The sequence below is a fragment of the Duganella sp. Root336D2 genome, assembly GCF_001425005.1.
GTDB lineage: Bacteria > Pseudomonadota > Gammaproteobacteria > Burkholderiales > Burkholderiaceae_D > Rugamonas.
In genome coordinates this window covers 54,865-111,118 of record NZ_LMDB01000012.1, presented here as the reverse complement: position 1 = coordinate 111,118, position 56,254 = coordinate 54,865, and the positions used below count along the sequence as shown (strand labels likewise).

Annotated in this window: 54 protein-coding genes (2 of these 54 running past the window's edge); 19 read left to right on the top strand and 35 right to left on the bottom strand. The window is 62.8% G+C overall.

The window, feature by feature from the left end:
• Positions 1–717: the 5' portion of a hypothetical protein gene (locus ASD07_RS10615; protein ID WP_055929194.1), read on the bottom strand. Its footprint begins 90 nt before the window's first position; the window shows 717 of its 807 coding nt (coding positions 1–717); the start codon lies at positions 715–717; its stop codon lies beyond the left edge, outside the window.
• Between the two features lie 64 nt (positions 718–781).
• Here ASD07_RS10615 and ASD07_RS10610 point away from each other — a divergent pair, with 64 nt between their 5' ends.
• Positions 782–1,207, top strand: coding sequence for a DUF1841 family protein (locus ASD07_RS10610; RefSeq protein ID WP_055929191.1), 426 nt, complete (start codon positions 782–784; stop codon positions 1,205–1,207).
• Here ASD07_RS10610 and ASD07_RS10605 read toward each other — a convergent pair.
• The 7 genes from ASD07_RS10605 to ASD07_RS10575 form a co-directional block, all read right to left on the bottom strand.
• Positions 1,204–1,449 (bottom strand): hypothetical protein, encoded by a 246-nt coding sequence (locus ASD07_RS10605; RefSeq protein WP_055929189.1) that lies wholly within the window; start codon positions 1,447–1,449, stop codon positions 1,204–1,206. The genes ASD07_RS10610 and ASD07_RS10605 overlap by 4 nt on opposite strands.
• Positions 1,450–1,539: 90 nt before the next feature.
• Positions 1,540–1,986, bottom strand: a complete 447-nt coding sequence (locus tag ASD07_RS10600; RefSeq protein ID WP_055929186.1) for a hypothetical protein — start codon at positions 1,984–1,986, stop codon at positions 1,540–1,542.
• Between the two features lie 68 nt (positions 1,987–2,054).
• Positions 2,055–4,226 carry a molybdopterin cofactor-binding domain-containing protein gene (locus ASD07_RS10595; RefSeq protein WP_055929183.1) on the bottom strand — a complete coding sequence of 724 codons (2,172 nt, stop codon included), beginning with the start codon at positions 4,224–4,226 and terminating at the stop codon, positions 2,055–2,057.
• Entirely contained in the window at positions 4,223–4,690 is a 468-nt protein-coding gene (locus ASD07_RS10590) for a (2Fe-2S)-binding protein (protein ID WP_055929180.1), read from the bottom strand. Before ASD07_RS10590 ends, ASD07_RS10595 begins: the two co-directional genes overlap by 4 nt.
• A 137-nt stretch (positions 4,691–4,827) precedes the next feature.
• Entirely contained in the window at positions 4,828–5,169 is a 342-nt protein-coding gene (locus ASD07_RS10585; RefSeq protein WP_055929177.1) for a cytochrome c, read from the bottom strand.
• Between the two features lie 11 nt (positions 5,170–5,180).
• Positions 5,181–5,501: a cytochrome c gene (locus ASD07_RS10580; RefSeq protein ID WP_055929173.1), complete on the bottom strand. Its 321-nt coding sequence runs from the start codon at positions 5,499–5,501 to the stop codon at positions 5,181–5,183.
• A gap of 178 nt (positions 5,502–5,679) precedes the next feature.
• On the bottom strand, positions 5,680–8,607 hold the full coding sequence (locus ASD07_RS10575; RefSeq protein WP_156397964.1) for an ImpA family metalloprotease: 2,928 nt from the start codon (positions 8,605–8,607) through the stop codon (positions 5,680–5,682).
• Positions 8,608–9,005: 398 nt separating this feature from the next.
• Between ASD07_RS10575 and ASD07_RS10570 the strand changes: the two genes are divergently transcribed.
• Genes ASD07_RS10570 through ASD07_RS10560 form a run of 3 tightly spaced genes read left to right on the top strand, consistent with a single transcriptional unit; the run spans position 9,006 to position 11,619 of the window.
• Positions 9,006–9,860, top strand: coding sequence for a MoxR family ATPase (locus ASD07_RS10570; protein WP_055929167.1), 855 nt, complete (start codon positions 9,006–9,008; stop codon positions 9,858–9,860).
• Entirely contained in the window at positions 9,860–10,456 is a 597-nt protein-coding gene (locus ASD07_RS10565; RefSeq protein ID WP_055929164.1) for a GNAT family N-acetyltransferase, read from the top strand. Before ASD07_RS10570 ends, ASD07_RS10565 begins: the two co-directional genes overlap by 1 nt.
• On the top strand, positions 10,450–11,619 hold the full coding sequence (locus tag ASD07_RS10560; RefSeq protein WP_055929161.1) for a VWA domain-containing protein: 1,170 nt from the start codon (positions 10,450–10,452) through the stop codon (positions 11,617–11,619). Before ASD07_RS10565 ends, ASD07_RS10560 begins: the two co-directional genes overlap by 7 nt.
• 162 nt (positions 11,620–11,781) lie before the next feature.
• Here ASD07_RS10560 and ASD07_RS10555 read toward each other — a convergent pair whose 3' ends face one another.
• The gene (locus ASD07_RS10555; RefSeq protein WP_055929159.1) at positions 11,782–12,597 is read right to left on the bottom strand and encodes a two-component system response regulator; all 816 of its coding nucleotides are present in this window, start codon (positions 12,595–12,597) and stop codon (positions 11,782–11,784) included.
• Positions 12,598–12,724: 127 nt separating this feature from the next.
• Here ASD07_RS10555 and ASD07_RS10550 point away from each other — a divergent pair, with 127 nt between their 5' ends.
• Together ASD07_RS10550 and parC are read left to right on the top strand one after the other, a co-directional pair.
• Positions 12,725–14,725, top strand: coding sequence for a DNA topoisomerase IV subunit B (locus tag ASD07_RS10550; protein WP_055929156.1), 2,001 nt, complete (start codon positions 12,725–12,727; stop codon positions 14,723–14,725).
• 14 nt (positions 14,726–14,739) lie between these two features.
• The gene (gene parC / locus ASD07_RS10545) at positions 14,740–17,082 is read left to right on the top strand and encodes a DNA topoisomerase IV subunit A (RefSeq protein ID WP_055929153.1); all 2,343 of its coding nucleotides are present in this window, start codon (positions 14,740–14,742) and stop codon (positions 17,080–17,082) included.
• A gap of 63 nt (positions 17,083–17,145) precedes the next feature.
• On the opposite strand, the gene ASD07_RS10540 is transcribed toward parC, so the two are convergent.
• Positions 17,146–18,552, bottom strand: coding sequence for an IgA Peptidase M64 (locus ASD07_RS10540; protein ID WP_055929149.1), 1,407 nt, complete (start codon positions 18,550–18,552; stop codon positions 17,146–17,148).
• Positions 18,553–18,644: 92 nt separating this feature from the next.
• Between ASD07_RS10540 and ASD07_RS10535 the strand changes: the two genes are divergently transcribed.
• Positions 18,645–19,199, top strand: a complete 555-nt coding sequence (locus tag ASD07_RS10535) for a sigma-70 family RNA polymerase sigma factor (RefSeq protein ID WP_055929146.1) — start codon at positions 18,645–18,647, stop codon at positions 19,197–19,199.
• The gene (locus ASD07_RS10530; RefSeq protein WP_055929144.1) at positions 19,196–19,882 is read left to right on the top strand and encodes an anti-sigma factor domain-containing protein; all 687 of its coding nucleotides are present in this window, start codon (positions 19,196–19,198) and stop codon (positions 19,880–19,882) included. Before ASD07_RS10535 ends, ASD07_RS10530 begins: the two co-directional genes overlap by 4 nt.
• On the opposite strand, the gene ASD07_RS10525 is transcribed toward ASD07_RS10530, so the two are convergent.
• From ASD07_RS10525 to ASD07_RS10500, 6 genes are all read right to left on the bottom strand, one after another.
• Entirely contained in the window at positions 19,883–21,001 is a 1,119-nt protein-coding gene (locus tag ASD07_RS10525) for a HupE/UreJ family protein (RefSeq protein ID WP_307143893.1), read from the bottom strand. It lies immediately after the preceding gene.
• Positions 20,998–22,218: a tetratricopeptide repeat protein gene (locus ASD07_RS10520; protein ID WP_229207116.1), complete on the bottom strand. Its 1,221-nt coding sequence runs from the start codon at positions 22,216–22,218 to the stop codon at positions 20,998–21,000. Before ASD07_RS10520 ends, ASD07_RS10525 begins: the two co-directional genes overlap by 4 nt.
• 8 nt (positions 22,219–22,226) lie before the next feature.
• The gene (locus ASD07_RS10515; RefSeq protein ID WP_156397963.1) at positions 22,227–22,466 is read right to left on the bottom strand and encodes a hypothetical protein; all 240 of its coding nucleotides are present in this window, start codon (positions 22,464–22,466) and stop codon (positions 22,227–22,229) included.
• A gap of 12 nt (positions 22,467–22,478) precedes the next feature.
• Complete coding sequence (locus ASD07_RS10510) at positions 22,479–23,942, bottom strand: DUF4331 domain-containing protein (protein ID WP_055929139.1); 1,464 nt, start codon at positions 23,940–23,942, stop codon at positions 22,479–22,481.
• A gap of 66 nt (positions 23,943–24,008) precedes the next feature.
• Positions 24,009–25,466, bottom strand: a complete 1,458-nt coding sequence (locus ASD07_RS10505) for a cyanophycinase (protein WP_082507254.1) — start codon at positions 25,464–25,466, stop codon at positions 24,009–24,011.
• A 78-nt stretch (positions 25,467–25,544) separates the two neighbouring features.
• The gene (locus ASD07_RS10500) at positions 25,545–26,060 is read right to left on the bottom strand and encodes a hypothetical protein (protein ID WP_229207115.1); all 516 of its coding nucleotides are present in this window, start codon (positions 26,058–26,060) and stop codon (positions 25,545–25,547) included.
• Positions 26,061–26,122: 62 nt separating this feature from the next.
• On the opposite strand from ASD07_RS10500, the gene argH reads away from it, so the two are divergent.
• Positions 26,123–27,520 (top strand): argininosuccinate lyase, encoded by a 1,398-nt coding sequence (gene argH, locus ASD07_RS10495; protein WP_055929136.1) that lies wholly within the window; start codon positions 26,123–26,125, stop codon positions 27,518–27,520.
• Here argH and ASD07_RS10490 read toward each other — a convergent pair.
• The 3 genes from ASD07_RS10490 to ASD07_RS10480 all read right to left on the bottom strand — a co-directional run bounded on the left by ASD07_RS10490 (position 27,502) and on the right by ASD07_RS10480 (position 29,054).
• Positions 27,502–27,993: a hypothetical protein gene (locus ASD07_RS10490; RefSeq protein ID WP_055929133.1), complete on the bottom strand. Its 492-nt coding sequence runs from the start codon at positions 27,991–27,993 to the stop codon at positions 27,502–27,504. The genes argH and ASD07_RS10490 overlap by 19 nt on opposite strands.
• Positions 27,990–28,658 carry a class I SAM-dependent methyltransferase gene (locus ASD07_RS10485; RefSeq protein ID WP_055929130.1) on the bottom strand — a complete coding sequence of 223 codons (669 nt, stop codon included), beginning with the start codon at positions 28,656–28,658 and terminating at the stop codon, positions 27,990–27,992. Before ASD07_RS10485 ends, ASD07_RS10490 begins: the two co-directional genes overlap by 4 nt.
• Positions 28,659–28,739: 81 nt before the next feature.
• A complete protein-coding gene (locus ASD07_RS10480) occupies positions 28,740–29,054 on the bottom strand; it encodes a metalloregulator ArsR/SmtB family transcription factor (protein WP_055929126.1) in 315 nt (104 codons plus the stop codon).
• Between the two features lie 225 nt (positions 29,055–29,279).
• Between ASD07_RS10480 and ASD07_RS10475 the strand changes: the two genes are divergently transcribed.
• The 3 genes from ASD07_RS10475 (at position 29,280) to ASD07_RS10465 (ending at position 32,348) form a co-directional block, all read left to right on the top strand.
• Positions 29,280–29,822 (top strand): TRAP transporter small permease subunit, encoded by a 543-nt coding sequence (locus ASD07_RS10475; protein WP_055929123.1) that lies wholly within the window; start codon positions 29,280–29,282, stop codon positions 29,820–29,822.
• A complete protein-coding gene (locus ASD07_RS10470) occupies positions 29,819–31,519 on the top strand; it encodes a TRAP transporter large permease subunit (RefSeq protein WP_082507253.1) in 1,701 nt (566 codons plus the stop codon). Before ASD07_RS10475 ends, ASD07_RS10470 begins: the two co-directional genes overlap by 4 nt.
• A 97-nt stretch (positions 31,520–31,616) precedes the next feature.
• Entirely contained in the window at positions 31,617–32,348 is a 732-nt protein-coding gene (locus ASD07_RS10465) for a hypothetical protein (RefSeq protein ID WP_055929119.1), read from the top strand.
• Positions 32,349–32,370: 22 nt separating this feature from the next.
• On the opposite strand, the gene ASD07_RS10460 is transcribed toward ASD07_RS10465, so the two are convergent.
• From ASD07_RS10460 to ASD07_RS10450, 3 genes are read right to left on the bottom strand one after another with little or no spacing between them, the layout of a single operon-like run.
• Positions 32,371–32,844: a hypothetical protein gene (locus tag ASD07_RS10460; RefSeq protein WP_055929114.1), complete on the bottom strand. Its 474-nt coding sequence runs from the start codon at positions 32,842–32,844 to the stop codon at positions 32,371–32,373.
• Positions 32,845–32,849: 5 nt separating this feature from the next.
• On the bottom strand, positions 32,850–33,227 hold the full coding sequence (locus tag ASD07_RS10455; RefSeq protein ID WP_055931725.1) for a glyoxalase superfamily protein: 378 nt from the start codon (positions 33,225–33,227) through the stop codon (positions 32,850–32,852).
• 38 nt (positions 33,228–33,265) lie between these two features.
• Positions 33,266–33,928 (bottom strand): hypothetical protein, encoded by a 663-nt coding sequence (locus tag ASD07_RS10450; protein ID WP_055929111.1) that lies wholly within the window; start codon positions 33,926–33,928, stop codon positions 33,266–33,268.
• A gap of 350 nt (positions 33,929–34,278) precedes the next feature.
• Between ASD07_RS10450 and ASD07_RS10445 the strand changes: the two genes are divergently transcribed.
• From ASD07_RS10445 to ASD07_RS10435, 3 genes are all read left to right on the top strand, one after another.
• Positions 34,279–36,795, top strand: a complete 2,517-nt coding sequence (locus ASD07_RS10445) for a M4 family metallopeptidase (RefSeq protein ID WP_055929108.1) — start codon at positions 34,279–34,281, stop codon at positions 36,793–36,795.
• 197 nt (positions 36,796–36,992) lie between these two features.
• Entirely contained in the window at positions 36,993–39,506 is a 2,514-nt protein-coding gene (locus tag ASD07_RS10440) for a M4 family metallopeptidase (RefSeq protein ID WP_055929105.1), read from the top strand.
• A gap of 123 nt (positions 39,507–39,629) precedes the next feature.
• On the top strand, positions 39,630–40,856 hold the full coding sequence (locus tag ASD07_RS10435) for a Xaa-Pro peptidase family protein (RefSeq protein ID WP_304439090.1): 1,227 nt from the start codon (positions 39,630–39,632) through the stop codon (positions 40,854–40,856).
• Here ASD07_RS10435 and ASD07_RS10430 read toward each other — a convergent pair whose 3' ends face one another.
• Complete coding sequence (locus ASD07_RS10430) at positions 40,857–41,303, bottom strand: DUF2846 domain-containing protein (protein ID WP_055929101.1); 447 nt, start codon at positions 41,301–41,303, stop codon at positions 40,857–40,859.
• Between the two features lie 117 nt (positions 41,304–41,420).
• Between ASD07_RS10430 and ASD07_RS10425 the strand changes: the two genes are divergently transcribed.
• Together ASD07_RS10425 and ASD07_RS10420 are read left to right on the top strand one after the other, a co-directional pair.
• Positions 41,421–41,843 (top strand): hypothetical protein, encoded by a 423-nt coding sequence (locus tag ASD07_RS10425; protein WP_057247132.1) that lies wholly within the window; start codon positions 41,421–41,423, stop codon positions 41,841–41,843.
• On the top strand, positions 41,818–42,102 hold the full coding sequence (locus tag ASD07_RS10420) for a hypothetical protein (RefSeq protein WP_055929090.1): 285 nt from the start codon (positions 41,818–41,820) through the stop codon (positions 42,100–42,102). The genes ASD07_RS10425 and ASD07_RS10420 overlap by 26 nt, the downstream gene beginning before the upstream one ends.
• A 229-nt stretch (positions 42,103–42,331) precedes the next feature.
• Here the strand turns inward: ASD07_RS10420 and paaZ are convergent, their stop codons facing one another.
• From paaZ to paaA, 12 genes are all read right to left on the bottom strand, one after another.
• On the bottom strand, positions 42,332–44,377 hold the full coding sequence (gene paaZ / locus ASD07_RS10415) for a phenylacetic acid degradation bifunctional protein PaaZ (RefSeq protein WP_055929086.1): 2,046 nt from the start codon (positions 44,375–44,377) through the stop codon (positions 42,332–42,334).
• A 13-nt stretch (positions 44,378–44,390) separates the two neighbouring features.
• Positions 44,391–45,008 carry a phenylacetic acid degradation protein PaaY gene (paaY, locus tag ASD07_RS10410; RefSeq protein WP_055929084.1) on the bottom strand — a complete coding sequence of 206 codons (618 nt, stop codon included), beginning with the start codon at positions 45,006–45,008 and terminating at the stop codon, positions 44,391–44,393.
• A gap of 2 nt (positions 45,009–45,010) precedes the next feature.
• Positions 45,011–46,216, bottom strand: coding sequence for a 3-oxoadipyl-CoA thiolase (gene pcaF, locus ASD07_RS10405; RefSeq protein ID WP_055929082.1), 1,206 nt, complete (start codon positions 46,214–46,216; stop codon positions 45,011–45,013).
• On the bottom strand, positions 46,213–47,529 hold the full coding sequence (gene paaK / locus ASD07_RS10400) for a phenylacetate--CoA ligase PaaK (RefSeq protein WP_055929081.1): 1,317 nt from the start codon (positions 47,527–47,529) through the stop codon (positions 46,213–46,215). Before paaK ends, pcaF begins: the two co-directional genes overlap by 4 nt.
• 17 nt (positions 47,530–47,546) lie before the next feature.
• Complete coding sequence (paaI, locus tag ASD07_RS10395) at positions 47,547–47,993, bottom strand: hydroxyphenylacetyl-CoA thioesterase PaaI (RefSeq protein ID WP_055929079.1); 447 nt, start codon at positions 47,991–47,993, stop codon at positions 47,547–47,549.
• Positions 47,986–49,539, bottom strand: coding sequence for a 3-hydroxyacyl-CoA dehydrogenase PaaH (paaH, locus tag ASD07_RS10390; protein WP_055929077.1), 1,554 nt, complete (start codon positions 49,537–49,539; stop codon positions 47,986–47,988). The genes paaI and paaH overlap by 8 nt, the downstream gene beginning before the upstream one ends.
• 2 nt (positions 49,540–49,541) lie before the next feature.
• On the bottom strand, positions 49,542–50,333 hold the full coding sequence (paaG, locus tag ASD07_RS10385) for a 2-(1,2-epoxy-1,2-dihydrophenyl)acetyl-CoA isomerase PaaG (RefSeq protein WP_055929074.1): 792 nt from the start codon (positions 50,331–50,333) through the stop codon (positions 49,542–49,544).
• 65 nt (positions 50,334–50,398) lie between these two features.
• Positions 50,399–51,475, bottom strand: coding sequence for a 1,2-phenylacetyl-CoA epoxidase subunit PaaE (gene paaE / locus ASD07_RS10380; RefSeq protein ID WP_055929071.1), 1,077 nt, complete (start codon positions 51,473–51,475; stop codon positions 50,399–50,401).
• 4 nt (positions 51,476–51,479) lie between these two features.
• Positions 51,480–52,025, bottom strand: coding sequence for a 1,2-phenylacetyl-CoA epoxidase subunit PaaD (gene paaD / locus ASD07_RS10375; RefSeq protein WP_055929068.1), 546 nt, complete (start codon positions 52,023–52,025; stop codon positions 51,480–51,482).
• Entirely contained in the window at positions 52,025–52,777 is a 753-nt protein-coding gene (gene paaC, locus ASD07_RS10370) for a 1,2-phenylacetyl-CoA epoxidase subunit PaaC (protein WP_055929065.1), read from the bottom strand. Before paaC ends, paaD begins: the two co-directional genes overlap by 1 nt.
• Positions 52,778–52,787: 10 nt before the next feature.
• Positions 52,788–53,072, bottom strand: coding sequence for a 1,2-phenylacetyl-CoA epoxidase subunit PaaB (gene paaB / locus ASD07_RS10365; RefSeq protein WP_055929062.1), 285 nt, complete (start codon positions 53,070–53,072; stop codon positions 52,788–52,790).
• Between the two features lie 11 nt (positions 53,073–53,083).
• The gene (paaA, locus tag ASD07_RS10360) at positions 53,084–54,073 is read right to left on the bottom strand and encodes a 1,2-phenylacetyl-CoA epoxidase subunit PaaA (RefSeq protein ID WP_055929059.1); all 990 of its coding nucleotides are present in this window, start codon (positions 54,071–54,073) and stop codon (positions 53,084–53,086) included.
• 122 nt (positions 54,074–54,195) lie between these two features.
• On the opposite strand from paaA, the gene paaX reads away from it, so the two are divergent.
• On the top strand, positions 54,196–55,119 hold the full coding sequence (paaX, locus tag ASD07_RS10355; RefSeq protein WP_055929057.1) for a phenylacetic acid degradation operon negative regulatory protein PaaX: 924 nt from the start codon (positions 54,196–54,198) through the stop codon (positions 55,117–55,119).
• 180 nt (positions 55,120–55,299) lie between these two features.
• A protein-coding gene (locus ASD07_RS10350) for a M14-type cytosolic carboxypeptidase (protein WP_055929054.1) crosses the window boundary here: on the top strand, positions 55,300–56,254 show its 5' portion. The gene runs 173 nt beyond the window's last position; the window shows 955 of its 1,128 coding nt (coding positions 1–955); the start codon lies at positions 55,300–55,302; its stop codon lies beyond the right edge, outside the window.

The following is a 56,254-nucleotide window of genomic DNA, read 5'->3' as shown; positions in this document are numbered from 1 at the left end:
CGCCTCGTCCGGCTTGAAGCCCAGGCCCTCGCAATAGGCCCCGGCGAAGCTGGACAGCTTGATGCTGTCGCCAATTTCCAGCGTGCGCGGCACCGTCCCCATCACACAAGGCATTTGCCTGCCCCAGGAATTGGCGGAAAAGCGCTGCTCGCCATGCAGCCGCAAGCCGCCGGTCAGCCCGGCCCAGGCCTGCGCCGAATGGCCGTTGATGCCGAAGGCCGCCGACCCGGTATCGAGCAGCGCCGCCTGCGGCGCACCGCCGGCCACGCGCACCGTCACCAAAGGGTGGCCGCCCGGCCCGCCCCAGCGCACGTAGCGCATGGCTTGCGCGTCCGGCGCACCTTGCAAAGCAGCCCCTTGCTGCCAGCGATAGCGGGCTCCGGCCAGGTCCAGCTCCAGCGTGCCCTGCTCAAAAAACTCGTTGCCGACAGTCGCAATCAAGCCGGTGGCGCAGCGGCCCTGCTCCAGCAAGGCCAGGCTGGCCGCATCCGCTTTGGCGAGCCGGCGCATCCCGGCCAGTTCGACTGCCACCTCCTTGCGCGGGGTGTCGCCCTTGCTTTTGCTGTGCCAGATCACGGCGCCGGGCGCGCCGGTGTCGAGCTGCGCGTAACAATCGATGCCGTCGACCTTCACCGGCAATACGATGGCGGCAGGCACTTTGGGCGCGCCCTCATACAGCGCCTGTTCGACGAACAAAAACGGCAGGAAGTCTGGCATTATCAAAAGAGCAGCAAAAAGGAGTTGCAGGGTACACCGTCCCGCTGCAAGGTACAATGGCCGGATGTTTACCCCGTCTTCCCACGACGTACGCCGCTTCTTCTGCGACGTCTACCGCAAAGCCAACGCCAACGAAATCATGGATCCGATCGAGCTCATCGCCCGCGACTGGATCATGGCGCACCCCGAGTATCACGACCAGCTGAAGGATGTGGAAGCCGCCATTGCGCGCGACTACTCGGTCGATGGCAGCGAGGCCAATCCCTTCCTGCACCTGTCGATGCACCTGTCGATCACCGAGCAGTTGTCGATCGACCAGCCGCGCGGCATCCGCGAAGCTTTCGTGGGCCTGGCGCGCAAGCTCGGCACCGAACACGCGGCGCACCATGAAATCATGGAATGCCTGGGCGAGATGATCTGGAATTCGCAGCGCCGCGGCGTACCGCCGGACGGCGCCGCCTACGTGGAAGCGGTCAAGCGCAGGATTTAAGCCTCGTCCACGCGCACGATAGGCATATGCCAGATCAGGCCGAACACCAGCGGGCTGGCCACTGCCGCGAAAATCACCGAACGCGCAAGGTGGTCGGAACCGACCAGCAGCGCCGGGACAACATTGATCAGCCATGGCAGCGTGGCCGCCAGCAAGGCTTGCGATTTGCGTCCCAGGCGGGCGATCAGGCACAGCATCAGCACTGCCACACCGGCCAGCAATGCAGTAAGCAAGTACACCATCTTTCGGCACCTCCGCGATTTCTTGATATGGCCATCATAGACCACTAGTTCTGCTCGGAAACTATCCAAAAATCGCAACGCAGCAAATATTTATGCCGGCTTGCGGAACACGCAATAACCGCGCGCCAGGCGGGCATCGGGCGGCGCAGCCAGGTGGCCGTCCGGCAGCAGATAGATGCAGGAGCCGGCGCACGTTTCCAGGTGCGCCAGCATTTCGGGCAGCGTCGCGTCGGCCGTGAAGTCGTCCCACGCCGCGCCGGCACCCGGCCCGCCGTGCGGCGCGACGATAGCGTGGCTCGACTCAAATGCCGATGCCAGCCGCAGCGCCAGCCCCGCCAGCGCGGCCCGGCTGCCCACGCCCTGCAATACGCACGGCCAGCAAAAGGCATCGTCGCGCAGCTCAAGCGCCACCATATGCTGGCTGGCCTGGCGCACGCTGGCTGGAAGCCCGCCCACCCGGCCCAGCGCCTTGTCGACGCGCCGCAACAAGCCCCGCTGGGGCAGCGCATGGCTGACGTAGATTGTCGAAGTTTCCATGTTAATTTCCTCCAGGCATCTTGGTTTGCTTCAGCATAGACCATGGATGCCACATAGAAACTATCCAATCATTGCAGGCGCAGCCCCGCTTTGAGCAAAGGCAAATCGGTAAAGCGTTTGCCGGTCGCTGCGAACAGGGCATTGGCCAGCGCCGGCGCCAGCGGGCCGACCGCCTCCTCACCGACGCCGCCAGGGGCCTCGCTGCTGTCGACGATGGCGACGTCGAGCGCCGGGGTTTCGGCCAGCGACAACAGCTTGTAATCAGTGAAGTTCGACTGCTCCACCGCGCCATCCCTGACCGTGATCTCGCCGTAGAAGGCCGCTGTCAAAGCGAAAATGATGCCGCCCTCCACCTGCCCCCGCACATTGCGCGGGTTGAGCGTGATGCCGCAATCGAGCACCGTGGTGACGCGGTGCAGCTTGACGCGCGATGCCGCATCGACCGACAGCTCGACCACCTGCCCGATATAGGTGCCATTGGCCCAGGTGAAGGCCATGCCGCGGTGATGGCCCGCCGGCAGGACGCCGCGCCAGCCGGAACGCGCTTCCAGCCGGTCCAGCACGGCGCGTTCGCGGCTGCCGGGCTTCATCAGGCTGCGCCGGTAGTCGAGCGGGTCGTGCCCGGCCTGTCGCGCCAGTTCGTCCATGAAGCACTCGGTCGCAAACAGGTTCTGCGATGCCGCCACTGACCGCCAGTAGCCCAGCGGCACGCCGGCATCGATGGTGTGGGTCCGGTGGACGAAGCCGGGTACGCTGTAATTGCGGGTGAGCAGCACGCCGACTGCGCTGCGGTCGAACGGCTTGCTGTATTCCTTGTCCGCACCGAAGCGCGAGTAGCTGAACAAGGTATCGCTTGCGCTGTCCAAACTCATGGCGGTCACCGCGCCTGCGGCGTCCAGCCCCGCGCGCAGGCGCAACACCGCTGCCGGGCGATGGTAGCCATGGCGCATGTCTTCTTCGCGGCTCCACAGCAGCTTGACCGGCACGCCGGCTTCCCTGGCGATCAAGGCTGCCTGCACTGCGAAATCGGCTTCGATACGACGGCCGAAGCCGCCGCCGCTGAGCGTGGTGTGGATGGTGACCGCTTCCGGCGCCATGCCGAGCGCCTTGGATACAAAGGTGCGGGCAGTGTCCTGCGCCTGCGTTGGCAGCCACAGCTCCGCCTTGCCATCCTTGACGCTGGCGGTGCCGTTCATCGGTTCCATCGTGGCGTGCGCCAGCAGCGGGACGGTGTAGGTGCGCTCCAGCCAGGTGATAGCCCTGGCCGCGCCCGCCTGGTGGGCGGCGCTGATGTCTTCGGCCTTGCCGTTGCGCGGCACCGCCAGCTCGCCCCCTTCCTGCACCGCCTCGTGCAGCAGCGCGCGGTACGGAGCGCTGGAGTGCTTGCTGGCAGCGGCAAGATCCCATTCCGGCTTGAGGGCATTGAGCGCTTGCTGCGCGCGCCAATAGCTGTCGGCCACGACTGCCACGGCATCGGGCAGGCGCACCACCTTTTTCACGCCGCGCCTGGCCAGTGCAGGCTGCGGATCGACGGCCGCCAGCTTTCCGCCGAAGTGCGGGCATTGCAGGATCGCGGCATGCAGCATGCCGGGCACTTTCACATCGATGCCGTACAGCGCGCTGCCATCGGTCTTGGCCGGCAAGTCGAGGCGGGCCACGTCCTTGCCCATATGGCGCCAGCGCTCCCTGGGCATCAATGGCGGATCGGCCGGTACAGGCTGGGTTGCCGCCTGCCGCACCAGTTTGGCGTAGGGCAGCCTGCGGCCGGTGGGCTTGTGCAGCACGGCGCCGGCGTGGCTGTCGCATTCGGCGGCGGGAACCTTCCATTTCGCTGCCGCCGCGCCCAGCAGCATGGCGCGCGCCTGGGCGCCGGCCTTGCGCAATTGCGGGAACTGGCGTGCCACGCCGCCGCTGCCGTAGGTGGCGTACTCGCCCCAGCCAGGATTGATGAACTGCTTTTCGACCGGCGCCATCTCGATGCGTACGGTTGTCCAGTCCAGGTCCATTTCATCGGCCAGCAATTGCGCGATGGCGGTGCCGGTGCCCTGCCCGATCTCGCTGGTGTTGGACAGGATGGTGACGCTGCCGTCCGGCGCAATGCGCACCCACCCCGGTGGCGGCGGAACCGGCGCGGTCGCCGGCGGCGGCGCGGCGGCGCCGGCAGCAACGGCACCGGGGCCGACGGCAACCAGCAAGCCGCCGGCCGCCAGCGTCTTCAGGAAATCGCGACGATTGCTCATGCCGGCTCCTCCAATGGCATGCCTGCCGCTCGCCTGATTGCGCGCCGCACGCGCGGATAAGTGCCGCAGCGGCACAGGTTGGTCATGGCTTCCTCGATCTGCGTATCGCTCGGCTTGGGATGCGTTTTCAGCAGCGCCGCGGCCGCCATCAGCATGCCCGACTGGCAGTAGCCGCACTGCGGCACCTGCTCCGCAATCCAGGCCTGCTGCAAAGCGTGCGAGCGGTCCGGCGACAGCGCCTCGATGGTGCGCACCTTGCCCTTGCCGACCGCGCTGACCGGCATCACGCAGCTGCGCACCACTTGCCCATCGATGTGCACAGTACAAGCGCCGCAAGCACCGGCGCCGCAACCGTACTTGGTGCCGGTCAGCCCCAGCGTGTCGCGCAACACCCACAGCAGCGGCGTATCGCCCTCGACGTCGGCCGTGCGCGGGGCGCCATTGATATTGAGCTTGTAAGCCATTGTCTCCCCCGAATAAGTTGGAGAAAGCTTAGCAGCGGCAGGAATGCGCGGTTTGCCGGTGTGACGAAAACCGGCAAGTATGGGTTAAAAATACAAAAAGCCCGCACATGGCGGGCTTTTCTTCCGGCAGCGCCGGTTCAGCGCTTCAGGACCAGCGAACCTGGCAGCGAGTGCAGGTAGGCGGCGATGTCCTGGATGTCCTTGTTGGTCAGCGGCTTGACCTGGCCGGTCATGATTGCGTTGGAGCGGCCGTTCGGTGCGTCGCCGCGCTTGTAGGCGGTCAGTGCGTGCTGCAGGTAGTCCTTGTGCTGGCCGGCCAGCTTAGGGTAGCTCGGGTCGATCGGCGAGTTGTAGTCCTTGCCGTGGCAGGCGGCGCAGCTGTATTTTTCAGTCAGGGCCTTGCCATTTTCGATGTTGCCGCCAGCCAGGGCGCTGAACGAGACTGCGGAGCAGAACAGAGCAATAATCAGTTTTTTCATGGTTCAGGGCCTTATTTCTGCTGGGAGTAGAACGCGGCGATGTCGGCGATGTCCTGGTCGGACAGGCTGACAGCGATACCCTTCATGCTCGGGTGCTTACGCTCACCCTTCTGGTAGCCCTTGAGCGCATTTTCAATGTATTTGGCAGATTGGCCGCCGATCATCGGCACCTGGAAAACTTCGGGGAAAGTCGCTTTGTAACCTGGAATTGCGTGGCAACCGATGCACATCTCGATCTTGCCTTTTGCGTTCTTGGCGTCGCCGACGATGTCCGCGGCTACGGCTGCCTGCGCAACTGCGGTCAGCGCGAGGAGTGCGAAGATTTTTTTCATGGTGTGGGCTTTAATCAGTTGAAATCGGACACTGCATTGCGCAACAAAACCGCTCCTTTGCGCCCTCAACCTGCGATTTTACCTTAGAAGTTGGCCAATCGTCCATAAGATGGAACAAGCAACAGCCTGGAACTGTGGTTTGCCGGGGCTTGCCATTTCAACAAGCCCCGGCTGTACCTCAATAGCCGGCAGGATAGCTGGCAGCCGCGTTCATGGTGACCGGCTGTCCGACCCCGCTTCCCGAGCTGACCAGGTCATTCATCGGGAAGAACAGTTGCGCAGCCGCCGGCAAGTTGTAGGCCGCCACCTGGGTTTCCGCAGCGGCACTGACCGTAATACCCCACAACCTGAACATCGGACGCATGTCGCGGCCAATCAGGAAGGAGCTCGAGATCAGCATGAAGTCGTTGCCGTCCATATCGGATGGGTAACTGGTGTAGGTGCCAAAGCCATAGCTGGCTGCCACGCTGGCCCATTTGCCCGAGTTAGCGCTTATATTGCGGTCCAACAGATACTGCAGGGTGAACAACTCCCAGCCGTCGACGTAACTGCTGTTGTAGTAGTGCGCGTACTCCACCAGCTGGCGATAGAACATGATGCGTGCCGAATTGTTCGCCGCATAGCTCGCATCGGACCAGGTGCTCGTGTACATGGCATTGAATGGATCAGCCGCAGCCAGCGCCGCCTTCATGGACGCGAATACGGCGGAACCGGTATTCGTGCGCACCTTGAGCGGTGCAGCCTGGCCGGCAGGCGTCTGGTTGAACATGATCATCTTATGTGTCGGGAAGATGTTGTTCGACACCTCGGTTGAGCGGTCGTCGTAGATCTTCATTCGGCCAACCTGGAGATTGTGGCCAATCTCGTGCGATTCGCCAAAGCCAAGCGGATCGAATGGCCAATCCTGGTCGTAAGGATTGCCCGAGCAGCCATTGCCGCACGCCGCATGCGCATCAACGATCACGTTCTGCATGGTGTCGCGGCGATGCTGCGTGCCGGTGCAATCCCAACCCAGGCTGTCGCACTTGGCCTTGGCGCTTGGCGCCAGGCCAAGGAAGCCGCTCGATGCGTTGAAGCCGGCCAGCTCGTAGGTATCCTTGATGGTGTACTTGAACGTGTAGTCCGCCAGTCGCGACATATTGCCCTGGTAGTTGGCGATGGTCTGCTTGAACTTGTCCTTCTGCGACTGAACCGTCAGGGTGTCGGTGGTAAAGGCGACCCAACTGGTTGGCGTGGTATTGACGGCATCCCGGAAGTTCGCCACTTGTACCGCGTCGTAGGCGTCGCGCAGGACCGGATGCGTGATCACGCCGTCCACCTTCACGCTGACCGACTGCTCGCCTGCCTTCGGTGCATCGATGAACAGGATCAACGGGCCGCCGTACGGGCTGGTGATCGTCACCGGCTTGTTTGCTTTCAGCGCGAAGCGTTGCGAGCTGATTTGCGATGGACGGTCATAGGTGTTGAAGATGCGGGTGGTGTCGCGCAACATGTTCACACCGAAACGTACCGAGTTGCCGCCGCCGTCGGTTCGGGTCAGCGTCACTTTGGTGCCGGGCATGACGTACAGGCCCGTCATGTATTGCTTGCTGCCGCTGGCCGGCAGGCCCGTGGTGACAGTGCTGGAAATGGTCGGGGTAGCAGCCGGGAACATATCCGAGAAGTTGCCCAGGTTCTTCGCCACGCTGGTGAAGCTGCGGTTGTTCATCACCGTCATGTCGGAGAACAGGCCGCGGAAAAAGTCCTGGCGGTTGTCCGTCCTGGTCATCGGGTACGACAGGGCCGCACGGTACTTGTCGCCCAGCAGGACCAGCAGCTTCTCCATCTGGTAGCCGGCTTGCGCAAACAGCGGAGCATCGGGGTCGTCCAGGCTCTGGATCATCTCCTGCACATCGCTTACCGGATTGCCGAATTCGGCCATGTAAGCGCTGTCTTTCGAGCAGTCAATGCGGCCGTCCTTGGTGCATCCGCTCCAGCTAGTGCTGAAGCTATTCTTGTTCAGGCGATTGAGCAGCGCCTGGAATTTCGACAGCTGCGGCGAAACGGCAGGCAAGGCCGCGGGATCGAACGACAACTGGCCCTGGCGCGCCCAGTAGTTGGTTTGCTGGCTGAGGCCAAAGTAATTCAGCATGCGGGCCGACAGGTCGTCGTCGTCGCGATAGTGGTGCAGGTACAGCACTGGAATGCCGCGCTTCTGGGCATCGCTCACTGCTTGCATGACAGCCGCGCCGTCGTAAGCGCCCGGCCCCTGCTCGCGGCCAATCACCAGCAGGTCAGCGTTCTGCAGGCAGCCGGCCAGCGCCGCGCCGTCGCACACATTGTCTTTCTGTGTTGCGCCGGCCGCCAGGCCATTGACGGTGGCGGTGGGAGACTTGGCAAAGAACCAGTCGCGCACTTTTTTCTCATGCGGGAACCAGTAGGTTTCAGTGCCGGGAAGATGGGCGCTAACGACTTTCAGGTTGGCCAGGTCGGTACGCGCAGTCAGCCAGGACACGACATTGAGCATGAACTGGTCCATGTTTGCATTGCCCGGCACGCCCAGCGGATTGCCGCCGAAAGCGGAATAGCGCGCCTTGCCATCCAAGGTAAAGCCCGCAACCGCCAGGGTCGCATTGCTGCCACCCGACTTGCTGCCGTAGTTCCAGTTGGATGGCAGGATGACGTGGTTGCGCGAGCTGTCCTTCACGCCAAAGATCGAGGAATCCTGGCTTGGGTCCCAGTCGATCAGGCCGACGCTGGAACTGCTGCGGGTGCCGTCCGGGTTGAGTTTGAAGAGGGCCTGCTTGACTTCACCGTACTTGGCCGCCTGGCCCGAAATCAGTGTCAGCGCGGCCTGCATGACTTCCTCGGTGCTGGCGTATTGGGCATCGCCCCCCACCAGCGCGGCGCTGACGCCGGTCAGCGGTCCTGTCTGGTCGCCCGGCGGAGTGCCAGGCTGGCCGCCCGGCGGGGTGCCAGGCTGGCTGCCCGGCGTCGCAGGCTGGCCGGCCGATGGACCAATACTGCCGGACGAATTGCCGCCCTCTGTGGAGCCGCCGCCGCCACAACCGGCAAGGACCAGGTACAAGCCGGCCACAGGGATCAAATGGAGAAAGTTTTTTTTCACGCCCAACCTTTTTATGGAATATCAGCAGTCAAATAAATGATTGCCTTATGGAAATATTGCAAAGTATATCGCAAAAAATCCTGATTTACTCCGGGCTGGAACCGGGATTTTAGCAATTCTTCGACGTGTTCCGATATTTAGCAGCAATTGGCCAACGTTTGACGAAGATAGATGAAGAATGCCGCCCATCGGAAAACCGAGACCATGCACTATTTTCATGAAAACCCGCTGCCGGCAATATCGATATATTCAAAACATTTATATTGACGATTAAATAACTTGCAATGCAATAAATAGACGTTATTTCATTTGCATCAAACATTCCCGCACCGCCCCCCCCCCTCCGAAAGCGGCTCTGGCATATACTTCCGGTGATATCCTCTTCCGGAAGTTTATATATGCACGCACCGCAACGATTTGAAGGTTCCGACAACTACGTCGCCACCAGTGACCTGAAACTGGCCGTCAACGCCGCCCTGACCCTGCAGCGCCCCTTGCTGATCAAAGGCGAGCCGGGCACCGGCAAGACCATGCTGGCCGAAGAAGTCGCTGCCGCACTCGATATGCCGCTGATGCAGTGGCATATCAAATCCACCACCAAGGCTCAGCAGGGCCTGTACGAATACGACGCCGTATCGCGCCTGCGCGACTCCCAACTGGGCGATGAGCGCGTGCGCGACATCCACAACTACATCGTCAAAGGCGTGCTGTGGCAAGCCTTCACCGCGCCGGAACCGGTGGTACTGCTGATCGACGAGATCGACAAGGCCGACATCGAATTCCCGAACGACCTGCTGCGCGAACTGGACCGCATGGAGTTCTACGTCTACGAGACGCGCGAAATGGTGACCGCCAAGCACCGGCCGCTGGTCATCATCACCTCGAATAACGAAAAGGAGCTGCCGGACGCCTTCCTGCGCCGCTGCTTCTTCCACTACATCAAGTTCCCGGACAAGGACACGATGGAAGCCATCGTCAAAGTCCACTACCCGCACCTGAAGCAGGACCTGCTGGCTACCGCGCTGCAAACCTTTTACGAAGTGCGCGACGTGCCGGGCCTGAAGAAGAAGCCTTCGACCAGCGAATTCCTCGACTGGCTGAAGCTCCTGATGGCAGAAGACATTCCGCCCGAAGTTTTGCGCGGCAAGGACCAGAAAGCCGCCGTGCCGCCGCTGCACGGCGCCCTGCTGAAGAACGAGCAGGACGTGAGCCTGTTCGAACGCCTGGTATTCATGTCAAGGACCAACCGCTGATGGACGCACCAGCCCCGGTCACGCTGGAAGCCAACGGCCTGCGCCTGGAGCCGCTCGGCCCGCAACATGCCGCCGCCCTGCGCGAAGCCGCCCAGGATGGCGAGCTGTGGAAGCTGCGCATCACCTCCGTGCCGGAACCGGACAAGGTGGAAGCCTACATCGCCGCCGCGCTGGAAATGCGCCCGTCCCGCCTCGCCTTCGCCGTGGTTGACACGGCCAGCGGCCAGGTACTGGGCACCACCAGCTACCACGACATTGTGCCCGCCATCGACCGCATTGAAATCGGCTACACCTGGTACCGCCGCAGCGTGCAGCGCACCCATGTCAACACCAGCTGCAAGCTGCTGCTCCTGACGCACGCCTTCGAAACGCTGGGCTGCGCCGTGGCCGGCTTCCGCACCGATAACTTCAATCACGCCTCGCAGGCCGCCATCGAACGCCTGGGCGCGAAGAAGGACGGCGTGATCCGCCACCACGCTGTGCGCCGCGATGGCACCGTGCGCGACACGGTCATGTACAGCATCGTGCGCGGCGAATGGCCGGAAGTGAAGGCGCAATTGCGCTACCTGCTGGCACGGCGGGAGGCGGCATGCTGATCGACTTCTTCTTCACCCTGAAAGACGCCAGGATCCCGGTCACGATCAAGGAATTCCTCACCCTGCTGGAAGCCATGCAAAAGCAGGTGCTGGAACCCTCGCTGGACGACTTCTATTACATGAGCCGCCTGTGCCTTGTTAAGGACGAAGCCAACTACGACAAGTTCGACCGCGCCTTCGGCCAGTACTTCAAAGGCATCAACGCCGTCTTCGACACCACCAGGGAGATCCCGCTCGACTGGCTGCTGCAGCGCATGAAGCGCGAACTCACGCCCGAGCAGATCGCCGCGCTGGAAAAGTTCGGTTACGACAAGCTGATGGACCGCCTCAACGAACTGCTGAAAGAGCAGAAAGAGCGCCACGAAGGCGGCAACAAGTGGATCGGCAGCGGCGGCACCTCCCCGTTCGGCAACGGCGGCACCAATCCGGAAGGCATCCGCATCGGCGGCAAAGGCGGCAACCGCACCGCAGTCAAAGTGTGGGAACAGCGCACGTACAAGGACTACGACGGCGAGCGCGAACTGGGCACCCGCAACATCAAGGTCGCCCTGCGCCGCCTGCGCAAATTCGCGCGCCAGGGCGTGGCGGAAGAACTGGCGCTGGAGCAGACCATCCGCGCCACCGCCAACAACGCCGGCTACCTCGACATCAAGATGCAGCCCGAGCGCAAGAACAACGTCAAGGTGCTGATGCTGATGGACGTCGGCGGCACGATGGACGACCATATCGAACGCGCAGAAGAACTGTTCTCGGCCGCCAAGACCGAGTTCAAGAACATGGAGTTCTACTACTTCCACAACTGCGTATACGACTACCTGTGGCGCAGCAACCGCCGCCGCAACGCCGAGCGCTTCGCCACCTGGGACGTGCTGCGCAAATACCCGCCCGACACGAAACTGATTTTCGTCGGCGACGCCACCATGAGTCCCTACGAAGTGCTGCAGCCCGGCGGCTCGGTCGAATACAACAACGAAGAAGCCGGCGCCGAATGGCTGGGCCGCTTCACGTCCCACTTCCCCAAGTTCATCTGGCTCAACCCCGAGCCCGAAGGCCTGTGGCAATACCGCCAATCGATTTCCGTGATCCGCCAGATCATGCAGAACCGCATGTTCCCCATCACGATCGAGGGCCTCGAACGCGCCATGCGCATGCTCTCAAAATAAAAGTCGGGGTCAGCTCCGGCAATCAGACACGGCCTCAGCCGCTGCGCGGCTGAGGCCGTGTCTGATTGCCGGAGCTGACCCCGACTTTCAAGCATCGCAGCAGCCAGGAAGATTACGTTCTTCATACATCCACTTTCGTTCCTGACCCCAAGGTGGACATTTTCACAGCCGCATGAATTTGCGCAGCACGGCCTGCGCCTGGTGCTCGGCCAGCGGCTTATTGAGCATGCCTGCGGCGCCGGCGGCGCGGCCTCGGGTGAGGTCGTAATCATGGGCGGACTGCACCAGGAAAACCACTTCGGGATGCGTCTCTTCTGCGCGCAGTTGGGCGCACAGCAGGTAGTGGTCGAGGATGGGTGCGGCAAAGTCGACCAGCACCACGGCAACCGGCCGCTGGCGGCAGATCGCCAGCGCAGCCACGCCGTCCACCGCCCACAATACCGCGGTGCCGAACTGTTTCAGCGATTGGCCCAGCTGCTCGCTGAAATGCGCATTGGCGTCCACGCACAGCACTGCCCCTTCCCGCCGCGGCTTGCGCATCTTTTCATAAACCGTGGGGTCGGTCAGGTCCAGGTCGAGCCGTTCGCGGCGCCGGCGCTCGGGTACCAGCGAATCGACGGAAGCCGACAGGCCGGCCAACACTTCTGCACGGCGCTCGACCAGGCGTGCCAACTCGGCGTACATGGCGCTCCACTGCACCGGCAGCGGCAGGTTCGGGTAGGGCAGCAGCACGCCGGTCGTGCCCAGCACCAGCGCCGGGCGGATGTCGCCTGCAGCCAACGATGCGATGACGGCCAGGGCTTTCAATTCGGTGCCGTTGGCGAGATAGATATCGGGGTCCTGCAGGCTGTCTTCGGACAGGCAAAGATACGACGGCCCCTCGGCCGGTGCCCTGGACAGGCCATGCGCGAGCGCGTGCCCGGCTTCCGGCGGGAAGCCAACCAGCCTGACTGCGAACGGGCGCCGATCTGTGGTCATAAACCCATTTTACCGCTGCGATTCCCTTGCGCCACCGGCCGTTGCGGATAGAATGCGCAAGCATGCGATCCGTCAAAGCGGAAAATACTGTATATAATCACAGCACTTTGCATTACCAATAACACGTATGGCCACTAAAAAACCAGTTTCCGACTACAGCGAATCATCCATCCGCGTCCTCAAAGGACTGGAGCCCGTCAAGCAGCGCCCGGGTATGTACACCCGCACCGAGAACCCGCTGCACATCATCCAGGAGGTGATCGACAATGCCTCCGATGAAGCATTGGGCGGTCATTGCAAAAACATTATCGTGACGCAGAATGCGGACGGTTCCATCAGCGTCGAAGACGACGGCCGTGGTATTCCGGTCGGCTTGCATCCTGAAGAAAACGTGCCGACGGTGGAAATCGTCTTTACCCGCCTGCACGCGGGCGGCAAGTTCGATAAAGGCTCGGGCGGCGCCTACGCCTTCTCGGGCGGCCTGCACGGCGTCGGCGTTTCGGTCACCAATGCGCTGTCCAAACGCCTGGAAATCGCAGTGTGGCGAAAAGACGACGCCGGCAATGGTTTCCACAATCTCGCCTTCGAAAACGGCGACCTGGTGGAACCGCTGCGCTCGGAACCTGCGCCGAAAGACGGCAAGAAGTCCGGTACCCGCGTCACAGCCTGGCCGGATGCGAAGTATTTCGACTCGCCGCTGATCTCCCAGGTCGAGCTGCAACGCCTGCTGCGTTCCAAAGCCGTGCTGTTGCCTGGTGTGACCGTCACGCTGAAAAACGCCAAGAACGGCGACGAGCAGACCTGGATGTACAAGGACGGCCTGCGCGGCTACCTGAACGAACAACTGGCGCAAACCACCTCCGGCGGCGAAACGCTGATCCCCCTGTTCGAGGGCGAGCAATTCGCCACCCCTGACGCGGAAGGCTTTGCCGAAGGCGAAGGCGCTTCGTGGGTGGTGGCGTGGACCGAAGAAGGCGCCGTGGTGCGCGAGTCCTACGTCAACCTGATCCCTACTCCGAACGGCGGCACCCACGAATCGGGCCTGCGCGAAGGCCTGTTCGGCGCGATGAAGAACTTCGTCGAACTGCACTCGCTGCTGCCAAAGGGCGTGAAGCTGCTGCCGGAAGACGTATTTGCACGCGCTTCCTTCGTGCTGTCGGCCAAGGTCCTGGACCCGCAATTCCAGGGCCAGATCAAGGAGCGCCTGAACTCGCGCGATGCGGTGCGCCTGGTGTCCACCTTCTCCAAGCCTGCGCTGGAACTGTGGCTGAACCAGCACATCGACTATGGCAAGAAGCTGGCGGAACTGGTCATCAAGCAAGCGCAATCGCGCCTGCGTTCGGCGCAGAAGGTCGAGAAGAAGAAGTCTTCCGGCGTGGCTGTATTGCCGGGCAAGCTGACCGATTGCGAATCGGACGATACGGCACGCACTGAAATCTTCCTGGTGGAGGGCGATTCGGCGGGCGGTTCGGCCAAGATGGGCCGCGACAAGGAATTCCAGGCCATCCTGCCGCTGCGCGGCAAGGTGCTGAACTCCTGGGAGACCGACAAGGACCGCCTGTTCGCCAACAACGAGATCCACGACATCGCGGTGGCGATCGGCGTCGATCCGCACCACCATGGCGATACGCCTGATTTGTCCGGCCTGCGCTACGGCAAAATCTGCATCCTCTCCGATGCGGACGTCGACGGCTCCCACATCCAGGTGCTGTTGCTTACCCTGTTCTTCCGCCATTTCCCGAAACTTATCGAGAACGGCAATATCTGCATCGCCCGTCCGCCGCTGTACCGCGTCGACGCACCGGCACGCGGCAAGAAGCCGATCCAGAAGCTGTACGCGCTGGACGACGGCGAACTGGTGGCCATCGAAGACAAGCTGCGCAAGGATGGCCTGAAAGAAGGCTCCTGGACCATTTCCCGCTTCAAGGGCCTGGGCGAGATGAACGCCGAGCAGCTGTGGGAGACCACCATGAATCCGGACACCCGCCGCCTGCTGCCTGTGTCGCTGGGCGATTTCGACCACAGCTACTCGTCCTCGCGCTTCAATATGCTGATGGGCAAAGGCGAAGCCGCCGCCCGCCGCGCATGGATCGAAGAACACGGCAACGAAGTTGAAGCAGACATCTAATACACGTATCGAACATGACTCAAGCAAACCTCTTTGACGAACCAACCCCTGAGCTGCCGCCAAGCGGCGGCAATGGCGGTGACGACGGCGGCGAATCGCTGACCCTGTCGACCTTTGCCGAGCGCGCCTACCTGGATTACGCCATTTCCGTGGTCAAGGGCCGCGCCCTGCCGGACGTGTGCGACGGCCAGAAGCCGGTGCAGCGCCGCATCCTGTACTCGATGAATGAACTGGGCCTGGGCCCGACTGCCAAGCCGCGCAAGTCCGCCACCGTGGTCGGCGACGTACTGGGTAAGCTGCACCCGCACGGCGACCAGTCGGTGTACGACGCGCTGGTGCGCATGGCGCAGGACTTCTCGCTGCGCTACCCGCTGATCGACGGCCAGGGTAACTTCGGCTCGCGCGACGGCGACGGCGCGGCGGCAATGCGATACACCGAAGCCCGTTTGACCCCGATTTCTCGCCTGCTGCTGGACGAAATCGACGAAGGCACCGTGGACTTCGTCCCGAACTACGACGGTTCGTACGAAGAACCGGCCCTGCTGCCGGCACGCCTGCCGATGGTGCTGCTGAACGGCGCCTCCGGTATCGCAGTGGGCCTGGCGACCGAGATCCCTTCGCACAACCTGACCGAGGTGGCAAAAGCCGCGGTGGCGATGATCCGTAACCCGAAGCTCACCCACGCGGAACTGATGGAACTGATCCCTGGCCCGGATTTCCCGGGCGGTGGCCAATTGATCACCCCACGTGCGCAGCTGGACGATATGTACGCGTCCGGCCGCGGTTCGATGAAGGTGCGCGCGCGCTGGAAGATCGAAGAACTGGCGCGTGGCCAGTGGCAGGCGGTGGTGTACGAGCTGCCGCCGGGCACTTCAAGCCAGAAGGTGCTGGAAGAGATTGAAGAACTGACCAATCCGAAAGTCAAGCTGGGCAAGAAAGCCTTGTCGCCGGAGCAGGTGGCGCTGAAAGGCCTGCTGCTGGGCCAACTGGATAAGGTGCGCGATGAATCGGGCCGCGAGGCTGCGGTGCGCCTGGTATTCGAGCCAAAGTCGAAGAACCAGAACCAGACTGAGTTCATGCACATGTTGCTGGCGCATACCTCGCTGGAGACTTCGGCTTCGATGAACCTGGTGATGATCGGCGGCGACGGCCGTCCGCGCCAGAAGGGCATCAGCGATATCCTGGGCGAGTGGATCGAGTTCCGCTTCGCCACCGTGACGCGCCGTACCCAGTTCAAACTGAACAAGGTCGATGAGCGCATCCATATCCTGGAAGGCCGCCAGATCGTCCTGCTGAACATCGATGAAGTGATCGCCATCATCCGTAATTCGGACGAGCCGAAGGCGGCGCTGATCGAGCGCTTCAAGCTGTCGGACCTCCAGGCGGAAGATATCCTGGAAATCCGCCTGCGCCAATTGGCGCGCCTGGAAGCGATCAAGATCGAACAACAGTTGGCCGAGCTGCGCAAGGAGCGCGAAGGTCTGCTGGATATCCTGGAAAATCCGTCCACCTTGCGCCGCCTGGTCATCAAGGAGATCGACGGCGACGCCAAGACCTACGGCGACGCGCGCCGCACCCTGATCGAGGAAGCGCAGAAGGCTGTCGCCGAACAGAAGGTCGTCGACGAACCGGTGACCGTGATCATTTCCGAAAAAGGCTGGGTGCGCGCGCGTACCGGCATCGGCCACGATCCGGCGCAGTTCACCTTCAAGGCGGGCGACTCGCTGTATGGCGCGTTCGAATGCCGCACGGTGGATACCCTGCTGGGCTTCGGCGACAACGGCAAGGTGTACTCCGTGCCGGTAGCCGCGCTGCCTAACGCACGCGGCGACGGCGTGCCGATTACCACCTTGGTGGACCTGTCGGGCGGTGCACGCCTGCTGCACTACTTCGCGGGCAATGGCGACAAGCAGCTGCTGCTGGCGTCCGACGCGGGATACGGCTTTATCGCCAAGGCTGGCGATATGGTGTCGCGACTGAAGGGCGGCAAATCCTTCATCACGCTGGACGAGGGTGACAAACCGCTGCCGCCGACCATCGTTGCCGATGGCGCGAGCGCGGTGGCGGTCATTTCCGAGAAATCGAACCTGCTGGTGTTCGGCATGGACGAAATGAAGGTGCTGTCCAACGGTGGCCGTGGCGTGATCCTGATGGATCTGGCCGACAAGGAGAAGCTGGTTGCTGCTTGCGCGATCACCGACAAGGGTGTCACCGTGCTGGGGATCGGCAATGCGCAGAAGACGAAGGAAGACCGCATGGGGCCGACGGCCCTGGCGCCGCACTTTGGCAAGCGTGCGCGCAAGGGTAAGCCGATGCCGGTGCGGATCAAGCCTACCGGGTTGGCGCCGAACACCTAAAACCGGCAGAACGGTGTCTGACCCGCAGGGTCAGACACCGGGATGCGTCGGCCGCAGGCCGGTTTAGCGCGGCGCGTACAGGTCGATCGTCTCCTGCACCGCCTCGCTGCAAACCGCGCAAAACTCCTCGCTGCGGTCAAACATCAAGCACTGCTGCTGCGAACGGTAGTAGCCGGTCGCCTCATAGTTAGCGCCCTCAAAAGCCCCCACCGCTTTGCGATTCGGCGCCTTCGAGAACAGCGCATTGGTCCAGGCAAGATCCTCCTTGAACAGTTTGCTCATCTCCGACTCCGGACGATTATCCTTGCGCAGTTGCGCGCGGATCTTCTGGTACTCGCGAGAGTGCGCCTCGTACTCCGCCTTCGGCCACGCCGTCGGCAAGGCAGCCCCCGGCGTCACAAACTTCTTCCACTTCACATTGGCTGGATCCAGCAGCGCCGTCACATTCGGCTCCCAAGGCTCCATGCGTGCACCGCCGGTCGCATAAGCCACCGGCGAGGTGTAATACTCATCCGCAAGGCCTGCAAAGTGGTGGCCGAATTCGTGCACGAACAGGTATTTCGCCCAATCGTTATCCGCCGCCGCAGTGCTGAATTGGCCGTAGATGCCGCCACCGCCGTAAGTGTCGTTATTCACCAGGATTTCGATAAACTCGTACGGCGCATGCTGCGCAATCTCGCGCAGCGCGCGGTTATCAATGGTCAGCACATAACGTTCGCTGCCGAAGATGTCATAGCGGGTGCCCAGCTTCGACGCATGATGGGTGTTGGTCGAAGGGCGCGAAACGCCCGACTCCTGGGTCGGCACCGCCATTGCCCACACATTGAAGTCCTTGGCGCGCTCCTTGAACGGCGAAACGGTGAACAGGTAGTCGGACAGCTTGCGCGCTCGGTCTTCGAACTTGGCCATATCGGCCTTGGTATAGCCGTCGCCCAGGATCAGCAAGTCTACCTTCTTCTCGCTCGGCCCATTGACGCGGATCGGGATCGGCTTGGCAGGCGCCACATCCTGCCTGCGTACCACGTCCATCGCATCGGTATCGACGTCCACGCTCCACGCCACGGAGAATTCATTACGCTCGTCGCGCTTCAGGATGCGCACCTTGACCGGGCGGTCCGGCTTGGGGAAACGCACCGATTCATGGAAACCGCGCGACAGCTTGGCCGCTTCCTCGGTCGACTTCCACTCGACGAAAATGGTGGAGAAGGTGCGGGTATACAGCACCTTGCCGGTCTTGGCATCCGCCACTTCGAGCTTGTTCACGCCACGGTTGGTGGTGTCGATCGTCTTGGACATATCGCCCGGCCATGGCAGCGGCTCGATCACAACTTGTTCGATCGCATAACTTTCGTTTAGCGCGTTACCCGTATGCATATAGTCAAGGCGCACGGTTGCCGGTTGTGCCGCCAGCGCAAGGCCGGCCGCGGTGCTGAGCGCCGCTCCCGCCAGCAGTCGATTCAGGTACGACATGAAGTCTCCAGTGTGGTTTTGGTGGCGGCTATTGTAGCTTTGCTTTGCGGAATACAGTAGACCGGCCCCAAAGCCAGGCATAAGATGGCCCCATGCCTATCGAACCCGAACAGCTAAGAACCTGGCTGGCTGCAGCAGGCCGCCAGGACGCTGCGGCTTTTCGCGCGCTTTATGATGCAGCCGCGCCGAAACTGTTTGGCTTTGCCATGCGTATATTACGTCAGCGGGAATTGGCCGAAGAGGCGCTGCAGGAAGGCTTTGTGTCGATCTGGCACGCAGCGCCGCATTACGAGGCCGGCCAGGCGGCGCCACTGACGTGGATGGCCGCCATAGTCCGCAACAAGGCGCTGGACATCCTGCGCCGCACGGACGATACGGTGGAATTGGACCATGAAGCAGTTCGCGACGAATACACCATTTCGCCCGCCGAGGCGAGTGAAATGAGCAGCGACGCACGCGCACTGTCCGCTTGCATGGCGCACCTGGAAGGCCTGCACAGGCTGGCAATTGGCCTCGCCTTCTTCCACGACTTGTCGCACACCGAGGTGGCACAGCGCATGTCGCTGCCGGTCGGCACAGTCAAGACCTGGATCCGGCGCGGCATGGAAAAACTCAAGCTTTGCCTGTCGCAAGGAGATGCGCCATGAATACCCGTGGCAATGACGCCTTGCGCGACAAGCTGGCCTCCGAGTACGTGCTGGGCAACTTGCGCGGCGGAGCGCGGCGTCGTTTCGAGGCCTTGATGTACGGCGACGCCGCTTTGCGCATGCTGGTCAAGGAATGGGAACGCCGCTTGCTGCCGATGCACGAATTCGTGCGTGCGCAGGAACCATCTCCTCAAGTCTGGCGCAATATCGAAATGCGATTACACCTGAAGCCCGAACGCAGCAGCTGGCATTTCTGGCGCGGCTTCGGGCTCGGGACCTTATCCGCTGCTTTAGCTGCCGCCCTGGTGGTGGCAATCGGCTTGCAGCATTTGCGTGGGCCTTCGTACGACCTGGTCGCAACCTTGACGGACCAGCAAGCGCAGCCCGCGCTGCTGGTGAAAGCGGATACCAGCAAGCGGCTGCTGCAAGTCCATATCGTTGGCGGCGCTCCCGTGCCGGTCGACCGCTCCCTGCAGTTGTGGGCGATTCCGAAAAAAGGTTCGCCGCGTTCGCTGGGGGTGCTTGGCAGCGAGGGGCGCGCGACTTTCTCGCTGGCGTCGGGTGCCGTCGGCGACGATATTGAGGTGCTGGCGATTTCCCTGGAGCCGCGCGGCGGATCGCCAGATCCGAACGGGCCGACCGGGCCGGTGCTGTATAAGGGCCCGTGGGTGCGGGCCATGTAATCAAACCGTGGCTCGATCGACGAGCCACACCATCGCCAACAGGGCAATGGCGGCCGAACCGCCCTTCACCATCAGCTGTTTGTAGGCCCATGTGCTGCGCATGGCGTAAGCCAGCGGGACGAAGGCTGCAACGATTGCCAGTTGTCCCAGTTCGACGCCGATGTTGAACGCCGCCAGCGCGAGTACCGTCGCTTCTTTTGGCAAACCCAGGTCGCCCAGCACGCCTGCAAATCCGAAGCCGTGCAACAGGCCGAATGCGAAGGCGGCCAGCCAGCGCTTGCCTTGCACCAGTGGCCAGAGGTTGTTCAGCGCTGCGATTGCAACCGAGGCTGCAATGGCGGATTCGATCAGCCGGCTTGGCAACGCGACCACTTGCAACGTCGCGAGCGAGAGCGTGACCGAGTGGGCCAGTGTGAACGCGGTGACGACGCGCAGCACCTGCGCGCCCGCGGCCCGCCATCCTTTCCCCAGCACGGCTGGCAGCAACAGTGAAAGCAGGAACAGGATGTGGTCGTAGCCGGTCCAGATGTGCCAGATACCGTGGCGCAGGTAGTCGATGGCCTGGCGCCACGCGCTGCCCTCGCCAGCGCCGGCGACGAAGCGCGTGTGGACACCGCCCAGCACGGCCGTTTGCGTGCGGCCGTTGAGCATGATGCTGGACATACCGCGGTGCTGGGCATCGAGGTCGGCAAACAGTTGGTAATCAATGGCGAAGGTGGTGCCGGGCTCGCACTCGCCTTGCAGCAGCAGGACGGTGTAGGCGCCGTCGGTGTGGCGGTCGACCTGCTGGCCTGTGACGCGCAGCCGGCAGCCCTGGGCCAGGACAAGGCGCGGCATGGCGTAGGCCGCGATCCCGGCGTGACGCGAGCGGACCTCGTCCCAGGTCAGCTGGCCGTCGCCATCGGCATCGAGGCCAATGGCGAAGTCGAGATCGCGCAATGCGATGTCCCAGCGTCCTTCGATAAACTGCCGCCCGCGCGAAGCCTCGCTCGCTGCCGTCACATGCAACGCAAGGTAGCTGTCGCTCGGCTTGTGCGCATGGGCCGCGCCGGCATCGAGCAGCAAAGGCAGGAAGAACAGTGCGGCCAGCTTGCGCGCAGCGATCTGCATGGTGATCATATGCTGCCTCCCTCGAGCCGGCGTGCCAGCGAAGCGATCTTGCTGTCCTCAAGGCCTTGCCGGCGGCGCCAGGCAAGTGCATGGCGCGCTGCCGCGGGATCGCGCGCGGCGAGCGCCGCTTCAAGCAGGATACGCAGGTCGGCAGGCTCCTTCTGCACTTGCCAATTGGCCAGAGCGAGTTCCAGCGCCGCGCGCGCGTTGTGGCGCAAATACAGCTCGAAGCGAGCCTGCTCGCGCTGATGGATGGCATCGCCACGGCGTGCGGCCGCCTCGAAGCGCGCTTGCAGCTCGGCGATGGCGCCCGCTGCTGCCGGCGCGGAGGCATGCACCACGGTTCTCGCTGCAATCGTATGCCGCAGCAGCAGGCCGTCAATGCGCAGGTGGCCGCGCAGCAGCGCCTGCACTTCCGCATTGCGCCCCAGGTCCAGCAGCAGGTCCGCATAAGCGCCAAGCAGGTAGCTGTCTCCCGGCGCCAGGATAAGCGCCTGGCGGAAGCTGCCTTCGGCGCGCGCGGCATCCCCGCGCCTGGCTGCCAGTTCGCCGAGCAAGGTCAGGGCCCAAGTATGCAAGCCGGTATCGGTCGCGCCCCGGCCCTCACGCGAGACAGCCAGGGCCAGCAGGCGTTCGCTGGCTGCAAGTTGTCCGCTGGCTGCACGTGCGTTGGCCAGGCAGGTCAGGCTGGCAAATTGACTGGCTACTGACGACAGCCGCCCGCAACTGCGCACGGCGGCGGAATAGTCTCCGCGGACGACCTGCACAGTCGCCAGCGTCAGCCACGCCTGGGCATTGCCAGGATCTGCGCGCGTGACGGCGTCCAGGTCGCGCATTGCTTCCGCAAAGCGGTGGCTGGATTGCAGCAGCGTTGCCCGCAGCAGCAACACCGGCACAGGCGGAGCAGCGTCAGCCCACCAGGGAGCCAAGGCCGCTTGCGCGTAACCCAAATAGCGCGGGTCGCCCGCAGCACGTCCAAGCTCGATATATCGCCGCGCGGTCTCGGCGGCAAGCGCCGGATCGCGCGGTGCAGCAGCCAACCGTGCACGCTGGCGGCGCAAGGCAGCATCAGGCGCATCGCTTCGGCGCGGCAGCGTTTCCAGGACCTCGGTCCCGGATTGCGGCACGAACGGCGCCGCCATGCCTGGCAGCGGCAGCGCCATGGCCGCGATGGCAGCGACGGCCGATGCGGCGGCCTTCGCCGGCGTGAAGGCTGCGCCCTTCATGGCAGACCTCACTCCACCGCCACCGGCTCGCTGCCTTCTGGCAGGGCCAGCGCCGCGCCATCAATGTCGACCGGCTCGGTGTTCTCGGGAGAACTGCGGACCAGCGCAACCAGCGCGGAGGTAAAAGTATCCCCAGGCGACGCAACCGGCACCGGGTCGGGCAGTGGCATCGCCGGCGTGGCCCCGCCACCGCCGCCACCGCAGCCAGCCATCAACGCGGCCGCAAACACAAGACATGAACGTTTCATGATCGCGCCCTCCTATTGCTGCGGCGAGCCGGCAATCGGTGTCTGCAGGTATGGGAAGCCGGCACTGAAATAGCTGTCGTCCAGGTATGCCCCGTCGGTGAAGCGAATCGCACCCGCCGGCGCATCGCTCGGCGCGCAGCCGATATTCAGTGTGCACAGCTTACCCATCACCACGCGCAAGGCGATATCCACCACGTCATCGCCCGGCCTGCGCCCATTGGGGAAACCCGCGTTGTCGCCGTCGATCACACCCAGCCGCTTCTGCGCGCCCTTCGCAAGCGGCGCAATCAAGGTATTCAGTCGCAGCATCTCGGAAGCCTTCACGCGCGCCGGCTGGTTCAATCCAGGCACGCCGGTAAGGAAGGTAGTCACCAGGTCGTTGCGCGGGAAGTTGGTGGGCGCTTTGGCGCCGGCGCTGCCGAACAATACCTCCACCAGCGCCGGCAAGGTCGGGTTGGTGACGTAGTCTGCGAACTGGCCATCCTGCGCCGGCTTGCTGTGGTTGAAGCGGTCTTTGTCCTTCAAGCCGATCACCACCTCGTTCACCAGCGGCATGCCGAGCCGCGACACCTGGGTCCACGCCCCGCCCTCCTTCGAGCCGCCGCTGGGATTGATCAAACGGCCCTGGCGCAAGCTGGCCGTGGTCCAGCCGCCGATCACCGGCTCCGTACCGGATGTCAGGCACGACGCCGCCACTTCCAGTTCGATGGAAGTCACGTTCTTGTCGTCCAGGTCGTCGCGCGCATTCTTCTCCGCGTTGGCGAGGAATTCCACCGCCGGCGCCTTGATGTTGATCAGGTCGAAGGTCTCGCCCAGGTTGACCACGAACGAATCCTTGCGCTGCCCGACAAACATGCGCGCCGGTACCGCACAACCCGGAATATTCACGCTGTACACATGCTTGCCCGCATACCCCGCGTAATCGGGAATCGATTTGTTGCCGATATTGTCGATCGGCTTGTCGAACACCGTGGCGCCGTTGCCGGCCATGCGCACCGGCTGGCGCGTGCTGCGCCGCTCGCCGCGCACCACGTCCACCGTGTATGTCTCGCGCACATTCAGTCCGGCCGCATTGACGTCGTTAATCGGCCCGCCGTTGATCACCAGCGGAATCGGCACCTTCTTGCCGCCCACCATGAACGCGGCGTTTTTGAACGTGTTGGTAAAGCGGAACTGGAACGTCAGGTCTTCCCGCGCATCGCCATTGTTATCGATATGGATTTCGTATAGCGCATCGGGATCCATGGTGAAGAAGTTCGGGCCGCCATATGCATCCTGCAAAGGCACGTAATTGGCGATCAGGGTCACGAATTGCCCGCGCCCCGGTTCGTAGCTGCGGAACATATAGAAGTCCGTGCCGTCGACCTTGGGTTCGCGCGTGATGAATGGTGCTTCGCGGTGACTGGACGCCTGCGCCGACGGCGCCAGGGCCGACAGCAGGGCTAACTGGACAGCAGCTTGCTTGATGGGTGCCATGGTTTCCTCCCGTGTGGTTGCTTGCCATGGCATATACGCGGCGGATGCCGCGCCGGATTCAGATCTTCATTTATATTTATATAGCGGCCGCGTGATTTCGATAGGCCGGATATCGAGGCGGATATTCAGCACCGAATACGCCTCAGCCACGCTGGAAACATAGCCCACCGTATCGGCCGTCTTGGTGAAGCGGAACTCGAAACCAAGCTCGGTGCCGCTGGCGCGCGGGTTGCCGCTGGCAATGCCGATCGCCTCTTCCTGGTTGCTGTCGATCAGGCGCTCCATCAGGTCGATCACGGCGTTGTTGCCCAGCACGTCGTTGCTGAACACTGCCCCCCGGCCCAGCGTGCGGGTAGGGTCGATACGCCCGCCGGCCTTGTCGTTGGACGGCAGGAACATGTGGGTGCCGATATTGAACTTGTCGCCCCGGTCGAGATAGCTGATCACGGCATTGCGCACCCCGAAGTGCGGCGCCTCCCTGTCCCATTCGGCCCGCGACAGGTCGATCAGCAAAGCGCCCTTGTAGCCGATGATTTCCACTTCACGTTGCGCATTCACCACCATGGCGCTGTCTTCGTCGATGCCAAGGCCGATCTGGTAACCCTTGGCCAGCATGGCCGGGATCATGCGCGCAAAGCGCCCGCGCACCAGCAAGTGCTGGTCCACGAATACGTCGTCGCCGATGAAGCCCAGGCCCGGCCCCAGTTCACGGCCATCCGCGATACCGGTCTGCAGCATGGAAAGGATTGCCTTCGGGTTGGCGAACATGGTGCTGCTCATGATGGCGGCACCGGCAGAGGAACCCGCAACGACGCCGCCGCGGCGGTACACGTCCCACACCGCTTCCAGCACTGCAGTCTGGGTGCCGTCTTCGCGCAGCAGTGCTTTGGTGATGCGTCCCTGGTCGCCGCCGGCGAAGTAGACGCCGTCCGATTCCCGGATTCTCCTGGCCAGCGCCGCATCGTCCGCGTTCTTCTTGTAATCGCTGCCTGCCAGGCGCACGGCAACGGGCACCAGGAAGGCATCCGCGCCCCACTTGCGCAGGTAGCCGATGATGGTCTGGGCCGAACGTTCCGGATTGCCCGCAGCGGAAGGAAAGACCGCAATGCGCGAACCCTTGCCGCCAGCCAGTTTCACAACGCGCTGCCACACATCCGCATTATCGCCGCGCAGGCCGCCGCCAATGATGACCAGCGAGCCTTGGTGGGCCGCTACGGGCGAAGGCGCGATGGCTGCCGATCCGCCGCTGACGGTCGCACTGGCGCCGGCCACGATGCGCACCGGGGCGGCCGTATCGGGCAGCGGCGGCGTCAAGGGCGGTGCAGTGGGAGGTTTGGCCGGCGCGTCCGGCGGCGTGGTGCTGGTGCGGGCAGGAACGGGATTCCTGGGCGGCGCTTCGCGGGCATGGATCGGAAGGCCGCATGCGGCTAGCAAAGCCAGGCCCAAACGGGCCAGGCCGGCGGGGGAGTGCAGCTTCACGATGGCCTCCTGTTCAGCTTGCTCGCTGGCATCGCTGCTAGACATCTGGGTAACACCTTTCCATCAGTGTAGCCGGACGCAACGGCGGAGTAAAACCCTATCGCGCGTCCGTGCACACTTTGTTTATTGCGGCTTCAGGTAGCGCTCCGGCAGCGGGGTCTTTTCGCCTTCCGGCTGCCACAGGAGTTGCGAAATCCACCACCGTTTGCCGTCGTTCACCAGCTGGATCGAGTTGATGCCGCGTACAAAAGGCTGTTCCGACGGCGCATGGCGCGCCTCATAGGTACTGAAAACCTGGGCAATCTGTCCAAATTCCTCACCCTTGCGCGCCAGTTCGGATTCGTAGAAGCCCTCCTTTGCAAAAACCGGCGTCACGCGGGTGATGTAGTCTTCCAGCGACAGTACGCGGGTGTTGTGCGCGCCATCCTTGCCCGTGCTATGCACCACCATGCGGCCATCGCTGCGGAACAGGGAACGCAGGCGCTCCCAGTCGCGCGCCTTGCCGGCCGGGCCGGAAATGCTGTCGTACAGGGCCGCCACGATGCTGTCCACCGATGCCGCATCGGACGCCCGCGCGCCCTGCGCGAACGCGCTACCGCTGGCCAGCACCAACAGTAGCAAACTTGCTAACTTCTTCATTGACTCTCCTACTAATTTATAATCGTTTGAATTTCTCGTGCAAATCTCACCGCAAAGCCACTATGACAGATCAATTCTCCAAGAAGGCGGAAGCCTGGTCCGCTCGTTTCTCCGAACCTGTTTCCGACCTCGTGAAACGTTACACCGCCTCGGTGTTTTTTGACAAGCGCATGGCCAAGGCCGACATCCAGGGTTCCCTGGCCCACGCCGACATGCTGGCAGCGCAAGGCATCATTCCGGCCGCCGACCTGGCCGCGATCCAGAAGGGCCTGGCCCAGGTCAGCGCCGAAATCGACGGCGGCCAGTTCGAATGGCAGCTGGACCTGGAAGACGTGCACCTGAATATCGAAAAACGCCTGACCGAACTGGTTGGCGACGCCGGCAAGCGCCTGCACACCGGCCGCTCCCGCAACGACCAGGTGGCCACCGATATCCGCCTCTACGTGCGCTCTGCCATCGACGACATCAGCGGCCTGCTGCAGCAGCTGCGCGGCGCCCTGGTCGACCTGGCGGAGAAGAACGCCGGCGTGATCCTGCCGGGCTTCACCCACATGCAGGTAGCGCAGCCGATCACCTTCGGCCACCATATGCTGGCTTACGTTGAAATGTTCGGCCGCGACGTCGAGCGCATGCAGGATTGCCGCAAGCGTGTCAACCGCCTGCCGCTGGGCGCCGCCGCACTGGCCGGCACCACCTTCCCGATCGACCGCCTGCGCGTGGCCAAGACCCTGGGCTTCGACGACGTCTGCCACAACTCGCTGGATGCCGTCTCGGACCGCGACTTCGCGATCGAATTCACCGCAGCGGCCTCGCTGCTGATGATGCACGTGTCGCGCATGTCGGAAGAACTGATCATCTGGATGAGCCCACGGGTTGGCTTTATCGACATCGCCGACCGCTTCTGCACCGGCTCCTCGATCATGCCGCAGAAGAAGAACCCGGACGTGCCGGAACTGGCGCGCGGCAAGACCGGCCGCGTCTACGGCCACCTGATGGGCCTCCTGACCCTGATGAAGGGCCAGCCGCTGGCTTACAACAAGGACAACCAGGAAGACAAAGAGCCGCTGTTCGACACCGTCGATACCGTGGTCGATACCCTGCGCATTTTCGCCGACATGGCAGGCGGCATTACCGTCAAGCCGGAAGCGATGCGTTCGGCGGCGTTGCAGGGCTATGCCACCGCGACCGACCTGGCCGACTACCTGGTGAAGAAAGGCCTGCCGTTCCGCGATGCGCACGAGGCCGTGGCGCATGCGGTGCGTGCTTGCGATGACCTGAAGATCGACCTGGCGCAGATGTCGCTGGAGCAACTGCGCGCGTTCTCGCCGCTGGTGGGCGAGGATGTGTTTGCAGTGCTGACCTTGGAAGGCTCGGTGGCGGCACGCGACCATATCGGCGGTACCGCGCCGAACCAGGTGCGCAGCGCAATTGCGCGCGTGCGTCAGCAGTTGGCCGGTTGAGCCTTGCGGGCATGGCGGATGCTGTTCGCCATGTCCCCCATCACAAAGCGGTGCATCGACCGGATCACCTGGTCCACCAGGAAGCGCCGCAGCATATTGTCCGCGCCTTTCGGCGCATAGCTGGTCGCCATGCTCACCAGCGTGCGCCCGTCCGGCAGGCGGGACAGGTAGATGCTGCCGCCCAGCAGCGCCAGATGCCGCTGGAACTGCTCGCTAGCCTGCGTCACGCTGAATTCAAGCGCCGCATTGTGGCTCGACCTGGTGATGCGCTTCAGGATGAACTGCTGGTCCCCGTACTCGCAGCGGCATAGCGTGCCGACCGTCTTGTGATCGCCGACCGTCCTCACCGGCAATGGCAGGGCCCAGCGCAGGAACCAGTTGGGCCGGCCTTTCACCTCCTCATAAAAACACACCTTTTCCCATACTTCCGCGATGTCGGCATCGATGATGCGTTCCGTTTGAGCGATATTCATTTTGTAGCACCCCTATGGTTTTTGGCAGTGAAGAAAGCGTTGCATCCGACCAGCCAGACTTCGACCTGGCTGAATCGTTGTGAAAGTTCGGCCTGCAGTGATTGCAGCGAGTCGCCGCGGTTGTTGACCACCTGCAGCCGGTTCATGAAGCCCATCAAGGCCCTGGCGTACCACGACATGGGGGCGCCCTTGCCAAGCAGCGTGTAGCCGAACAGCGTCGTCCCAGGCCCGCACAGAGGCGCGATGGCGTCGAAAATCCGGCCCTTTTCCTGCATCGTTCCCGGTGCGCAGTGAATCAGGCCGCCGATGCAGATCGAGTCCACCTTGTGCCCGATGGCGATCGGTTCGAAGGCATTGCGCACATGGCATTCCGGCGCAAAACGCTGCAGGCGCTGCGCAGCGTGGCGCAGGCAGTTCCGGTTCAAGTCGACCAGGGCGATCTGCTGCCTGCTTTCGTCAAGCCCGGCATGGTCCAGGAAATAACCGGTGCCCACGCCGATATCGGCGTGGCGCTGCCCGGCGTGGCGCCGGTAGATCCCGATGTAATGCCGCCCTTCGCATTTCCAGAAGATGCGGGTGAAGATCCCGATCACCAGGAAATCGTAAAGGCGGAGGAAAAAAGGCGTATAGGCCTTGATCCCGTGACGGTAGGTTCCAACGTCCATGCACTGCCCCTTCCTGAAAAAAAGCGCGCAGAGACCCCTGGCCTGAAAATGGCCAACATCGTGCCCGGGTGTACTGGCGTATTACGCTTCGCTGGCCTTTTTCTTGGCCTTGCTTTCGCGTTTGAGCGGCCCGGCTACCGGGCACAGCGCAAAGGCAAACTGCGTCAGCGTGTTCACGAGGTTGTCGGACATCAGCTTGTAATACACAAACTGGCCGCGACGCTCGCTGCTGACCAATCCTGCGCCTTCGAGGACGGACAAATGACGGGAAACCGCAGGCGCACTCATTTCAAAGCGTGAGGCAACCTCCCCTGCCGTCATCTCATGTTCCGAGAGGTAGGCGAGGATCAGTCGCCGCGGCGACGATGCCAATGCTTCAAAAACTTTGTCCGACATGCTGGTTTTCTGTTGAGGGACGCCGCAATGCGGCGCAAGCCTCTAGTCTATACCCGAAGGACGCTCCAGCCAATGCTGGAGGACTACTTTTTTACTAATTAAGCATTTAACTAATATCTTAAATGCTTAATTGTCATCCGTCCAGTTTTTTCCTACCCCGATTCAATTTGAAGGGATTCTCAGCTAATATCCTTGCAACAACTAATCCAATTACCAGGAGACGCAATGCAGGGTTTTCTTCGCCTGTCGCATTGGCTTGACCGCATCGGCTACCGCAGCGGGCAGCTGGCCAACGTGATGATTCTCGCCTCATGCTTCATCAGCGCCAGCAACGCCATGATCCGTTATGGCTTCGACTGGAGCTCCAATTCGCTGCTTGAAATGCAGTGGTACCTGTTTGGCGCTGCCGTCATGCTTGGCGCCAGCTATACCTTCCAGCGCAATGAACACGTGCGCGTCGACCTGGTCTACGGCCATGTCTCCGAACGCAAGCAATTGTGGATCGACATCTTCGGCATCATTTTCTTCCTGTTCCCGGCCTGCATCCTGTTTGCCTGGCTGTCATGGGAATCGCTGTTCCTGCCTTCCTGGGCCATCATGGAGCAATCGAGCAACGCCGGCGGCCTGCCGCGCTGGCCGATCAAGCTCGTGGTGCCTGTCGGCTTTGCCCTGCTCGCGCTGCAAGGCCTGTCTGAACTGATCAAGCGCATCGCCCACCTCACCGGCCGGGCCCTGTTGGACAGCAAATACGAAAGGCCAGTGCAATGATCCCCTTGGAGATGATGCCGCCGCTGATGTTCGGCGGCCTGGTCGTATTCATGCTGGTCGGCTTCCCGGTAGCGTTCTCGCTGCTGGCGGTCGGCCTGTTCTTCGGTTTTATCGCCATTACGGAAGGCTTCTTCGGCGTGCCCTTCCTGCAGGCGGTGCCGCAAAGGATTTTCGGCAGCGTGCTGGCCAACGACCTGCTGCTGGCGATCCCCTTCTTTACCTTCATGGGCGCAGTGCTGGAGAAGTGCCGCCTGGCGGAGGACATGCTCGACTCCATGGGCCGCCTGTTCGGCGGCGTGCGCGGAGGCCTGGGCTATTCGGTGATCATCGTCGGCTTCATCCTCGGCGCGATCACCGGCACCGTGGCGGCGCAGGTGATCGCGATGGCCATGATCTCGCTGCCGGTGATGATGCGCTACGGTTACCACATGCGCTACGCCACCGGCGTGCTGGCCGCCTCCGGCACCATCACGCAGCTGGTGCCGCCATCGCTGGTACTGGTGGTGCTGGCCGACCAGCTCAAGACCCCCACTGCCGCCGCCGACGTCGGCAGCATGTACCTGGGCGCCTGGGGCCCGTCGCTGGTGCAGATCGGCCTGTTCGCGCTATACACCTTTGCCCTGTCGCGCGTGAAGCCGGAGTGGCTGCCGGCCGCGCCGCAGAACGAACTCGGGCCGCGCGGCTGGGCACTGTGGAAGCAGTGCCTGCAAGGCATCGTGCCGGCCGCGGTGCTGATCTTCATGGTGCTGGGCACGATGATGCTGGGTGTCGCCACGCCCACCGAATCGGGCGCCATGGGCGCGCTGGGCGCGGTGATCCTGGCCGCCTTGCGCCATCCGGAATTCAACCGGCGCGACAAGATCGTGTTCCGCGTCGGCATGCTGGCCCTGCTGGCGGCAGCGCTGACCGGCGCCTTTGTCGAAGGCGCCAAGCCGGTGGTGCAGGCCGCGCTGGGCGTGCTGTACGTATGCGTGGCCTGGATCGTGATCCGCGCCAGCCAGATCAAGCCATTGCGCGACCTGATCGTCCTGAGCTACCAGTCCACCATGCGCCTGACCGCGATGGTGGTGTTCATCCTGATCGGCTCCACCTGCTTCTCGGTGGTGTTCCAGGGTGTGGATGGCGGGCTGTGGGTCGAGCACCTGTTCAACGGCATTCCAGGCGGCTGGATCGGCTTCCTGCTGGTGGTGAACCTGTTCGTGTTCTTCCTGGCCTTCTTCCTCGACTTCTTCGAGATCGCCTTCATCGTGGTGCCGATGCTGGCGCCGGTGGCGCAAAAGGTGCTGGCGCCGCAGCTGGAACCGCTCATGGGCAGCCCTGAAGCCGCGGCATCGGCGTCCCTGGTGTGGTTCGGCGTGATGTTGTGCGTGAACATGCAGACCTCTTTCATGCACCCGCCCTTCGGTTTCGCGCTGTTCTACCTGCGCGGCGTGGCGCCGAAAGAAGTGAAGTCGTCCGATATTTACTGGGGCGCGCTGCCTTGGGTGGGCCTGCAGATGCTGATGGTGCTGCTGGTGGCTGCGCTGCCGCAAACCGTCACCGCCTTCCTCGACCGCAGTACTGGCGGCAAGGTGGAATCAGGCGACCTGCGCATCGAGCAGCCGGCGCCGCCGGAATCGCTGCCGGCGCAAAAGCAGGACGAGGAACAGCAGCCGGAGCTGAATTTCTCGCAGCCTGAAGAAGAGAAGAAGAAGTAAGCCAAGGGTGCCTGATTATTTATATTGCAACCTTGTCGTGAAGTAACTATCCTGTGGTTTACGGTCCGCCTGCAGGGCCGACACCACAGGATGAACAATGTACAAGAAACTGCTGTTCCCACTCGCCGCCAGCGCAATGCTGGGCGGCTGCGCAAGCACTCCGCTGGTCGAACCGGATCGACTGGCAGCGCCAGCGTCCATCACTTGCATCCAGCTGCCTCAAGCGCTCACAGCCAGCGATACTGCCGGTATGCTGAAACTGGTGACTGAGACCCGCCTGGAACGCGGCCCATATGTATCGGAAAAAGAAGATGCGCAAGGCACTTATTTCCGCGCACCGCAAGGCGGCATCTCCATCTTCCAGCCTGGAAATCCCGGCGCCAAGCGAAGCCACAGTGACGGCGGCTTCTTCATGCCCAAGGACCCGTCAAAAATGCCGTCCATCTACCTGTATACGTCGATGGAAGGCGTAGCGCCGGAAGTGCCGGCCGAAGGCACCGGCTGCGCCAATGTCGGCTACACCAAGGACCCCGTCACCCACAAACTCAGTGTCGGACTGATGGCAACAGCTGGCGGCCTGGGTGGTGCAGCAGGCCGTGCGGTGGTCAAGAACAGCAGCCTCAGCTACGGGCAGGCAGCCGCCGGAGGTGCCGTCGCCGGCGCACTGGTGGCATACCTGGTGAACAAGGACATGGGCAAGATCACCACGCTGACGGTGGTCAAAGACCAGGCCGTGCTTGGCAAATTGCGCGAGCTTTCGGTGCAGGCCGTTGCGCTGGCAGTGCAGGAAAATCCCGCAGCGCCGGCTGCAGGCGCGGCACCGCAATAAGCGGCGCCGCCAGGGCGGCCCCTCAGTCGAGCGGGCCGCAGGCGCCCTTGGTGTATTCGGCCTCCAGCTTGTCGATATCGTTCTGGGTCTTGGACATCGCATCGAGCTGGGAATTGCGGCGGTTCTCATTGCGCTGGCCGTACAGCTCTTCACGGCGGGTACGCAGCGAATCGCAGCTGCTCTTGGCCACGCGCTTGCTGGCCGCTTCTTCCTTGGCCTCTTCCGCATCCACGTTGGCCTTTTTCTCGCGTGCCCGGCGGTTGTTCTCGGCCAGCTGATTCACGCGCTCGCGGTCTTCCTGGGCGCGCGCCTGGGCCGCTTTCGCCTGGGCAGCAGTCGGCGGCGGCGGGTAGTCGAGCGACGCGCCGCCGTTTTTGGGACAGGGCATGGACTGGTAAGTCACCTTGCCATCTATCGAACACTTGAATAGTCCCTGCGCACTGGCCTGCGATGCGGCGGCCATGCCAAGGAATGCGAACAACAGCGCTTTCTTCATTGCGCTTACTCCCAATGGGTCTGGGTCAAAAATTTGAGCCGGTTATTGTCTGGATCGAGAACGGACATGACACGCAGGTCCGCTCCCAAGTCATTGTTCGGCGCTTGCTCGACGTTCACGCCATACTCCAGGAAGTCGTCAAAGAGGGCGTCGACGTCCGGAACATAAAAGTGTACCAGCCCGCCGGGTTGGCAGTCGCCCGAATGTTCAGATAGGAAAATTTCCATGCCGTCGAGCATCATCGAGGCAAAGGCCGGCAAGCCGGGTTCGAATTGGTGGGCCCACTCTTCGCGGAAGCCGAGCGATTCATAGAAAGGCTTGCTGGCGGCGTAGTTCGCCACCCGCAATGCCGGCACCACCCGCTGCGTGTCTTTCAAGCCCATGCTGACTCCCTGTAGGTTTGCCCTACCGGGAGTGTACATCAGTGCTTGTGCGCGATCATGTTGGAGAGGACGCTGAAAGCGGCGCCTGTGTGTTCCTTCTCCAGCAGCAGGGTGAGTTCGGTATGGGTCGAGATCAGGTTGATCAGGTTGACCTTGTCCCATGCCAGCTTTTTCAGGATGGCGTGGTAGATGCCCGGCGTGCGCCAGGAATCGGCGGTCAGCTGCAGCGTGACGGCGTTCAGGTTCTCCAGCCGCGCCAGCAGGCGTTCGCCGGCGAAGATCTGTTCGACCAGGCCGATGAAGGGGCGGCTGCAGATCACCACCACCTCTTCGCTGCCACGGGTCACGGTCAGGTACAGGCCATGGCCGGTCCCCGAGCGCTCCAGCAGCTGGCGGTGGCATTCGTCAATGCGGTCCGAACGGCGGAAGGTGAATTCGACCAGGTCGGTGCGTGCGGTCAGCTGGCCGGACTGCTGGGCCAGCACGAGTTCCTGGGCATCCTTGTCCGGCAGGCGTCCGGCGACACGGCGCAAGGCCATGACCACGGCCGCCTGGCCGACGGGCTTCCACAGGTCGTTCTGGAGCTGCGGCTGCAGCTGGCGCGCCAGTTCCGACAGGTTGATCAAGCCACGGCGCAGACCTTCGCTCAGGAAGGGCGACTCCGCGACGATCCTTTCAACTTTGGTAGAAATAGACAACATGAGTGATGCGCCCTCACTAAGTGGTACGTCAAACAAACGACGGGCTAGTGTAAAACGCAAAATTCAACTAGTGCAACATGAGTGTGACAATTAGATACATATTTCTGTTGCATCCAACACGAAACTAGAAAAACACCTCTATTTCGTTGTAACTTCCCTACAAATCGCGCCAATCGTGCGCCATTTGGTCGCAAAGCGAGCTAGTTCAAGAACCACCCAAATGTAATCAAATGTCTAAAACTGAACAAAAAGTGTAGAACCGACTTATTTTGCAACTTTTTTGACTTGCATAAAGAACAGGCATAACTTCCCGCTCTCCCTACCACCCCCACCGCTCACAAGGAGAGCTGATGAACCTTCGCAAAAGCCTGCTGGCTGCAGCCGTAGCCGCCTCTTTCGCCCCTGCATTTGCAGGCGTCCTGCCAGAAAACATGATGGCCGCACCGGCCCAGCCGATGGGCCTTGAAGCCAGGGCCAACCTGGCTGCACGCCTGGACGCGCGCCGCTCCGCTGCTGGCCTGGATAGCGAGCACGGCTACAAAGTGCGTGAACAGCACCCTGGTGCCGGCGGCCAGCGCATCCTGCGCGCCGACCATACCTTCCAGGGCCTGCGCGTGTTCGGTTCCGAGTCCGTCGTTGTCACCGACGAAAACGGCGATATCGTGAGCGAATCCGCTTCCGACCGCCGCAACGGCCTGGATGCACACCGCTCCGCCCGGGCGACCGGCAAAGGCGCGCCTGACACCACCGCAGCTTTCAGCGCCGACGAAGCGATCCGCGTCGCTGTTTCACGCACTGCAGGCAAAACGCACCGCGTCAAGCCGGAAGCCGAACTGCTGATCTGGCCAGTGGTCAAGACCCAGCGCACCGCCGCTGCCGCCAACAAGGCAGAAAGCGCGCTCAATGCGACCGACGTGGAAGACGTGGTCGACCACTACGAGCTGGCCTACCTGGTCAAGACCCGCATGAACAAGGACGGCCGTCCAGTGTTCCGCGACACCGTGATCAGCGCTACCACCGGCGCCGTGATCAAGCAATGGGATGCGCTGCAAACCGTGGTCGGCGTCGGCCATAGCCAGTACAACGGCGACGTACCGATCAACACCACCCTGTCCGGCTCCACCTACAAGATGCTGGACTCGACCCGCGGCGTAGGCGGCACCTTCGGCGGCATGGCGATCACCAACGCCAACCACTCGCCTGAATCGAATCCACAGGCCGGCTCGATCTACACCAACAGCAGCAATACCTGGGGCGACGGCCAGCAGTACATCAGCGGCGGCAGCACCACCAACGCCAACGGCCAGACCGCCGCAGTGAATGCGCTGTGGGGCCTGATGAACACCTACGACACGCTGAAAAACGTGATGGGCTGGTCTTCGCTGGACGGCAACAACACCGCAACCTATATCGCGGTCCACGTCGACAACAACTACGACAACGCCTTCTTCGACCCGAACTGCAAGTGCATGTACATCGGCGACGGTTCCAGCTTCAACAGCCTGGGTTCGATCGATGTGATCGGCCACGAAATGGGCCACGGCGTAACCGACGCCACGTCCAACCTGACCTACTCCGGCGAATCCGGCGGTCTGAATGAGTCGAACTCCGACATCACCGGCGAAATGGTGGAAGCCTATGCCCGCAATGGCGGTACCGGCACCACCATCCCGACCGGCAACGACTGGATGATGGGCAAGGAGATTGCCAAAAACGGCCAGCCGCTGCGCTGGATGTGGAAGCCATCCAAGGACGGCTCGTCGAAGGACGCCTGGAGCAGCACCCTGGGCAACCTGAACGTGCACTTCTCCTCGGGCCCGAACAACCGCATGTTCTACTTCCTGGCCAACGGCTCCAACTCCTCGTCCTCGAGCGAGATGTACAGCTCTTACCTGAACAAGCAGCCATTGGCGATGACCGGTATCGGCAGCGACAAGGCGTTCCGCATCTGGTTCAAGGCCAACACCACCAAGTTCACCGCATCGACCAATTACGCCGATGCACGCACCAAGGTGATCCAGTCGGCTGAAGAACTGTACGGCGTAGGCAGCAAGGAATCGATCGCCGTCAAGCGCGCATACGCAGCAATCAACGTAGGCACCGACGTCGACGAAACCGGCGCCGGCACCGGCGTGTCGATCAGCACCCAGCCGAACAACATCACCGTGGCAGCAGGCGGCACCGCCAGCTTCACCGTGGGCGCGAGCGGCGGCACTTCGCCTTACAGCTACAAGTGGTACCGCAACGGCACCCAGATCTCGGGCGCCTCCTCGGCCACCTACTCGTTCACCGCGCAGGCTGCCGACAACGGCGCCGTGTTCAAGGCCGAGGTCACCGATTCGTCGTCGCCGGTGAAGACCGCGACCTCGAACAACGCGACCCTGACCGTGGGCACCACCCAGCAATCCGAGCTGGTCGTCAACGGCGGCTTCGAGTCCGGCACTACGCCATGGGCCGGCAGCACCGGCGTGATCGGCAACTACAGCGGCCAGTCGGCATACGAAGGTACCCGCTTCGCATGGCTCGGCGGTAACGGCGCCACCGCGACCGAAACCCTGTACCAGTCCGTGGCCATCCCATCGACCGCAACGTCGGCGAACTTCTCGTTCGCGCTGCATATCGACACCGCGGAATCGGGCAGCACCGCGTACGACAAGCTGGTGGTGACTGTGAAGAACAGCGCCGGCACCACCCTGGGCACCCTGGCAACCTACAGCAACGCGAACGCCGCCAGCGGCTACCAGGTGCGCAGCTTCAACCTGCTGCCGTACAAAGGCCAGACCGTGCGCCTGCACTTCAACATGACCGAAGACTCGTCGCTGCAGACTTCGTTCGTGGTGGATAAGGTCAGCCTGCAAGTCCAGTAATACACGGTCAAAGCAAGCAAAACGGGGTGGCGCCGAGGGGGGCCGCCCCGTTTCATTTGGTGACTATGGAACTGTAATCTATTGTCTAAAAATATACAAAATCTGTAAAACTGACTCATTTCATAAGTTTTTTGACTTGCACAAAAAACAGGCATAACGTCGTCTCTCCCACCAACCCAAGTTCCCTAGGAGAGTCGATGAAACTTCGCAAAAGCCTGTTGGCCGCAGCCGTAGCCGCCTCGTTCGCCCCTGCATTTGCAGGCGTCCTGCCTGATACCTTGATGGCCTCTCCCGCTCAGCCGATGAGCGTCGAAGCAAAGGCGAACCTGGTATCGCGCCTGGATTCGCTGCGCGCCGCGGCCGGCCTCGATAGCGAGCATGGATATAAGCTGCGCGAACAGCACCCGGGCGTCAACGGCCAGCGCATCCTGCGCGCCGACCATACCTTCCAGGGCCTGCGCGTATTCGGTTCCGAGTCCGTCGTTGTCACCGATGAAAACGGCAATATCGTCAGCGAGTCGGCTTCCGACCGCCGCGATGGACTGGACGCTTCACGCGCCGCCAAGGCCGCCGGCAAGGGCGCTCCCGACACCACCGCGGCCTTCAGCGCCGACGAAGCGATCCGCGTCGCTGTCTCGCGCACCCCTGGCAACCAGCATCGCATCAAGCCGGAAGCCGAGCTGCTGATCTGGCCTGTGGTGAAGACCCAGCGCACCGCAGCCGCCGCCAATAAAACCGAAAGTGCGCTGAATGCGACCGACGTGGAAGAAGTAGTCGACCACTACGAGTTGGCCTACCTGGTCAAGACCCGCATGAACAAGGACGGCCGTCCGGTCTTCCGCGACACCGTGATCAGCGCCAAGACCGGCGCCGTGATCAAGCAATGGAACGCCCTGCAGACCGTGGTCGGCGTCGGCCATAGCCAGTACAACGGCGACGTGCCGATCAACACCACCCTGTCCGGCTCCACCTACAAGATGCTGGATTCGTCGCGCGGCACCGGCGGCACCTATGGCGGCATGGCCATCACCAATGCCAACCACTCGTCGGCCAACAACCCGAGCCCGGGCGCGATCTACACCAACACCACCAACACCTGGGGCGACGGCCAGCAATACAACGGCGGCAGCACCACCAACGCCAACGGCCAGACCGCCGCAGTGAATGCGCTGTGGGGCCTGATGAACACTTACGACACGCTGAAAAACGTGATGGGCTGGTCTTCGCTGGACGGCAACAACACCGCGACCTATATCGCGGTCCACGTCGACAACAACTACGACAACGCCTTCTTCGACCCGAGCTGCAAGTGCATGTACATCGGCGACGGCTCCAGCTTCTACAGCCTGGGTTCGATCGACGTGATCGGCCACGAAATGGGCCACGGAGTAACCGACGCCACGTCCAACCTGACCTACTCCGGCGAATCCGGCGGCCTGAATGAGTCGAACTCCGACATCACCGGTGAAATGGTGGAAGCCTATGCCCGCAATGGCGGTACCGGCACCACCATCCCGACCGGCAACGACTGGATGATGGGCAAGGAGATCGCCAAAAACGGCCAGCCTCTGCGCTGGATGTGGAAGCCGTCCAAGGACGGCGCATCGCGCGATGCCTGGAGCAGCACCCTGGGCAATATCGACGTGCACTACTCCTCGGGGCCGAACAACCGCATGTTCTACTTCCTGGCCAACGGCTCCAACTCCTCGTCCTCGAGCGAGATGTACAGCTCTTACTTGAACAAGCAGCCGCTGGCGATGAGCGGTATCGGCAGCGACAAGGCGTTCCGCATCTGGTTCAAGGCTAACACCACCAAGTTCACCGCCTCCACCAACTACGCCAACGCACGCCTGAAGATGATCGAGTCGGCGGAACAGCTGTACGGCGTGGGCAGCGTTGAATCGACTGCCGTCAAGCGCGCTTACGCGGCGATCAACGTCGGCACCGACGTGGACGAAGCCAACCCGAACACGGTAACCATCACCACGCAGCCGAACAACGTCACGGTAGCTCCCGGCGGCACCGCTACCTTCTCCGTTGGCGCCACCGGCGGCACCGCGCCTTACAGCTACGCCTGGTACCGCAACGGCACCCAGATTTCGGGCGCCTCATCGGCTACCTACTCGTTCACCGCGCAGACTGCGGACAACGGTGCCGTGTTCAAGGCCATCGTCAGCGACTCTTCGTCGCCGGCGAAGACCGCCACCTCGAACAACGCCACCCTGACCGTAGGCACGATCCCTCCGCAAAGCGAGCTGATCGTCAACGGCGGCTTCGAGTCCGGCACTACGCCATGGGCTGGCACCACCGGCGTGATCGGCAACTACAGCGGCCAGACGGCGTACGAAGGTTCGCGCTTCGCATGGCTGGGCGGTAACGGCAGCACTGCTACCGAATCGCTGTACCAGACCGTCACCATCCCATCGACTGCCACGGCGGCCACGCTGTCGTTCGCACTGCATATCGATACTGCCGAAACCGGCAGCACCGTGTATGACAAGATGGTCGTGACCGTGAAGAACAGCTCCGGCACCACCCTGGGCACCCTGGCGACCTACAACAACACCATGCCTGCCAGCGGCTACCAGGTGCGCAGCTTCAACCTGCTGCCGTACAAGGGCCAGACCGTGCGCATCCACTTCAACATGACGGAAGACTACTCGCTGCAGACTTCCTTCGTTGTTGACAAGGTAAGCCTGCAAGTCCAATAAGCTGCACCATCCTGGCCGGTATGCGGCTATCGTCATCCCCGGATACGATAGCTGCATAGCCGGCTTTTTTGCGTCCTGGCGATGCTATGATGTTCCCCTTGTTTTTAAGGAGGCAGCATGGGCATTGGCATTGGCGGCAAGACAATCGAAGAGGCATTGGCATCCCTGTCGGACATGACAGCGGGCGCAACGCCGATCGGCAAGGATGAGCACCTGGCACGCATCGAAAAGGCACAAGTCTTCATGCGCCAACAAGGCATCGCGGCCATCTACATCAATGCCGGCTCCAGCCTGCTCTACTTCACCGGCACCAAGTGGTACCCGAGCGAACGCATGGTCGGCGCCATCCTGCCCGCCAGCGGCGCGGTGGAATACATCGCCCCTGCTTTCGAAGAAAACACACTGCAGGACTTCATGCTGGTGGAAGGTACGGTCAACTGCTGGCACGAGCACGAAAGTCCCTCCGCCCTGTTCATCGCGGTCCTGAAAAAGATAGGCATTGTGCCGAATGCCGCACAGCCGCCGCGCATCGGCATCGACGAAAGCGCCGCCTTCTTCATCTACGAAGGCATACGCCCGCTGGCCGAAGGCTATGCGCTGGAAAATGCACGAGCGGTCACGGCCCACTGCCGTACGCGCAAGTCGAAGACGGAAATCGCCCTGATGCAGCGCGCCAAGGACATGACCCTGGCCGTGCACGTCGCCACCGCCAGCATCCTGCGCGAGGGCATCACCACCACCGAGGTGGCGGAGTTCATCGACAAGGCGCATCGCAAGGTCGGTGCGCCGGCCGGCTCCTATTTCGTGATCGTGCTGTTCGGCGTGGCCAGCTCCTTCCCGCACGGCGTGTCGTACGTGCAGACGCTGAAGCAAGGCGACACAGTGCTGATCGACACCGGCTGCAAACTCCACAACTACATTTCCGACATTACCCGCACCTACGTGTACGGCGCAGCGAGCGAGCGCCAGCGCGCGGTATGGAATGCGGAGAAGGCGGCGCAACTGGCCGCGTTCGAAGCTGCCCAACTGGGCGTGCCGTGCGAAGAAGTGGACCAGGCCGCGCGCCGTTCACTGCAGGCGGCCGGCTTCGGCCCGGAATACAAACTGCCGGGCCTGCCGCACCGCACCGGCCACGGCATCGGCCTGGACATCCACGAATGGCCATACCTGGTGGGCGGCGACAAGACCCCGCTGGACGTCGGCATGACGTTCTCGAACGAGCCGATGATCGTGGTGCCTGGCGAATTCGGCGTGCGCCACGAAGACCACTTCTACATGGCGGATGATGGCCCGCGCTGGTTCACCAAGCCGTCCCACTCCATCGACGATCCGTTCGGCTTGCAAGCCTGATCAGTTGGCCTTGGGCGCGCCGGTGAAGTTCAGGGAAGGCAGTTCCCTGCGGGCTTCTTCGGCGCCTACCAATTCCAGCACCACGCGGCCGACTTTCTCTTCAAACTGCGCCTTGGTGCGTACGTATTTGGTTTCCCCTGGCTCAAGAACGAAATTGAGCTTCCTGGTGACACGGGTGGTGGCTGACGCTTCGTGCTTGCCGGCAGCGGCATCAACAAAGAAATAGCCGCCTGGAAGCGAATCCCCTGCCACCATCCCGTCCAGCATGACCGGAGCGGCCATGCCGCCCCCGGTGAAGGCGTCAACGCGGTAGAAATACACGCGGCCCTGGCCGGCCGACAGCTTCGGCATGACGGCTTCCTGCTGCGCGAACCTGGTGCCGGATACCGCCGTGCAGCCGGTAAGCAGGGCCATGGCGGCAATCCCCGCCAGCGATACACATTTCATGACTAACCTTATGATGTTAAGAGCAGAGCAGCCCGCAGTGTAGCGAATCCTTGCCCGCTTGTGGCACTTCACCGTCGTTTCATTCTGAGCGCATACAGGCCCGCTACAGTGCAGGCCATGAACATCCCTACCTCCATGCAGCGCGTCATGTACGCCCACCTTCTTGCGGTCAGCTGCGCCGCTGTGACCTTCGTCTTCGGCAATGAGCTGTGGGACTTCGTCGTGAACGGCGACAAAACCTTCCGCTTCCCGCTTGCCACCGTGGTACTGGCATGGGTCATGGCTTTCGCGGCCTCGGTCCTGCCCTATGCCGGCGCCATGACCCTGGCTGTGCGCCGCAACATTCGCAGCCCCAGCTTCTTCATTGGCGGTGCGATCCTTACGGCCATGGCATTCCTGCCTTTGCTGGCGTGCGCCTACTCCCCGCGCCACCTGGTGCGGCTGGCCCCCATGCTTTTCCTTGCCGGGCTGGCAGCGGGTAGCTCTTGCTGGCTTGTGCTAAAGTCGGCGCATTATGAAGATACTGTTCCTGCTATTTAGCGCGCTGCTGGTCGCGGCGCTGGTGACGGACCGGCTGCGGCAGTGGCGCGGCGGGAGACGGAATGAACGCGGCGCCTGTGCGCTGTGCGCCGCTGAAATCAATTGGAATACCTACGAGGAGCTGCCGCTGGCAAGCGGCGGCGGTGCGAAGATGCGGGTTTGCCAGCGCTGCCATGCGCGCCACTACAAATTGAAGTGGTCCGCCGTGGCATTGATCGTTATGGCCTTTGCCGGCGTCGTCTACATAATGGCGATGTAGCGGCGTTTCACAGCCACTTCATACTCGCAGCACATTCGCCCGCTACAGTGCGGGACATGAAAAACACCATCACCTTCCGCCGCGCTTGTGCAGCATATCTTGCCGCCGTCACGGCCTCCGCCGCCTGCGGCGATGAGCCCGCGCCACTGGAGATGTTTTTTGAACTTGCCCTTCACCTCGCAGCAAGCGGGGCCGCCGGCGGCGCCGCTTGCTGGTACGTGCTGCAGCGTCAGGCGCGCTTGGACACCAGGGTGAGGATGTCGTAGCTGGCCACCAGTTCATCGTTCTGGTTGGTCACCTGCACGTCCCACGCCACCACGCCCTGGCCGCGGCCTTTGTCGTCGGTGCGGTTGCGGTCGACCTTGCGCTTGCAGGTCAGGCGGGCGCGGATGGTGTCGCCGATTGCCACCGGGGTGATGAAGCGCAGGTTGTCCAGCCCGTAGTTTGCCAGCACGGGTCCCGGCGCCGGCGACACGAACAGGCCGGCCGCCGCCGACAGCACGAAGTAGCCGTGGGCGATGCGCTTGCCGAACTGGGTATCCCTGGCCGCGATCTCGTCGAAATGCATGTAGAAGTAGTCGCCCGAAATGCCGCCGAAGTTGACGATGTCCGCCTCGCTCACGGTGCGGCGATGGGTCAGCAGCGAATCGCAGATTTCCAGGTCTTCAAAGCACTTGCGGAACGGATGGATATCGCCTTCCCTGACGGCGCCGCCGCGCACGTACTCGCCGGTGATGGCAGTCAGCATGGTCGGCGAGCCCTGCACAGCAGCGCGCTGCAGGAAGTGGCGCACTGCGCGGATGCCGCCCAGTTCTTCACCGCCGCCGGCACGGCCAGGACCGCCGTGTTTCAGCTGCGGCAGCGGCGAGCCGTGTCCGGTGGAATCGACAGCGGATTCACGGTCCAGCACATGCACGCGGCCGTGCGATGCGGCAGCAATCGGCACCGCGTAAGCAGCGATAGCAGGGTCCTTGGTAATCAGCGAAGACACCAGGGAACCTTTGCCGCGCGCCGCCAGTTCCAGCGCTTCATCGATGGATTCGTAGGTCATCATCGTGCTGACCGGGCCGAAGGCTTCCACCTCATGTACCGCGTCGTTGCTTAGGGCGTTGCGGCACAACAGCAGGGTTGGCGGGAAGAAGGCCCCATTCTCGACTCCCTCGCCGACCAGCTTCAGCGCGCCAGCACCGCCGAACAGGATCTCATTGCCCTTCGCCAGTTGCGTCACGCGCTCAGCGACGTCGCGCTGCTGGTCTTTCGAAGCCAATGCGCCCATGCGCACGCCTTCCACCGACGGATCTCCCACCACGACTTTGGCCAGGCGCTCGCGCAGCTTCTCCGCCACCGCGTCCGCATGCTGGCGCGGCACGATGATACGGCGTACGGCGGTACATTTCTGGCCCGCCTTGGTGGTCATTTCACGCTGTACTTCCTTCACGAACAGGTCGAACTCCGGATCGTCCGGCGTGACGTCCGGCGCCAGGATGGCGCAGTTCAGCGAATCGGCTTCGGCGGTGAACGGCACCGAATTGGCAATCAGGTTGCGGTTGGAGCGCAGCTTGGCAGCCGTATCGGCGGAACCGGTGAAGGTGACCGCGTCCGCGCCGCCCAGGCGGTCCAGCAGGTCGCCGGTGCTGCCGATCACCAGTTGCAGCGAGCCTTCCGGCAGCAGGCCGGAATCGTTGATCATGCGGATCAGGGCTTCGGTCAGGTAGGAAGTCGCGCTGGCAGGCTTGCCGATGCACGGCATGGCCGCCAGGAAGGATGGCGCGAACTTTTCCAGCAAGCCCCAGATCGGGAAGTTGAAAGCGTTGATGTGCACGGCAATGCCGCCGCGCGGCACCAGGATGTGGGTGCCGGAGAAGCCGCCGCGCTTGCCCAGCGCCATGGCCGGGCCTTCGTGCAGCACGTTCGACGAAGGCAATTCGCGGCTGCCCATGCTGGCGTAGGCAAACAGGGTGCCGATGCCGCCTTCCACGTCGACCCAGCTATCCGGGCGGGTGGCGCCGGTCAGGTGCGAGATCGCGTACAGTTCCTCCTTGCGCTCCATCAGGTACGTCGCCAGGGCTTTCAGGCGCTGGGCGCGGGTCTGGAAGTCCAGCTTCATCAGGGCCGGGATACCGGTCTTGCGGCCGTAATGCACGGCTTCGGCGAAATCCAGCTGTTCGGCGTGGGTGTGGTAGATGACGCGGTTGTCCAGGGCGCTGTGCAGCGCGGTTGCCGCTTCCTTGCCTTGCCAGCGGCCGCCGATGAAGCTTTGCAGGGTGTGTACCATTTGTAGTCTCCGATTACTGTTTATTGTCGAATGCTTGCTTGTGCAGGTGCATTGGCAGCGAAGTGTCCCATTGCATGCGCTGGCGGCCAGGCGCCGCCTCGGTGTCGGGCTGGCACTCCACCATGGTCTGCATCGAGCGCACGGCCAGCTCGTGGTACTGGCCGGTGCCCAGCGTCTTCCACGCGATCTCGCTGTCGCTGACTTGGCGCAGGATCCGGGCCGGTGCGCCGACCACCAGGCTGCGCGGCGGGATATCCATGCCCGCTTTGACAAAGGCTGCGGCGCCGATAATGCTCTCGGCGCCGACCACCGCGTTATCCATCACCACCGCGTTCATGCCCACCAGTGCATTGCGGCCGATGCGGCAACCGTGCAGCACGGCGCCGTGGCCGATATGGCCATCCTGCTCGACCACCGTGTCGCCGCCCGGGAAGCCGTGCATCACGCAGGTGTCCTGCACATTGGCGCCCTCCTCCAGGATCAGGCGCCCGAAGTCGCCGCGCAGCGAAGCCAGCGGCGCCACATAGCAGCGCGGGCCGACGATCACGTCGCCGACCAGCACCGCGGTCGGGTGCACATAGGCCGTCGGATGCACAACCGGCCGCACGCCATTGATTTCGTAGCAGGGCATGGTCAGACCCGCTCGATCACCAGCGCGATGCCCTGGCCGACGCCGATGCACATGGTGCACAGAGCGTAGCGGCCGCCGGTGCGCTCCAGCTGGTTCAGTGCGGTGGTTACCAGGCGTGCGCCCGACGCGCCCAGCGGGTGACCGATGGCAATGGCGCCGCCATTCGGGTTGACGCGGGCATCGTCGTCTTTCAGTCCCAGGTCGCGCGTCACGGCCAGGCCCTGCGCGGCAAAGGCTTCATTCAACTCAATCACATCCATCTGCTCGATGGTCATGCCCAGTTGCGCCAGCAGCTTCTTGCTGGCCGGCGATGGGCCGAAACCCATGATGCGCGGCGCCAGGCCGGCAGTCGCCATGCCAAGCACCTTGGCACGCGGCTTCAAGCCGAACTTGTCGACTGCCGCGGCCGACGCCAGCAACAGCGCGCAGGCGCCGTCGTTGACGCCGGAGGCGTTGCCGGCGGTGACCGTGCCGTCCGGCTTGACCACGCCCTTCAGCTTGGCCAGTGCCTCGATGGTGGTGTCGGGACGCGGGTGTTCGTCAGTGTCGATGACTTTTGGATCGCCTTTCTTTTGCGGAATGGTGACCGGCACGATCTCGCCTTTGAAGAAACCTGCCGCGTGGGCGGCTGCCCAGCGCTGCTGGCTGCGGATGGCGAAAGCATCCTGGTCGGCGCGTGCAACCGCCCATTGCTCGGCCACGTTCTCCGCCGTCTCCGGCATGGAGTCGATACCATACTGCGCCTTCATCAGCGGATTGACGAAGCGCCAGCCGATGGTGGTGTCCTCGATTTTTGCGCTGCGCGAGAAGGCGCTATCGGCCTTGCCCATCACGAAGGGCGCGCGGGTCATGCTCTCGACGCCAGCGGCGATCAACAGCTGTGCTTCGCCTGACTTGATGGCGCGCGCCGCGATGCCCACGGCATCCAGCGAAGAGCCGCACAGGCGGTTGATGGTATTACCGGGCACTTCCACCGGCAAACCCGCCAGCAGGCCAGCCATGCGGCCCACATTGCGATTGTCTTCGCCGGCGCCGTTGGCGCAGCCGCAGTACACGTCGTCCACCTGCTTCCAGTCGACGGAAGGGTTGCGCGCCATCAGGGCAGCGATCGGAATTGCAGCCAGGTCGTCGGCGCGTACGCCAGCCAGCGCGCCGCCGTAGCGGCCGAATGGTGTGCGAACGGCGTCGCAGATGAATGCTTCGGTCATTGTTGTTCCTTAGGTCGTTTATCGATTACTCGTTTGGCCTTGCCGGTCGCGGTGCGCTCGATGCCGCCCACGCCTACCAGCGTAACGGTCGTACTCACGCCGACATTGGTCTTGATACGTTGCTCCAGTTCGCGCGCCACGTCGCCGGCATCGGCGCGGGCCAGCCCGGCGCGCAGCTCCACCAGCACTTCCAGCTTGTCGAGGTGGCCGTCGCGGGTCACGACGAGCTGGTATTGCGGCTCGAGCTTGGGCAGCTTGCAGATCTGTTCTTCGATCTGGGTCGGGAAGACGTTCACGCCGCGGATGATCAGCATGTCGTCCGAACGGCCGGTGATCTTGCCGATACGGCGCATGGAGCGCGAAGTCGGCGGCAGCAGGCGGGTAAGGTCGCGCGTGCGGTAGCGGACTACCGGCATGGCTTCCTTGCTCAGGGAAGTGAATACCAGTTCGCCCTCCTCGCCGTCCGGCAGCACTTCGCCGGTTTCCGGGTCGATGATCTCGGGATAGAAATGGTCTTCCCATATCACCGGGCCGTCTTTCGATTCGATGCATTCGCTGGCCACGCCCGGCCCGATCACTTCCGACAGCCCGTAAATGTCCACCGCGTCGATGCCGGCACGGCGTTCGATCTCGCCGCGCATGGCGTTGGTCCACGGCTCGGCGCCGAAGATGCCGACCCGCAGCGAGGATTCGGCGCAATCGAGTCCCTGGCGCTGGTATTCCTCGACGATATTCAGCATGTAGGACGGCGTCACCATGATGATCGATGGCTTGAAGTCCTGGATCAGCTGCACCTGCTTTTCAGTCTGGCCGCCGGACATCGGGATCACCGTGCAGCCGAGGCGTTCGGCGCCGTAGTGCGCCCCCAGGCCGCCGGTAAACAGGCCATAGCCGTAGGAGATGTGCACCATATCGCCGGCGCGGCCGCCGGCGGCGCGGATGGACCGCGCCACGACGTCGGCCCACATGTCGACATCGCGCTGGGTGTAGCCAACCACGGTCGGCCTGCCGGTAGTGCCGCTGGACGCATGCACCCGCACGACTTTTTCGCGCGGCACGGCAAACAGGCCGAAGGGATAGTTGTCGCGCAGGACCTTCTTGTCCGTGAACGGGAACCTGGCCAGGTCGGACAGCGACTTCAGGTCGTTCGGATGCACACCCTTCTCGTCAAAGGCCTTGCGGTAGTGCGGCACGTTTTCATAAGCGTGCATCAGCGACCATTTCAGGCGTTCCAGCTGGAGCGACTGCAATTCATCACGGCTGGCGCGCTCGATCGGCTCCAGGTCGGAAGGGGCGGGAATGCGTTGGACCACGGTGCTACCTCCATCAACTAGCTACGGGTTGGAACCACCTCTCCGGACACGCGGTGAGATTTTCCGCGGAAGGTGGCGATCATCTTGCCCTCCTGGTTGCAGACGGTGACATCGTAGATGCCGGTCTTGCCCACCAGCGTGCGCTCAACCGCCTCCGCCGTGAGCAAGTCATCCATCCGCCCCGGGGCGAGGTAGTCGATCGTGCAGCCCGCGCCAACCGTCGTGTGGTTATGGCTGTTGCACGCGAATGCGAAAGCACTATCGGCCAACGCAAAGATAAAACCGCCATGGCAAGTCTGGTGCCCGTTCAGCATATCGCTCCGCACCGGCATGGTCATGCGCGCATATCCGGGACGGATTTCTACCAACTTCATACCCAGGGCCTGGCTGGCGGCGTCGCGCGCGAACATTGCCGCGCCGGCCGCTTCGGCCAGGGCCTGCGGGTGCATCTTGGGGTTATGCATGGATCCTGGCTCCGCTTTGCTCACGGCGGCGCAACAGCGGCGACACGCGGTAGCGGTCTTCGCCGTAGCTGCTTGCCAGGTTCTCCAGCACTGTCACAATATGCTTGACGCCCACCATGTCCGCCCAGGCCAGCGGGCCGCGCGGATAGTTGACACCCTTTTGCATCGCCACGTCGGCCGCCTGTGCACTGCACACGCCCTGGTTGACAGCGTCGGCGGCTTCGTTGGCCAGCATGGCGACCGTACGCATCACGGCCAGCCCCGGCACATCGTCCAGGCGGGTAACGGTGAAGCCGGCGGCCTGGAACATGCCGATGGCAGAATCCATGGCGCGCGGGTTGCATTGGTCGCTGCAAGCGATGGCGATGCGCGGCGACGCATTGAAGTCGAACACCAGGTCATACACCACCATGTCATCGTGCTTGTCGTCGCGTGCGCGCCGGGTGGCGGAGCGCCCATCGGTCAGGTAGATGGCGGCGCCGTTACAGTGGAAGGCCGGTGCTTCCGACGAACGGTGGCCTTCAGCGGAATTGCGCTTGGTTACGCTGATGCCGCGCGCCTTCAGGCGTTCGATCAGCATCGTCGCGATGGCGGTATGATCGCCCGGCTCGAAACTGTAGCCGATGTATTCGGGCAGCGGCTGCGGCGCTTCAGAGCACGGCTGCGGTGCGACCGCGCCTTCGCCGTAGTCGTAAAAGCCGCGACCGGATTTACGGCCGAGGAAGCCGGCATTCACCATCTCCAGCTGCATCACGGACGGGGTAAAGCGCGGATCATTGTAATAGGCACGGAAGACGGATTCGGTGACGGAGTAATTCACGTCGTGGCCGATCAGGTCCATCAGTTCGAATGGCCCCATGCGGAAACCGCCGCCCTCGCGCATTACGGCGTCGATCGTAGCGGCATCGGAGGCCTGCTCGTTCAGCAGGCGCCAGCCTTCAGCATAGTAAGGGCGCGCCACGCGGTTGACGATAAAGCCGGGCGTGGACTTGGCATGCACCGGGTTCTTGCCCCAAGCGATAGAAGTGTCATATACAGTCCCGGCGACAGCGGCATCGGTCGCCAGGCCGCTGATCACCTCCACCAGCGCCATCAGCGGCACGGGGTTGAAGAAGTGCATGCCGACCAGGCGCTGCGGCTTGCGCAGTTTGGCGGCAATGGCGGTAACGGAGATCGAGGAGGTATTGGTGGCGAGGATGGCGTCGTCGCCGACGATGGCTTCCAGCTCAGCGAACAGGCTGCGCTTGACGTCCAGGTTTTCAACGATGGCTTCGACTACCAGCCTGGCGTCGGCCACTTCGGCCAAGCCGGCAACGCCATGCAGGCGGCTGCGGGCGGCATCTGCATCGGCGCCGGACATCCTGCCTTTTTCAACCAGCTTGCCGTACACCTTGCCGATATCGGCAATCGCCTTGTCGACCGCTTCCGCACGGGTATCGAACAGCTTGACCGTATAGCCGGAAGCCGCAGCGACCTGCGCGATGCCGGAACCCATTGCCCCGCTGCCGATCACGGCAACAACACTGCCTTTCGCCAGAGCCGCCATGCTTATTCCCCCTTGAAGTTTGGAGCGCGCTTGTTGATGAAGGCGTCCACGCCCTCGCGGTAATCATGGCTGTAGCCAAGCTCGCGCATCATTTCACCTTCCAGCTTCAGCTGGTCGGCCAGGGTGTTGCCGTAGCTGGCTTGCAGCGCGTGCTTGGTGAACGCCAGGCCCTTGGTTGGTGCGGTGGCGAAGTGCTTGGCCATGGCCATGGTTTCGTTCATCAGTTCTTCATCGGGAACCGCTTTCCAGATCAGGCCCCATTGTTCGGCGCGTTCCGCGGAGAGCTTTTCGCCCAGCATGGCGAGGCCGGTGGCGCGGGCGTGGCCGATCAGGCGCGGCAAGTGCCAGGTGCCGCCAGTGTCGGGGATCAGGCCCAGTTTGCAGAAAGCTTCGATGAAGCTGGCGGATTTGGCGGCCAGCACGATGTCGCAGGCCAGGGCCAGGTTGGCGCCAGCGCCGGCGGCGACGCCGTTCACGGCGCAGATGACCGGCATTGGCAGTTCGCGCAGCGCCAGCACCAGCGGGGCATAGAATTTTTCGACGGATTCGCCCAGGTCCACGCAGGCGCCGCCCGGTGCGACTGCGCGGTCGCCCAGGTCCTGGCCGGCGCAGAAGCCGCGGCCGGCGCCGGTCAGCACCAGCACGCGCACGGACTTGTCGGCGCGCAGCTGCCCGAGCGCTTCGCGCACTTCCAGGTGCATGGCCTGCGTGAAGCTGTTCAACTTGTCGGGACGGTTCAGGGTCAGGGTTGCGACGCCTGCTTCGATTTCAAATTTGATGTTTTGGTAGGTCACTCTTGTCTCCTTTTGAACCGGTAACCCGGTGTCTGACCCGCAGGGTCAGACACTGCAGTGCCGGATTATTCAGCCTGGTCGAAATCGACAACCACTTTATCAGTGACCGGGAAAGCCTGGCAGCTCAACACGAACCCACGTGCAATCTCGTAGTCTTCCAGCGCATAGTTGACGTCCATATCCACTTTTCCTTCCACCATCTTGCAGCGGCAGGTGGAGCATACGCCGCCTTTGCAGGAATAGCGCATGTCCAGCCCCGCGCGCAGGCCGGCATCGAGGATCGATTCCTTGTCCTTCTCCATGGTGAACGAAGCCGCATTGCCGTCCATGATCACGGTAACTTCGGTCAGGTGCGGCGCCGCGTCGGCCTGCACGCGCGGCTTGTGCTGGTGCTTTGGAATGCTGGCCGCGAACAGCTCGATCTTGATATTCGGCTTCGGCATGCCCGCTTCCTGCAGCGCGGCGGAAACGCCAAGCATCATGTCTTCCGGGCCGCAGATAAATGCGGTGTCGTAATCCTTGATATCGATCCAGTGCTGCAGGAACTGCTCGGTTTTCTCCTTGGTGATGCGGCCGTTGAACAGCTCAATATCCTGCTGCTCGCGCGACATCACGTAGACGATGTTCAAGCGTTCGAGATAAGCATCCTTCAGCTCCATCAGCTCCGTCTTGAAGATGACCGACGACGAAGCGCGGTTACCGTAGAACAGGGTAAAGCGGCTGGTCGGCTCCGTCAGCAGGGTGGTCTTGATGATCGACAGGATAGGCGTGATGCCGCTGCCGGCAGCGAATGCCAGGTAATTTTTGCTCTGGCCGGCATCCAGCGGCACATTGAAATGGCCCATTGGCGGCATCACTTCAATAGTGGCGCCAGGTTTGAGCGACTCGTTGGCCCAGGTCGAGAACATGCCGCCCGGGGTCCGCTTGATCGCCACGCGCAAGGACCCGTCCTGCACGGCGGAGCAAATCGAGTAGGAGCGGCGCACGTCTTCGTTATCGATATTCGTGCGCAGGGTCAGGTGCTGGCCTTGCTGGTATTTGAAGCTTTCCTGCAGTTCGGCAGGCACGGCGAAGGTGACGGCGATACAGTCGCGGGTCTCCTGCTGCACCTTGGCGACGGACAGTGGATAGAATTTGCTCATGGTGTCAGTGGCACTTGAAGTAGTCAAAGGGCTCGCGGCAATCGAGGCACTTGTACAGCGCCTTGCAGGGCGTGGAGCCGAACTGGCTGGTGATTTCGGTGTGGCTGGAGCCGCAGTGCGGGCAGATCACTGTCGGCGCAGGCACCGCGCCGCGCGCAATACCGGCCTTCAGCGGATCGAGCGGCGCGACAGCGGGACGCGGGGTGCGCAGGCCGCTGATATCGACCACCTTCTGCGCCGGCGGGGCGATGCCGTAGCCCTTCAGCTTGGCCTTGCCGGAATCGCTCATCCAGTCCGTGGTCCAGGCGGGCGACAGGCGGGTGATGATGTCGACCTGCCTGATACCCGCATCGTGCAGCGCGCCTTGTACCGCATCGGCGATGACTTGCATGGCCGGGCAGCCGGAATACGTCGGCGTGATCGTGACCGCGCAAGACGATGTCCCGGTAACCTGGACATCGCGCACGATGCCAAGATCGACCACGGAGATCACAGGGATTTCCGGATCGGAGACCTGCTCCAGCAACGACCAGACACGCGCTGCGTCCATCACCACTCCGAACCAGGGTAAGCGCGCTGCAGGAACTGCATCTCGGCCAACAAGTAGCCCAGGTGCTCGGAGTGGCGGCCTTGCTTGCCGCCTTTCTGCATCCACGCATCGGCTGGCGGCATGGTGAGCGTCGCTTCGCCGAGGATATCGGACACGTGCGACAGCCACTGTTCGCGCAGCATCGACGCCGCTGGCGCAACGCCTTCCGCCACCATGGCCTCATCCACCGCGTCGTAGTTGAATACCTCGCCGCTATACATCCACAGTTCATCGACGGCAGTCTGCGTGAACTGATGCGAGACATCGGTGCCGTCGCCCAAGCGCACAATCAGGTCGCCGCTGCGGCGCAGGTGATAGGTCACCTCCTTCAGCGATTTTTCGGCGATTTCCGCAATGCGCGCATCGCTGCACTTGGTCAGCGCCCCGATCAGGAAGTAATGCCAGGTATCGAAGAAGAACTGGCGCACCAGAGTGTGGGCGTAGTTGCCGTTCGGCTGTTCAACCAGCAGCACGTTCTTGTAGTCTTGCGCATCGCGCAGGTAAGCCAGCTTGTCCTCGTCGCGGCCAGCGCCCTCCAGTTCGGAGGCGTAGGTGTACCACATGCGGGTCTGGCCCAGCAGGTCCAGCGACACATTCGACAGCGCCATATCCTCTTCCAGCGCCGGACCCTTGCCGCACAATTCGCACAGGCGCTGGCTCAGCACCATGGCGTTATCGCCCAGGCGCAGCAGGTAATTGACCTTGTTATCCATGTCGGGAGCCTTACAGGTTCTTCACTTCTTCCGGCATCGGGAAGAAGGTCGGGTGGCGATACACCTTGCTGTTGGATGGCTCGAACAGCGGGCCCTTGTCGGCCGGCGCGCTGGCGACGATATCGGCGGCGCGCACCACCCAGATGCTGACGCCTTCATTGCGGCGCGTGTAGACATCGCGCGCGTTGTTGATTGCCATCTCCGCATCCGGAGCATGCAGGCTGCCCACATGCTTGTGCGCCAGGCCATGCTGGCTGCGAATGAAGACTTCCCACAGTGGCCATTCTTTGCTCATCTTGTCTCCTCTCAGGCCGCAGCCTGCTCCTTATTGTGTTTGTCGGCGTAGGCAACCAGCGCGTCGCGGAACCACTCGCCATCATCGTAGGCTTTGACGCGGGTGCGCAGGCGCTCGCGGTTGCAAGGGCCGTTGCCCTTCAAGACCTGGTGGAATTCATCCCAATCGATTTCGCCGAAATCGTAGGAGCCGCGCTCCTCGTTCCACTTCAGGTCCGGGTCGGGCACCGTCAGGCCCAGGAACTCGGCCTGCGGCACGGTCTGGTCGACCATGCGCTGGCGCAGTTCATCGTTGGAGAACAGCTTGATGCGCCACGCGCTCGATTGCGCGCTGTTGACGGAAGCAGCGTCGGACGGGCCGAACATCATCAGCGACGGCCACCACCAGCGGTTCAGCGCATCCTGCGCCATCGCCTTCTGTTCCGGCGTGCCTTTAGCCAGCGACATCATGATGTCGTAGCCCTGGCGCGCGTGAAAGGACTCCTCCTTGCAGACGCGGATCATGGCGCGCGAGTACGGGCCGTACGAGCAGCGGCACAGCGGGATCTGGTTGATGATGGCCGAGCCATCCACCAGCCAGCCGATGGCGCCCATGTCGGCCCAGCTCAGGGTCGGGTAGTTGAAAATGGACGAGTACTTTGCTTTGCCGCTGTGCAGGGCCGCCAGCAGTTCGTCACGCGATACGCCCAGGGTTTCGGCCGCGCTGTACAGGTAGAGGCCATGGCCCGCTTCGTCCTGGATCTTGGCCAGCAAAATCGATTTGCGCTTCAGCGTCGGCGCACGGGTCACCCAGTTACCTTCAGGCAACTGACCGACGATTTCAGAGTGGGCGTGCTGGGAAATCTGGCGGATCAAGGTCTTGCGGTAAGCCTCCGGCATCCAATCCTTAGGCTCGATCTTGATGCCGGCGTCGATGCGCGCCTGGAATTCGCGCTCCTGCGCGTCCATATCTTCTGCGGTCTGGACCTTTTTCAGGCCAGTTTCCACCATTTGTGCGTACATAAGCAGGGCCTCCTGGTTCGGGATAGACTCATAATACGATACAAAAACTGCTTTGCAAACGAATTTTATGTGTCATTTAAAAAATCTGTATCCAGATCAATGACAGGGTATAAACTCGGTCTATGCAAAAAAACCAGAAAATCAATGGCTGGATTGAAGAAATCCTGGCCAGCGACCCGCCGCGCTCCAAATCGCTGGTGATGACCATCTTCGGCGACGCCATCGTCCCGCATGGCGGCATGGTGTGGACTGGCAGCCTGATCGAATTGCTGGCTCCCTTTGGCGTCAATGACCGCCTGCTGCGCACCTCCGTTTTCCGCCTGGCGCAGGAAGGCTGGCTGGGCGCCCAGCGCGACGGCCGCCGCAGCAGCTACGCGATCACGCCCGACGCCATGCGCCGCTTCAGCCGCGCCTTCCGCCGCATCTACGCGCCGCTGAACGTGCACTGGAACGGCCAGTGGACCCTGGTGCTGGCCGCCGACGGCCTCGATGCCCCCGCGCGCAGCCAGTTGCGCAAGGAGCTGCTGTGGGAAGGCTACAGCGTGATTGCCCCTGGCATTGCGGGCCATCCCGCCGGCGATATGGAAGCACTGGAAGCGCTGCTGTCGCGCCTCGGCCTGCTGCAAAAAGTGTATGTGGTGCAGGCCAGCGAAGTACCCGGCCTGCACGCACGGCCGCTGGGCGAGATGGTGGCAGAGGGCTGGGACCTGAGCGAGGTGGCCGCCGGCTACCAGAAGTTCGTGGCCGCCTTCGGCGCCCTGCCTGGCCTGCTGGCCGAGGCAGGCGAGATCGACCCCGAGCAAGCATTCGTGCTGCGCACCCTGCTGATCCACGCCTACCGCCGCGTGCAACTGCACGACCCGCAGCTGCCGATCGAACTGCTGCCCGAACCCTGGCCCGGCGCCCGCGCCTACGACTTGGCCAGCCAGCTCTACCGCCAACTCACAATCCCCGCCGAACAGCACATCCTCACCGCCCTGCGCCGCGAAGACCCCAGCGCCCCGCAACCCGAAACCAGCTTCCACCAGCGCTTCGGCAGCCTATAGCAGAGCCCGTGTCACACCTTGGGGTCACACCCCAGGTGTGACACGGACACATCCGCAGTCACGGTCGCGCTCGTGTCACACTTAGGGTGTGACCCCATGGTGTGACACGGGCGCGGCTGTAGGGGCTGGTGTATCATGTCGGGCTTCGCGCGTAGCGCTTCATTTCCGACAGGACACACAATGTCTATCAAGATCAGCAGCCAGTTCGATGCCGGCGCCATCGATGTGGTCAGCGTTACCACCGCTGGCGACATCGACGTCAATATCCGCAAGGACTCCCACGCGGATATCATCCAGTGGTTCTATTTCCGTGTGCAGGGCGCGCAGGCGGTGCCGCTGTCCATCCGTTTCCTGAACGCTGGCAAGGCTGCTTATGCTGAGGGCTGGAAGGGCTACAACGCTGTAGCTTCTTACGACCGTGATCACTGGTTCCGCGTCCCGACCTCCTTCGATGGCGAAGTGATGACCATCGAGCACGCGCCGGAACATGACTCGGTCTACTACGCCTACTTCGAGCCGTATTCGTGGGAGCGCCACCTGTCCCTGCTGGATTCCGCACAAATGCACCCGCTGGCCGAACTGGTCGACCTGGGCAGCTCGGTCGAAGGCCGCGACATGAACATGCTGGTCATCGGCGACCAGCAAGCCGAGAAAAAGGTGTGGGTCATCGCGCGCCAGCACCCGGGCGAGACCATGGCTGAATGGTTTGTGGAAGGGATGGTCGAAGCCCTGCTCGACGCGTCCAACCCGTACGCCCGCCAGTGCCTGCAGGATGCCTGCTTCTACATCGTGCCGAACATGAACCCGGACGGCTCCGTGCGCGGCAACCTGCGCACCAACGCTGCCGGCGCGAACCTGAACCGCGAGTGGAACGAGCCGACCATGGAACGTTCGCCGGAAGTCTTCCTGGTCCGCGAGAAGATGAAGGAAATCGGCTGCGACCTGTTCCTGGACGTGCACGGCGACGAAGGCCTGCCTTACGTCTTCGTGGCCGGCAGCGACGCCCTGCCGACTTTCACCAAGGAGCACAAGGCCGCGCAGGACAAGTTCATCGCCGACTTCAAGCTGGCGTCGCCGGACTTCCAATCCGAGCATGGCTATCCTGACTCGCCATACACTCCGGAAGTGCTGACCA

Excerpts from the sequence above, each read along its gene's own strand:
- ASD07_RS10610 (WP_055929191.1), top strand. The coding sequence starts at position 782 with ATGTTTACCCCGTCTTCCCACGACGTACGCCGCTTCTTCTGCGACGTC.
- ASD07_RS10605 (WP_055929189.1), bottom strand. The coding sequence starts at position 1,449 with ATGGTGTACTTGCTTACTGCATTGCTGGCCGGTGTGGCAGTGCTGATG.
- ASD07_RS10600 (WP_055929186.1), bottom strand. The coding sequence starts at position 1,986 with ATGGAAACTTCGACAATCTACGTCAGCCATGCGCTGCCCCAGCGGGGC.
- ASD07_RS10595 (WP_055929183.1), bottom strand. The coding sequence starts at position 4,226 with ATGAGCAATCGTCGCGATTTCCTGAAGACGCTGGCGGCCGGCGGCTTG.
- ASD07_RS10590 (WP_055929180.1), bottom strand. The coding sequence starts at position 4,690 with ATGGCTTACAAGCTCAATATCAATGGCGCCCCGCGCACGGCCGACGTC.
- ASD07_RS10585 (WP_055929177.1), bottom strand. The coding sequence starts at position 5,169 with ATGAAAAAACTGATTATTGCTCTGTTCTGCTCCGCAGTCTCGTTCAGC.
- ASD07_RS10580 (WP_055929173.1), bottom strand. The coding sequence starts at position 5,501 with ATGAAAAAAATCTTCGCACTCCTCGCGCTGACCGCAGTTGCGCAGGCA.
- ASD07_RS10570 (WP_055929167.1), top strand. The coding sequence starts at position 9,006 with ATGCACGCACCGCAACGATTTGAAGGTTCCGACAACTACGTCGCCACC.
- ASD07_RS10565 (WP_055929164.1), top strand. The coding sequence starts at position 9,860 with ATGGACGCACCAGCCCCGGTCACGCTGGAAGCCAACGGCCTGCGCCTG.
- ASD07_RS10560 (WP_055929161.1), top strand. The coding sequence starts at position 10,450 with ATGCTGATCGACTTCTTCTTCACCCTGAAAGACGCCAGGATCCCGGTC.
- ASD07_RS10555 (WP_055929159.1), bottom strand. The coding sequence starts at position 12,597 with ATGACCACAGATCGGCGCCCGTTCGCAGTCAGGCTGGTTGGCTTCCCG.
- ASD07_RS10550 (WP_055929156.1), top strand. The coding sequence starts at position 12,725 with ATGGCCACTAAAAAACCAGTTTCCGACTACAGCGAATCATCCATCCGC.
- parC (WP_055929153.1), top strand. The coding sequence starts at position 14,740 with ATGACTCAAGCAAACCTCTTTGACGAACCAACCCCTGAGCTGCCGCCA.
- ASD07_RS10540 (WP_055929149.1), bottom strand. The coding sequence starts at position 18,552 with ATGTCGTACCTGAATCGACTGCTGGCGGGAGCGGCGCTCAGCACCGCG.
- ASD07_RS10535 (WP_055929146.1), top strand. The coding sequence starts at position 18,645 with ATGCCTATCGAACCCGAACAGCTAAGAACCTGGCTGGCTGCAGCAGGC.
- ASD07_RS10530 (WP_055929144.1), top strand. The coding sequence starts at position 19,196 with ATGAATACCCGTGGCAATGACGCCTTGCGCGACAAGCTGGCCTCCGAG.
- ASD07_RS10525 (WP_307143893.1), bottom strand. The coding sequence starts at position 21,001 with ATGATCACCATGCAGATCGCTGCGCGCAAGCTGGCCGCACTGTTCTTC.
- ASD07_RS10520 (WP_229207116.1), bottom strand. The coding sequence starts at position 22,218 with ATGAAGGGCGCAGCCTTCACGCCGGCGAAGGCCGCCGCATCGGCCGTC.
- ASD07_RS10515 (WP_156397963.1), bottom strand. The coding sequence starts at position 22,466 with ATGAAACGTTCATGTCTTGTGTTTGCGGCCGCGTTGATGGCTGGCTGC.
- ASD07_RS10510 (WP_055929139.1), bottom strand. The coding sequence starts at position 23,942 with ATGGCACCCATCAAGCAAGCTGCTGTCCAGTTAGCCCTGCTGTCGGCC.
- ASD07_RS10505 (WP_082507254.1), bottom strand. The coding sequence starts at position 25,466 with ATGTCTAGCAGCGATGCCAGCGAGCAAGCTGAACAGGAGGCCATCGTG.
- ASD07_RS10500 (WP_229207115.1), bottom strand. The coding sequence starts at position 26,060 with ATGAAGAAGTTAGCAAGTTTGCTACTGTTGGTGCTGGCCAGCGGTAGC.
- argH (WP_055929136.1), top strand. The coding sequence starts at position 26,123 with ATGACAGATCAATTCTCCAAGAAGGCGGAAGCCTGGTCCGCTCGTTTC.
- ASD07_RS10490 (WP_055929133.1), bottom strand. The coding sequence starts at position 27,993 with ATGAATATCGCTCAAACGGAACGCATCATCGATGCCGACATCGCGGAA.
- ASD07_RS10485 (WP_055929130.1), bottom strand. The coding sequence starts at position 28,658 with ATGGACGTTGGAACCTACCGTCACGGGATCAAGGCCTATACGCCTTTT.
- ASD07_RS10480 (WP_055929126.1), bottom strand. The coding sequence starts at position 29,054 with ATGTCGGACAAAGTTTTTGAAGCATTGGCATCGTCGCCGCGGCGACTG.
- ASD07_RS10475 (WP_055929123.1), top strand. The coding sequence starts at position 29,280 with ATGCAGGGTTTTCTTCGCCTGTCGCATTGGCTTGACCGCATCGGCTAC.
- ASD07_RS10470 (WP_082507253.1), top strand. The coding sequence starts at position 29,819 with ATGATCCCCTTGGAGATGATGCCGCCGCTGATGTTCGGCGGCCTGGTC.
- ASD07_RS10465 (WP_055929119.1), top strand. The coding sequence starts at position 31,617 with ATGTACAAGAAACTGCTGTTCCCACTCGCCGCCAGCGCAATGCTGGGC.
- ASD07_RS10460 (WP_055929114.1), bottom strand. The coding sequence starts at position 32,844 with ATGAAGAAAGCGCTGTTGTTCGCATTCCTTGGCATGGCCGCCGCATCG.
- ASD07_RS10455 (WP_055931725.1), bottom strand. The coding sequence starts at position 33,227 with ATGGGCTTGAAAGACACGCAGCGGGTGGTGCCGGCATTGCGGGTGGCG.
- ASD07_RS10450 (WP_055929111.1), bottom strand. The coding sequence starts at position 33,928 with ATGTTGTCTATTTCTACCAAAGTTGAAAGGATCGTCGCGGAGTCGCCC.
- ASD07_RS10445 (WP_055929108.1), top strand. The coding sequence starts at position 34,279 with ATGAACCTTCGCAAAAGCCTGCTGGCTGCAGCCGTAGCCGCCTCTTTC.
- ASD07_RS10440 (WP_055929105.1), top strand. The coding sequence starts at position 36,993 with ATGAAACTTCGCAAAAGCCTGTTGGCCGCAGCCGTAGCCGCCTCGTTC.
- ASD07_RS10430 (WP_055929101.1), bottom strand. The coding sequence starts at position 41,303 with ATGAAATGTGTATCGCTGGCGGGGATTGCCGCCATGGCCCTGCTTACC.
- ASD07_RS10425 (WP_057247132.1), top strand. The coding sequence starts at position 41,421 with ATGAACATCCCTACCTCCATGCAGCGCGTCATGTACGCCCACCTTCTT.
- ASD07_RS10420 (WP_055929090.1), top strand. The coding sequence starts at position 41,818 with ATGAAGATACTGTTCCTGCTATTTAGCGCGCTGCTGGTCGCGGCGCTG.
- paaZ (WP_055929086.1), bottom strand. The coding sequence starts at position 44,377 with ATGGTACACACCCTGCAAAGCTTCATCGGCGGCCGCTGGCAAGGCAAG.
- paaY (WP_055929084.1), bottom strand. The coding sequence starts at position 45,008 with ATGCCCTGCTACGAAATCAATGGCGTGCGGCCGGTTGTGCATCCGACG.
- pcaF (WP_055929082.1), bottom strand. The coding sequence starts at position 46,216 with ATGACCGAAGCATTCATCTGCGACGCCGTTCGCACACCATTCGGCCGC.
- paaI (WP_055929079.1), bottom strand. The coding sequence starts at position 47,993 with ATGCATAACCCCAAGATGCACCCGCAGGCCCTGGCCGAAGCGGCCGGC.
- paaH (WP_055929077.1), bottom strand. The coding sequence starts at position 49,539 with ATGGCGGCTCTGGCGAAAGGCAGTGTTGTTGCCGTGATCGGCAGCGGG.
- paaE (WP_055929071.1), bottom strand. The coding sequence starts at position 51,475 with ATGAGCAAATTCTATCCACTGTCCGTCGCCAAGGTGCAGCAGGAGACC.
- paaD (WP_055929068.1), bottom strand. The coding sequence starts at position 52,025 with ATGGACGCAGCGCGTGTCTGGTCGTTGCTGGAGCAGGTCTCCGATCCG.
- paaC (WP_055929065.1), bottom strand. The coding sequence starts at position 52,777 with ATGGATAACAAGGTCAATTACCTGCTGCGCCTGGGCGATAACGCCATG.
- paaB (WP_055929062.1), bottom strand. The coding sequence starts at position 53,072 with ATGAGCAAAGAATGGCCACTGTGGGAAGTCTTCATTCGCAGCCAGCAT.
- paaA (WP_055929059.1), bottom strand. The coding sequence starts at position 54,073 with ATGTACGCACAAATGGTGGAAACTGGCCTGAAAAAGGTCCAGACCGCA.
- paaX (WP_055929057.1), top strand. The coding sequence starts at position 54,196 with ATGCAAAAAAACCAGAAAATCAATGGCTGGATTGAAGAAATCCTGGCC.